Annotated in this window: 46 protein-coding genes (1 of these 46 running past the window's edge); 26 read left to right on the plus strand and 20 right to left on the minus strand. The window is 31.4% G+C overall.

Annotation, left to right across the window (positions count from 1 at the left end; translation table 11 throughout):
* Positions 1-106 precede the first annotated feature (106 nt).
* The 9 genes from ACFWU4_RS09590 to ACFWU4_RS09630 all read right to left on the minus strand — a co-directional run bounded on the left by ACFWU4_RS09590 (position 107) and on the right by ACFWU4_RS09630 (position 9,901).
* A complete protein-coding gene (locus ACFWU4_RS09590; protein WP_411127263.1) occupies positions 107-340 on the minus strand; it encodes a DUF6095 family protein in 234 nt (77 codons plus the stop codon).
* Positions 327-1,139 carry an N-acetylmuramic acid 6-phosphate etherase gene (gene murQ, locus ACFWU4_RS09595; RefSeq protein WP_411127265.1) on the minus strand — a complete coding sequence of 271 codons (813 nt, stop codon included), beginning with the start codon at positions 1,137-1,139 and terminating at the stop codon, positions 327-329. The genes ACFWU4_RS09590 and murQ overlap by 14 nt, the downstream gene beginning before the upstream one ends.
* A 28-nt stretch (positions 1,140-1,167) precedes the next feature.
* On the minus strand, positions 1,168-1,986 hold the full coding sequence (locus tag ACFWU4_RS09600; protein WP_411127266.1) for a DUF4249 family protein: 819 nt from the start codon (positions 1,984-1,986) through the stop codon (positions 1,168-1,170).
* A 3-nt stretch (positions 1,987-1,989) separates the two neighbouring features.
* On the minus strand, positions 1,990-4,365 hold the full coding sequence (locus tag ACFWU4_RS09605) for a TonB-dependent receptor (RefSeq protein WP_411127268.1): 2,376 nt from the start codon (positions 4,363-4,365) through the stop codon (positions 1,990-1,992).
* 62 nt (positions 4,366-4,427) lie between these two features.
* Positions 4,428-6,647, minus strand: a complete 2,220-nt coding sequence (locus tag ACFWU4_RS09610) for an NADP-dependent isocitrate dehydrogenase (protein ID WP_411127270.1) — start codon at positions 6,645-6,647, stop codon at positions 4,428-4,430.
* Between the two features lie 145 nt (positions 6,648-6,792).
* Positions 6,793-7,368: a pentapeptide repeat-containing protein gene (locus ACFWU4_RS09615; RefSeq protein WP_411127272.1), complete on the minus strand. Its 576-nt coding sequence runs from the start codon at positions 7,366-7,368 to the stop codon at positions 6,793-6,795.
* Positions 7,369-8,093: 725 nt separating this feature from the next.
* Entirely contained in the window at positions 8,094-8,444 is a 351-nt protein-coding gene (rplS, locus tag ACFWU4_RS09620; RefSeq protein ID WP_411127274.1) for a 50S ribosomal protein L19, read from the minus strand.
* 134 nt (positions 8,445-8,578) lie between these two features.
* The gene (trmD, locus tag ACFWU4_RS09625; RefSeq protein ID WP_411127276.1) at positions 8,579-9,256 is read right to left on the minus strand and encodes a tRNA (guanosine(37)-N1)-methyltransferase TrmD; all 678 of its coding nucleotides are present in this window, start codon (positions 9,254-9,256) and stop codon (positions 8,579-8,581) included.
* A 69-nt stretch (positions 9,257-9,325) separates the two neighbouring features.
* On the minus strand, positions 9,326-9,901 hold the full coding sequence (locus ACFWU4_RS09630; RefSeq protein WP_411127278.1) for a non-canonical purine NTP diphosphatase: 576 nt from the start codon (positions 9,899-9,901) through the stop codon (positions 9,326-9,328).
* A gap of 63 nt (positions 9,902-9,964) precedes the next feature.
* On the opposite strand from ACFWU4_RS09630, the gene ACFWU4_RS09635 reads away from it, so the two are divergent.
* Positions 9,965-11,452: an ArnT family glycosyltransferase gene (locus ACFWU4_RS09635; RefSeq protein WP_411127280.1), complete on the plus strand. Its 1,488-nt coding sequence runs from the start codon at positions 9,965-9,967 to the stop codon at positions 11,450-11,452.
* Between the two features lie 16 nt (positions 11,453-11,468).
* Positions 11,469-13,271: a glycoside hydrolase family 2 TIM barrel-domain containing protein gene (locus ACFWU4_RS09640; RefSeq protein ID WP_411127282.1), complete on the plus strand. Its 1,803-nt coding sequence runs from the start codon at positions 11,469-11,471 to the stop codon at positions 13,269-13,271.
* Between the two features lie 5 nt (positions 13,272-13,276).
* Here ACFWU4_RS09640 and ACFWU4_RS09645 read toward each other — a convergent pair whose 3' ends face one another.
* Entirely contained in the window at positions 13,277-13,663 is a 387-nt protein-coding gene (locus tag ACFWU4_RS09645) for a thiol-disulfide oxidoreductase DCC family protein (protein WP_411127284.1), read from the minus strand.
* A gap of 153 nt (positions 13,664-13,816) precedes the next feature.
* On the opposite strand from ACFWU4_RS09645, the gene hpf reads away from it, so the two are divergent.
* Positions 13,817-14,116 (plus strand): ribosome hibernation-promoting factor, HPF/YfiA family, encoded by a 300-nt coding sequence (gene hpf, locus ACFWU4_RS09650; RefSeq protein WP_411127286.1) that lies wholly within the window; start codon positions 13,817-13,819, stop codon positions 14,114-14,116.
* Positions 14,117-14,190: 74 nt separating this feature from the next.
* Here the strand turns inward: hpf and rlmH are convergent, their stop codons facing one another.
* The 3 genes from rlmH to ACFWU4_RS09665 all read right to left on the minus strand — a co-directional run bounded on the left by rlmH (position 14,191) and on the right by ACFWU4_RS09665 (position 16,637).
* Positions 14,191-14,667: a 23S rRNA (pseudouridine(1915)-N(3))-methyltransferase RlmH gene (rlmH, locus tag ACFWU4_RS09655; protein ID WP_411127288.1), complete on the minus strand. Its 477-nt coding sequence runs from the start codon at positions 14,665-14,667 to the stop codon at positions 14,191-14,193.
* The gene (locus ACFWU4_RS09660; RefSeq protein WP_411127290.1) at positions 14,654-15,541 is read right to left on the minus strand and encodes a hypothetical protein; all 888 of its coding nucleotides are present in this window, start codon (positions 15,539-15,541) and stop codon (positions 14,654-14,656) included. The genes rlmH and ACFWU4_RS09660 overlap by 14 nt, the downstream gene beginning before the upstream one ends.
* 178 nt (positions 15,542-15,719) lie before the next feature.
* Positions 15,720-16,637: a hypothetical protein gene (locus tag ACFWU4_RS09665; RefSeq protein ID WP_411127292.1), complete on the minus strand. Its 918-nt coding sequence runs from the start codon at positions 16,635-16,637 to the stop codon at positions 15,720-15,722.
* A 69-nt stretch (positions 16,638-16,706) separates the two neighbouring features.
* On the opposite strand from ACFWU4_RS09665, the gene nadC reads away from it, so the two are divergent.
* From nadC to priA, 4 genes are read left to right on the plus strand one after another with little or no spacing between them, the layout of a single operon-like run.
* Positions 16,707-17,564, plus strand: a complete 858-nt coding sequence (gene nadC / locus ACFWU4_RS09670; protein ID WP_411127294.1) for a carboxylating nicotinate-nucleotide diphosphorylase — start codon at positions 16,707-16,709, stop codon at positions 17,562-17,564.
* A gap of 1 nt (position 17,565) precedes the next feature.
* Entirely contained in the window at positions 17,566-18,516 is a 951-nt protein-coding gene (locus tag ACFWU4_RS09675; RefSeq protein ID WP_411127296.1) for a YihY/virulence factor BrkB family protein, read from the plus strand.
* A complete protein-coding gene (locus ACFWU4_RS09680) occupies positions 18,509-18,934 on the plus strand; it encodes a DUF2147 domain-containing protein (RefSeq protein ID WP_411127297.1) in 426 nt (141 codons plus the stop codon). The genes ACFWU4_RS09675 and ACFWU4_RS09680 overlap by 8 nt, the downstream gene beginning before the upstream one ends.
* Entirely contained in the window at positions 18,931-21,384 is a 2,454-nt protein-coding gene (priA, locus tag ACFWU4_RS09685; protein WP_411127299.1) for a primosomal protein N', read from the plus strand. The genes ACFWU4_RS09680 and priA overlap by 4 nt, the downstream gene beginning before the upstream one ends.
* Before the next feature lie 84 nt (positions 21,385-21,468).
* On the opposite strand, the gene ACFWU4_RS09690 is transcribed toward priA, so the two are convergent.
* Complete coding sequence (locus ACFWU4_RS09690) at positions 21,469-22,164, minus strand: LytR/AlgR family response regulator transcription factor (RefSeq protein ID WP_076620930.1); 696 nt, start codon at positions 22,162-22,164, stop codon at positions 21,469-21,471.
* Between the two features lie 248 nt (positions 22,165-22,412).
* Between ACFWU4_RS09690 and rpsF the strand changes: the two genes are divergently transcribed.
* From rpsF to ACFWU4_RS09715, 5 genes are all read left to right on the plus strand, one after another.
* Positions 22,413-22,763 (plus strand): 30S ribosomal protein S6, encoded by a 351-nt coding sequence (rpsF, locus tag ACFWU4_RS09695; protein WP_411127301.1) that lies wholly within the window; start codon positions 22,413-22,415, stop codon positions 22,761-22,763.
* A complete protein-coding gene (rpsR, locus tag ACFWU4_RS09700) occupies positions 22,763-23,062 on the plus strand; it encodes a 30S ribosomal protein S18 (protein ID WP_172837628.1) in 300 nt (99 codons plus the stop codon). Before rpsF ends, rpsR begins: the two co-directional genes overlap by 1 nt.
* Before the next feature lie 12 nt (positions 23,063-23,074).
* On the plus strand, positions 23,075-23,536 hold the full coding sequence (rplI, locus tag ACFWU4_RS09705) for a 50S ribosomal protein L9 (protein ID WP_411127303.1): 462 nt from the start codon (positions 23,075-23,077) through the stop codon (positions 23,534-23,536).
* Positions 23,537-23,601: 65 nt separating this feature from the next.
* A complete protein-coding gene (locus tag ACFWU4_RS09710) occupies positions 23,602-24,471 on the plus strand; it encodes a glycerophosphodiester phosphodiesterase family protein (RefSeq protein WP_411127304.1) in 870 nt (289 codons plus the stop codon).
* A gap of 83 nt (positions 24,472-24,554) precedes the next feature.
* Positions 24,555-25,028 (plus strand): DUF6495 family protein, encoded by a 474-nt coding sequence (locus ACFWU4_RS09715; RefSeq protein WP_411127842.1) that lies wholly within the window; start codon positions 24,555-24,557, stop codon positions 25,026-25,028.
* A gap of 24 nt (positions 25,029-25,052) precedes the next feature.
* On the opposite strand, the gene ACFWU4_RS09720 is transcribed toward ACFWU4_RS09715, so the two are convergent.
* Positions 25,053-26,294, minus strand: coding sequence for an ABC transporter permease (locus tag ACFWU4_RS09720; protein WP_411127306.1), 1,242 nt, complete (start codon positions 26,292-26,294; stop codon positions 25,053-25,055).
* 228 nt (positions 26,295-26,522) lie between these two features.
* On the opposite strand from ACFWU4_RS09720, the gene hisS reads away from it, so the two are divergent.
* Positions 26,523-27,908: a histidine--tRNA ligase gene (gene hisS, locus ACFWU4_RS09725; RefSeq protein ID WP_411127308.1), complete on the plus strand. Its 1,386-nt coding sequence runs from the start codon at positions 26,523-26,525 to the stop codon at positions 27,906-27,908.
* 283 nt (positions 27,909-28,191) lie between these two features.
* Positions 28,192-28,365, plus strand: coding sequence for a hypothetical protein (locus ACFWU4_RS09730; RefSeq protein WP_411127310.1), 174 nt, complete (start codon positions 28,192-28,194; stop codon positions 28,363-28,365).
* Between the two features lie 146 nt (positions 28,366-28,511).
* On the opposite strand, the gene ACFWU4_RS09735 is transcribed toward ACFWU4_RS09730, so the two are convergent.
* The 4 genes from ACFWU4_RS09735 to ACFWU4_RS09750 form a co-directional block, all read right to left on the minus strand.
* A complete protein-coding gene (locus ACFWU4_RS09735; protein ID WP_411127311.1) occupies positions 28,512-34,394 on the minus strand; it encodes a choice-of-anchor D domain-containing protein in 5,883 nt (1,960 codons plus the stop codon).
* A gap of 209 nt (positions 34,395-34,603) precedes the next feature.
* The gene (locus tag ACFWU4_RS09740) at positions 34,604-36,244 is read right to left on the minus strand and encodes a M14 family zinc carboxypeptidase (RefSeq protein WP_411127313.1); all 1,641 of its coding nucleotides are present in this window, start codon (positions 36,242-36,244) and stop codon (positions 34,604-34,606) included.
* Positions 36,245-36,450: 206 nt separating this feature from the next.
* Complete coding sequence (locus ACFWU4_RS09745; protein WP_411127315.1) at positions 36,451-36,852, minus strand: DUF2452 domain-containing protein; 402 nt, start codon at positions 36,850-36,852, stop codon at positions 36,451-36,453.
* A gap of 106 nt (positions 36,853-36,958) precedes the next feature.
* Positions 36,959-40,354 (minus strand): amidohydrolase family protein, encoded by a 3,396-nt coding sequence (locus tag ACFWU4_RS09750; protein ID WP_411127317.1) that lies wholly within the window; start codon positions 40,352-40,354, stop codon positions 36,959-36,961.
* 582 nt (positions 40,355-40,936) lie between these two features.
* Between ACFWU4_RS09750 and ACFWU4_RS09755 the strand changes: the two genes are divergently transcribed.
* Complete coding sequence (locus tag ACFWU4_RS09755; protein ID WP_411127319.1) at positions 40,937-47,014, plus strand: ATP-binding protein; 6,078 nt, start codon at positions 40,937-40,939, stop codon at positions 47,012-47,014.
* Positions 47,015-47,136: 122 nt separating this feature from the next.
* On the opposite strand, the gene ACFWU4_RS09760 is transcribed toward ACFWU4_RS09755, so the two are convergent.
* Positions 47,137-47,829, minus strand: a complete 693-nt coding sequence (locus ACFWU4_RS09760) for a hypothetical protein (protein ID WP_411127321.1) — start codon at positions 47,827-47,829, stop codon at positions 47,137-47,139.
* A gap of 539 nt (positions 47,830-48,368) precedes the next feature.
* Between ACFWU4_RS09760 and ACFWU4_RS09765 the strand changes: the two genes are divergently transcribed.
* The 11 genes from ACFWU4_RS09765 to ACFWU4_RS09815 all read left to right on the plus strand — a co-directional run.
* Positions 48,369-50,009, plus strand: a complete 1,641-nt coding sequence (locus tag ACFWU4_RS09765) for a hypothetical protein (protein WP_411127322.1) — start codon at positions 48,369-48,371, stop codon at positions 50,007-50,009.
* Between the two features lie 3 nt (positions 50,010-50,012).
* Positions 50,013-50,678 (plus strand): response regulator, encoded by a 666-nt coding sequence (locus ACFWU4_RS09770; RefSeq protein WP_411127324.1) that lies wholly within the window; start codon positions 50,013-50,015, stop codon positions 50,676-50,678.
* Between the two features lie 238 nt (positions 50,679-50,916).
* Positions 50,917-51,648: a hypothetical protein gene (locus tag ACFWU4_RS09775; protein ID WP_411127325.1), complete on the plus strand. Its 732-nt coding sequence runs from the start codon at positions 50,917-50,919 to the stop codon at positions 51,646-51,648.
* A gap of 147 nt (positions 51,649-51,795) precedes the next feature.
* Positions 51,796-52,191, plus strand: coding sequence for a hypothetical protein (locus ACFWU4_RS09780; RefSeq protein WP_411127327.1), 396 nt, complete (start codon positions 51,796-51,798; stop codon positions 52,189-52,191).
* A gap of 5 nt (positions 52,192-52,196) precedes the next feature.
* A complete protein-coding gene (locus ACFWU4_RS09785; RefSeq protein WP_411127329.1) occupies positions 52,197-52,643 on the plus strand; it encodes a hypothetical protein in 447 nt (148 codons plus the stop codon).
* A gap of 3 nt (positions 52,644-52,646) precedes the next feature.
* Complete coding sequence (locus ACFWU4_RS09790) at positions 52,647-52,853, plus strand: hypothetical protein (protein WP_411127330.1); 207 nt, start codon at positions 52,647-52,649, stop codon at positions 52,851-52,853.
* Between the two features lie 66 nt (positions 52,854-52,919).
* Positions 52,920-53,426 carry a thermonuclease family protein gene (locus ACFWU4_RS09795; protein ID WP_411127332.1) on the plus strand — a complete coding sequence of 169 codons (507 nt, stop codon included), beginning with the start codon at positions 52,920-52,922 and terminating at the stop codon, positions 53,424-53,426.
* A complete protein-coding gene (locus ACFWU4_RS09800) occupies positions 53,423-53,797 on the plus strand; it encodes a hypothetical protein (protein WP_411127334.1) in 375 nt (124 codons plus the stop codon). Before ACFWU4_RS09795 ends, ACFWU4_RS09800 begins: the two co-directional genes overlap by 4 nt.
* A 107-nt stretch (positions 53,798-53,904) precedes the next feature.
* Positions 53,905-54,453: a hypothetical protein gene (locus ACFWU4_RS09805; protein WP_411127336.1), complete on the plus strand. Its 549-nt coding sequence runs from the start codon at positions 53,905-53,907 to the stop codon at positions 54,451-54,453.
* A gap of 178 nt (positions 54,454-54,631) precedes the next feature.
* Positions 54,632-56,179, plus strand: a complete 1,548-nt coding sequence (locus ACFWU4_RS09810) for a DNA cytosine methyltransferase (protein ID WP_411127338.1) — start codon at positions 54,632-54,634, stop codon at positions 56,177-56,179.
* Positions 56,180-56,189: 10 nt separating this feature from the next.
* Positions 56,190-57,671, plus strand: partial view of an ATP-binding protein gene (locus ACFWU4_RS09815; RefSeq protein WP_411127340.1) — the 5' portion only. 45 nt of this gene lie beyond the right edge of the window; only the first 1,482 of its 1,527 coding nucleotides appear in the window; it begins with the start codon at positions 56,190-56,192; its stop codon lies beyond the right edge, outside the window.

Below are 57,671 nucleotides of genomic sequence, written 5' to 3' on the forward strand. Positions count from 1 at the left end.
ATTAAACTAAAACCCTTACTATTTATTTAGTAAGGGTTTTTTATGTTTTATTATAGAAGTTGAGTAAGTTACTGATATTGTCTCATTAAGTTCAAAATTCAATTTATTATTTTTTAAATATACTATTAACTATAGTGTTAATTCCTATATAAAGGAATATTATAGCGAGTATACAAATAAGTATAGATAATATGAGTAAATAAATATATAGCGGTTTTTCGTTATTATTTAAGGTTAGATGAAGTAATGTAGGGCCTGTAAACATAAATATTAAACATATGCCCATTTGTTTCAACCCTTTTGATAAAATAATTCTGTTAGTTTTATTATTTTCTTCCATTAGAAATTGATTTTCTGACTGATTTATACTTTAGAAGCAACGCGTTCGCTTTGTGATTACTTATGTTAAGTTCAGACATGATCATTTTAACACCTCTTTCAAACAATTTTTGATTGCTTAATTGCATATCTACCATTTTATTTCCTTTAACCTTTCCAAGTTGAATCATTGTAGCGGTTGATATCATGTTTAAAACCAATTTTTGAGCGGTTCCGGCTTTCATTCTAGAACTACCTGTTAAAAATTCAGGTCCAACTATTACTTCAATTGGAAATTGAGCTGTTTGTGATAAAGGACTATTTAGATTGCATGTGATACAACCGGTTATAATATTATTGTCATTACAATGCTTAAGAGTGTTGACAACATATGGAGTTGTGCCAGAAGCTGCTATACCAACTACTATATCTTTATTATCGATATTGTGGGCTTTTAAATCCTCCCAACCTTGTGAAAGTGAATCTTCAGCATTTTCAACTGCTTTTCGAATGGCTTTATCACCACCAGCTATAAGTCCGATTATTAGATCATGAGGGACTCCAAAAGTTGGTGGACACTCTGACGCGTCTAGTATACCTAAACGTCCACTGGTTCCAGCTCCAATATAAAAAAGTCTTCCTCCTTTTTTAAGCTTTTGAGTTATTTTTTCGATTAATAATTCAATTTTTGGTAGTTGCTTTTCAACAGCTATTGGTACTGTTTTATCTTCCTTATTTATATATTTTAAGATTTCACTTATCGTCATCTGTTCAAGATTATGATATAGAGAATCCTCTTCAGTAGTTTTTATAAATGTCATCTTTTAAAATTAAGAAATAAAATAATCATCATTGAATAGTATATATAACTTCATCAACTTCTGATAACCTAAAATAACCAAAAGGGAAATTTTCAGAGTTAGTAATGTTTATACAATTTCCTCTGACCGATGCTGGTTGGGTTTCGAAAGGACCGCCACTATCATCGCTACCTTGTTGAAGTAGTAAAAACATAAACTCATAAAAACGTTCAGAAACACCATAGTTTCTTATTGTTACTTGGTCACCAGGTTCTAAATCTTCTTCTGTGTAAAATCCAAAAATTTGATTTCCATCAGTAAATTCATCTTCATATACTTCTAGTGAGGGTATAACGGGAATGTTACTTATAAATTCAAAAAAATAATAATTTTCAATACCAACAGGATCTGTGTAAAAAGCTTTAAGCTCTATATCATCACCTGTAAAACCGCCATCATTATTTTGTTCAACTAAATCAATAGAAACTACAGATTTTAAAGTTTCTTGTGCAGTATAAGTTTCTCCATTATAGTTAATGGTCAAAATATATGTTTCATCTATGACTGGTATAAAATTATTATTGTTATAAACACCGGTTGAACCTTCTTCAACAAAATTGAAAACAGAATTGTCTGAATTCATAACTTGAACTGTAGCACCATTTGCTGGCGGGACAGATTCATTAAAAAAGGGTGCAGATAATGTTAGTTTTATACTTTGTTCATTACCTATTGTATTTTTCACCCAATTGATTGAGGCATCAATTACAAGTTTAGGCTCTGATTCATTCAATTCTACATCAACTATATCTTCACAACTAAAGGTGAAGAGAGTAAGTAAATAACTGAGTACAATAATTTTTTTCATAGTCTAAAATTTGAAGTTATAAGACACGGAAGGTACGATACCAAAAATTGCCAACCTTACTGCTTGATTTTGACCAGTCATTCTGTTTTCTCTAAAAGTAATGTTGGCAGCATTTCTTCGATTATAAACATTATAGATTCCAAAAACCCATTCACTTTTATAGGCTTTTTCAGTTAATGGTTTTGGCTTGTAATTAACAGCAAGGTCTAAGCGATTATAGGAAGGTAATCGGCTAGAATTTCTTGCTTCAAAACTAGGCACAGTTATCCCATTATATTGATATTGTCCATTTGGAAATGTCGCTGGTTGGCCAGTTTGAAATAAGAAATTTGTACTACAAGACCATTTATTATTAAATTCATAACTACCAGTAATTGATATGTCATGGGTTTTATCGAAAGGTGTAACGTACCATTCACCATTATTAATACCTGTCTCGTTTAATGTTTGGCCTGGCGTTCTTTGTTCAGATCTTGATAATGTATACGCAAGCCATCCTTTTAATTTACCTTCGTTTTTTCTAAATAAAATTTCTAAACCGTAAGCCTTTGCTTCTCCATTTAGAATAACTTGTTCTATTGCATTATTAGCGATAAGATCTGCACCATCTATATAATCTATCCTATTCTGAATTTTTTTATAGAATGTCTCTACTTCTAAGGAAAATAAGTTGTCTTTAAAAGATTTAAAATAACCTAAAGCTAACTGGTCTAGAAGTTGTGGTTTTACGTATTTCCCACTAGGTGTCCATACATCCAATGGGGTTGGTGAACTTGTATTAGATAGAAGATGTAGGTATTGACTCATCCTATTATAACTTGCTTTTATTGATGCGCTACTATTTAATTGATAGGCTAATGCCAACCGTGGTTCTATATTAGCAAAAGATTCTATAACATCATTTCTGTTAAAGTTCACTATACCACTAGGTATTGACTTTTCATAAATTTGTAAGTCTTCATTAAAGACTACAGGCTTATTATTTTCATAAGTATTTAGTTCATCCTGCCCTAAGCGGTGAAAAGTACTTAAGCGTGCACCGTAACTAACGGTAAGTTTATTATTTAATTTATGCTCTGCGTCCACGTATATTGCATTTTCAAAAGCATATTTATCTATAAGTTTAAAAGGGTTTATACCAGAATCTGGAGTAGTAGGGTTAATCTCTCCAGGATTAAATTTGTAGTAAATACTATTTAATCCATATTCTAATTTGAAATTATTACTTAAATAATGTTTAAAATCATATTTTAAATTAAAATTTGTAATACCAGATTCCCAGTCAAATTCAACAAAAGACAACTCTAAATCATAGTCATAATCAGAATATATTAATGAAAGATTTGAAAATATCTTATCTGAAAATAAGTGATTCCAACGAAAATTTAAAACTGTGTTGCCATAAGAATTTTCAAAACTATCAGCGATTTCAAAAACATCTCTACCAAAATAACCGGAAAGAAATATACTATTATTATCATTTAAGCGATAGCTTAATTTCGTATTGAGATCGTAAAAATATGCGACATTATTTAAATCGAATAAGGGAAGGAATAAATGAGCATAACTACTGCGACCACCAAATAGAAAAGAACCTTTATTTTTTTTAATAGGGCCTTCAGCAAGAAGTCTACTTGAAATAAGTCCGATGCCACCATTCATATGAAAACCAGTGCTACTTCCTTCTTTTTGATATATGTCTAAAACAGACGAAACACGCCCTCCGTACTTAGCTGGAATACCACCTTTATACAATTTTATATCCTTTATGGCATCTGGATTAAAAACTGAAAAGAATCCAAATAAGTGAGAAGAATTGAATATTGTAGCTTCATCTAACAATATCAGATTCTGATCGGCAGAACCACCACGTACATTAAACCCTGAGGAACCTTCTCCAGCATTCGTAACACCAGGAAGCAGAGTTATTGATTTGATAATATCAACCTCTCCCAAAACTACAGGCATATTCTTTATCGTTTTTATAGACAAAGCATTAACACTCATCTGAGGTTTTTTAATATTTAATTTTTCAATATCTTCCTTAATAACAACTTCATCTAAACTTTCTACAGATTCAGAAAGTTGAAAGTTTTTAGATAAATCAGATGTTAAGTCTATCGATTCTAGTATTGTGGTGTAACCCAAGTAACTAATCTGAATTTTATAATTACCTTCTGGAAGGGTGATGGAATAGAAACCATATTCATTAGTCATAGTACCAGACTGAATTTCGGGTAATATTATGTTTACACCAATAAGTGTTTCATTACTTTTACTATCCGTTATAGTACCATTTATGGTATACTTTTCTTGACAAAAAATGATTGAAGTCGTACAGCTAAAAATAAAGAAAAGAGCGAATAGTTTCTTTTGCATCAAACAATTTTTTTATAAAAATAAAAAAGCTTCATTTTTAATGAAGCTCTTTTAACTAAAGTTTAATTTAATATTTTATTAAGAGTTTTACTAGGTCGCATAGCATTACTAATTAAAACTTCATTGGGGTAATAATAACCATCTATATCTACAGGCACTCCTTGTATAGAATTTAACTCTTCTAAAATTTTTGACTCATGAGCCTGTAAATCTCTGAAGATATTAGTGAATTCGTGTTTTAAATCCGTATCCTTATTTTGAGTGGCTAATGCTTCTGCCCAATATAAAGCTAGATAAAAATGACTTCCTCTATTATCTAATTCGTTAACCTTTCGAGAAGGGCCTTTTTTGTTTTCTAATAATTTATCAGAGGCGTCATCTAGTGTTTCACCGAGAACTCTTGCTTTTTCATTTTTATTAACTACCGCAAAATGCTCTAGCGATACAGCTAATGCCAAAAACTCACCTAAAGAATCCCAACGTAAATGATTTTCTCCGACAAATTGTTGTACATGTTTGGGAGCTGATCCACCTGCACCAGTCTCAAATAAACCACCGCCATTCATCAGCGGTACAATAGATAACATTTTTGCACTAGTACCAACTTCTAAAATTGGGAATAAATCAGTGAGATAATCTCTAAGTACGTTTCCTGTTACTGAAATAGTGTCCTGTCCATCTTTAATGCGCTCTAATGTAAAATTAGTGGCATCTATTGGTGATAGAACTCTAATATCTAAACCAGACGTGTCATGATTGGGAAGGTATTGATTTACCTTTTTAATTAATTCGGCATCATGTGCCCTTTTTTTGTCTAACCAAAAAACAGCCGGTGTTTGCGAAGCTCTAGCCCTCGTAACTGCCAATTTAATCCAATCTTGTATTGGTGCGTCTTTTACTTGGCACATTCTCCAAATATCTCCTTCTTCAACTTTATGAGTCGTTAGTACAGAACCAGCAGCATCAATTACTTCTACCTTTCCATTGGAAGCTATTTCAAATGTTTTGTCGTGTGAACCGTATTCTTCAGCCTTTTGAGCCATTAAGCCAACATTAGGTACTGTTCCCATTGTTGTAGGGTCAAAAGCTCCATGTTTTTTACAAAATTCTATAGTAGCAATATATACGCCAGCATAACTACTATCTGGTATAACGGCTTTTGTGTCTTGTTGCTTACCATCTGCATTCCACATTTGACCAGATGTTCTAATCATAGCAGGCATGGAAGCATCAATAATTACATCACTTGGTACGTGCAGGTTTGTAATACCTCTATCTGAATTTACCATAGCTAAGTCCGCACCATGCTCTAAAGCAAAGCGAATATCTTCTCTAATTTCATCACGTTTATCATCATTAAGTTCACCTAATTTTTCAAGTAAGTTCCCAAATCCATTATTAACGTCAACACCAATTTTTCTAAATATATCACCATGTTTTTTAAACAAATCTTTAAAGAAAACACGCACAGCATGACCAAAAATAATAGGGTCAGAAACCTTCATCATTGTTGCCTTCATATGTAACGAAAAAAGCACGCTATTGTCTAACGCATCTTCAACTTGCTCTTCTAAAAATGAGATTAAAGCTTTTTTACTCATTACTGTAGCGTCAATAATTTCACCTTGTAATAAGTCTAAACCTTCTTTTAGACTTGTTTTATTACCTTTACCGTCCGTGTGTATAATACTAACAGAAGTTTGTTCTTTTAGTGTAATTGATTTTTCATTATGCGCAAAATCTCCTTTAGACATTGTAGCTACATGTGTTTTAGAATCTGCAGACCAAGCACCCATACTATGTGGATTTTTCTTTGCATAATTCTTAACAGCTTTTGGTGCGCGTCTATCTGAATTTCCTTCTCTTAAAACAGGATTTACTGCACTACCTTTTATTTTATCATAGCGCGATTTAATTTCTTTTTCTTCGTCAGTTATTGCATCTTCAGGGTAGTTTGGTAATTGATAACCTTTAGCTTGTAATTCTTCTATTGCATCAGTTAATTGAGGAATAGAGGCACTAATATTTGGTAATTTTATGATGTTAGCTTCAGGTTGTTTCGCTAATTCTCCTAATTCAGCTAATGCGTCATTAACTTTTTGATCTTCTTTTAAGTAATCTGGAAATACAGCTAAAATTCTAGCTGCTAATGATATATCTTTAGTTTCTATAGCGATGCCAGAAGATTTTGTAAATGCTTTTACAATAGGTAAAAATGAACGTGTTGCTAAAGCTGGTGCTTCATCAGTTTTTGTATAAACAATCTTTGCTGTTTTTGTCATAGGTCGTTAGAATATTTAGTATGATAATTAGCTTAAAATTTAGCTGGGCAAATATACAAAAACGATAACGTTTTCTTAGTATTAGATTAATAGTAAACTACTAAATATTTTACGATATTAATAATATAAATGCTTTATTAAGAAACTATTTATTTATTTTAATCTGAAATGAATCTAGTAGTCCAAAACAGTTGTCTTTTGAAAAGATTGCATTTTTCACTTTATTACGAGAAGGGTTTATTGAAAAATTATACGAAGTAGCGAAATTTGTGTTTTCCAAATTAGAAGAGTCGAATATAGAACCAGTTAAATCACAGTTTGAAAATAAAGAACTTTTTATTGTAGTCTCAGTGAAGTCTATATGATGCATTTTACAATCTAGAAATGTAGTTTTGTTTATTTTCATATTATAAAACGAACTAAGGTTTAAAGTACAATCCTTAAATCTAAATGCGATTAAGAAATCATTACAATTCTGAAATAAAACTCCAACTAATTTACAACGTTCAAAGTTTATATTATTAAATGTAGTATGTGTAACATTAGTATTACTGAGATTACAATTGACAAATGCACATTCTAAAAAAGAAATATTTGATAAGTCTGAATTTTCAAAATTGCAATCAGTAAATGTGCACTCTGTATACTCTCCTTTTTGGAGTACATTTTTGGTATAACTCCGTCGGTAAAATTTTTTGTTATTTATTGAATAAAAATCCATTTAACAAGAATACAAATGTTTCAGATTTAAAATAAGTTTAGGCTTTAGTAATTCTCAATTGTATAAAACAAAAAAAGCCATATCACTCAGAAAAATCTGTGCTGACATGGCTTCTATTTGAAATATTACTAACAATTAACTTATTTAGTTTACACTAAATCAGCTGCATGATTCTCATCAACATCCTTTTCAGTTACTGCATTTATACTTCAATGAAACGTTTCATATCTTTCAAAATGTATTGACCTGATATTACTAAGCTTCATAAGATTTATTTTCCTTGATGTTTTTTCCTTTATCATTCATTTACATGTTTAATACGCTCAAAAACATTGCTCATCCTTTTCGCGTTCACTTTCGTTTGCACTACTTCTTCAAAGCTTTCAATTTAATTTTCTATAGTCTACAAAAGTATACGATATCAATTAAATATCTTGATTATATCACTTAAGCTCATCTACACAAGCGGTTCTATAACCTCAAAAAATAATCTCAATAAATAAAGAACGTTTCTTTATCTGAAATTAACATAAATTTAAAATATATTTTAAAATCAAACTAAGTTTGCTGCTAATTCTTAGATAAATTTAAGATTTAGTTGATAAAAATACAATTTATTAGCATTTTAGATATAAACATCTTATGAACCGTAGTTATTAACAATAGTTAATAAACTAAAAAAGCCTTCATAATTGAAGGCTTTTAAATATAATGTGTAAGTTGAATTATCTTCTAACTTCTTTAATTCTTGCTTTCTTACCAGTAAGACCTCTAAAGTAGAATATTTTAGCTCTACGAACTTTACCACGTTTATTAACTTCAACTTTTTGTAATGCAGGTAAATTAACTGGGAAGATACGCTCTACACCAATTGTTCCAGACATTTTGCGGATAGTGAATGTTTCTGATGTTCCTGTTCCTTTTCGTTGTAATACTACACCTCTAAAAAACTGAGTACGCACTTTTTCACCTTCTCTAATTTCGTAATATACTGTGATTGTATCACCAGCACCAAATTTTGGAAAGTCTTTGCGTGTTACAAATTCGTCTTGTACAAATTTTACTAAAGAATTCATTTTGTTTTATTTATAATGATTATTTCAAACTAACATTCGCGATTCTCGCCAGAGGTTAATCCAAAATTGGGTGCAAATATAGTTAAAAAGTGGAAAGTAAAAAGAAGAAAATAGAAAGATTTTAAGTTTTGTTTTTACTCTTCTAAAAGGTCTGGCCTAAGCTCTTGTGTTCTTTTGTAGGCTTGGTCTTCTCTCCATTTTTCAATTTCGGGAAAATTACCGCTAAATAAGACTTTAGGAACTTTCATTCCTTTATATTCTCTTGGCTTTGTGTAAATAGGTGGCGCAAGAAGATTATCTTGAAATGAATCCGTTAGAGCAGATGTTTCATTACCTAGTACACCAGGTATTAGTCTTATTATAGCATCACACAGAACAGCCGCACCTAATTCGCCTCCAGAAAGCACATAATCTCCTATTGATATTTCCTTTGTAATAAAACGGTCTCTCACACGCTGATCTACACCTTTGTAATGACCACAAAGAATAATTATATTTTCTTTTAAAGAAATTGTATTAGCAATTCCTTGATTTAATCGTTCACCATCTGGAGTCATGTATATAACTTCGTCATAGTCGCGCTCAGTCTTTAGCTTAGAAATACATTTATCTATAGGCTCAATCATCATTACCATACCAGCACCTCCTCCAAATTGTGTATCATCAATAGCTTTATAGCCACCTGTAGCAAATTCTCTTAAATTATGAAAGTGAACTTCAACTAAGCCAGCTTCAATAGCACGCTTTAAAATAGACGCTTCAAACGGACTTTTTAAAAGTTCTGGCAATACTGTGATAATGTCTATACGCATATTCTTCTTAATAGGATTCAAAGATAGGTTTATTCAGTTAATTCTTTATTAAGTGTATACTATAAAAGCTTACTGTCGATTTAAAAATTCTATAAGTTGTCTTACAGCTTTACCGCGATGTCCAATTTTGTTTTTTAAATCTAAATCTATCTCAGCGAATGTGTTTTCAAAATTATCTGGTTTAAAAATGGGATCGTAGCCAAAACCTTTTTCTCCATGTTTTTCTATGGTTATTTCACCTTTGCATATACCAGTAAATGTTTTTAGTTCACCATTAAGATGAAGTGCAATTACAGTTTCAAATTGTGCGGTTCTAGAATCTTTATTTTTTAATTCGGTAAGTAATTTATTCATATTGTCCTCTGCGTTGCGCTGAGGACCTGCATAACGTGCGGAATATACTCCTGGTTCACCATTTAAAGCTTCAACGACCAAGCCAGTATCATCAGCAAAACAATCATATCCATAATTGGTTTTAATATATTCTGCTTTTTGTATGGCATTACCTTTTATTGTTGGTTTTGTTTCAGGGATGTCTTCAATACATAAAATATCAGATAGACTTAAAAGCTTGATATGCTTTGGGACGAGTGCTTGTACTTCTTTAAGTTTATTTTTATTGTTGGTGGCAAAAACAAGTTGCATGAGTTTCAGGTTTTATTCAAATATAAATACATATTCATTAACTTTAACTCAAATTGTTATTCCATGAAAAAGTATTTACCACTAATCCTCATATTGGCTGTAATAAAGTTTAGTGTTCAGTGGATAGGTAATTATAATTATGGATTTCATCGCGACGAGCTATTGCATTTGTCAGTAAGCGAGCACTTAGATTGGGGATTTATGGAATTTCCGCCACTTATTGCTTTTATTGGTAAACTGTCATATATGCTTTTTGATTATAATTTATTGGGTGTTAGACTTTTTCCAACATTGGCAGGAGTGTCTATTTTAATATTGTGTTGCCTAATAACTAAAGAGCTTGGTGGTAAGTTTAGAGCTGTTTTATTATCTGGTGTATGTATATTAGCTTTTATTCCGTTTTATCGAAATCACACATTATTTCAACCTGTAGCATTTGATCAATTATTCTGGACACTTGGGTTCTATTTTTTAGTAAAATTTATTAATTCTAAAAACAAGAAATTTTTAATTCTACTAGGTATTACTCTTGGTCTAGGGTTATTAAATAAGTATACTATTTTAGTCTGGGCTTTTGGCGTTTTTATAGGATTGCTATTTTATGATAAAGCAAAGCTATACAAAGATAAGTGGCTTTATATTTCAGGAATAGTTGCTTTATTAATAGTTACCCCAAATATTATATGGCAGTTTACAAATGATTTCCCCTTAATGAGGCATATGCAAGCCTTAAATGAAAACCAATTAGATGCTATAGATCCTTGGAAATTTATTTTAGATCAGCTTGAACTGCTTTTTACTTTTATAGTATTCCTTCTGGGAATTGTCGGTTTAATTTTTAGCAAAAACCTAAAACATTATAAATTTTTAGGAATTACTTGTATTGTCATTTTTATGACAATGTGGTTAATGAGCGCTAAAACCTATTATGTTTTTGCTTTATATCCTATATTATTTTCTGCAGGTTCTGTTTTTATCGAAAGTTTGTTTAAAAAGCGATTAAATTTAATATATCTAATTGCTGCATTAATAGTATTGCCTATTATTTATTATATACCCGATGCAACACCAGTTTTACCAATAGAAGATTATATCGAATATAAAGGTCTTGAAGAGGTTGAAGGTAGATATGAACTAACAGGAGATTATGCAGATATGTTTGGTTGGGAAGAAAAAGTAAAGTTAGTTGATAGCGTGTATCAATCATTATCTGCAGATGAAAAGAAGAACTGTGTGATCTGGGCTGAAAATTATGGAGAAGCTGGTGCATTAAAAGTTTTGGGTAAAAAATATGGTTTACCTAACCCTATAAGTAGACATGGTAGTTTTTGGATTTGGGGATTTGATAATAAAAATGCTAAAGTCTGGATAAGCTTAGGGAACGAAAAACCATCTGTTGAGCATGTTTTTAAAGATATAGAATTGGTAAAAATGATAACCCATAAATATGCAATAGACGAAGAGCACAATATTCCACTTTACATTTGTAGAAACCCGAAAATAGATATTACAGATTGGTGGAAGGCCTACGAACCTCATATTTTTGATTAGATATAAACTGAATTTTATGAAATTATTTTCGAGTGTATTACTTGTTCTTTTAGTACATAGCCTAATTGCACAAACCACAATTAATAAGACAAAAGACCAATGGCATTTAATGGTCAATGGTGAAAAATTTTATGTAAAAGGTGCAACTTTTGGATATGTGGACGACATAGATAATTACGACACTTATTTTAAAGATCTTAAATTTCTTGGAGTAAATACAATTAGAACTTGGGCTACTGGTGAAAATACAAAACAGCTATTAGACGCAGCAGAAGTTAATGGTATAAAAGTAATGATGGGTATTTGGATGCGACATGGACGTCCAGGTATGGAAGATGACGACAGCTTTAATTACCTAGAGGATAAAGAAGGTATGGAAGCGATGTATATAAATGCAATTGAAAAGGTTAAGTCTTACAAAGATCATCCTGCAGTGCTAACTTGGGGAATAGGCAATGAAGTGTATTTAAATATGGCTACAGATGAAGAGAAAATAGCTTATTCAAAATTATTAGAGCGTATTTGTAGTAAAATAAAATCAATAGACCCAAACCATTTAATAGTTTCTGTAGAGGCCTGGAATTTTGGTTTAGATTGGTGGGAAAAATACGTGCCTTCAATTGATATCTATGGGCTCAATTGTTATGGAGCTGGTGCCAATTACCTTCAAGATGAATTAGATAAACGAGATATTAATAAACCTTATATTATTACAGAATTTGGTGTTACAGGTGAATGGGATATTAAAGATAAAAAAAATGGAATTACAATAGAACCTTCAGACACTGAAAAATATGAAGCAATAACTGGCGGTTATAGAGACTGGATATCTAACAAACCATCTTGCTTAGGGGTCTATATGTTTCATTATAATAGTGGTAATCAATTTATGGCTCCATGGCTATTTACCCACGTTAATAATTCTAAACGGCCGCAGTATTGGGCCATTAGAGAGGCATATACGGATAATAAGCCAACTAATAATATTCCTTATATAAAAGCTTTTCAATTACCCAATGACACTTTTAAAAGCGAAACTTGGATACCTGTAACTTTAGAAGTAGAAGATATAGAAAATGATCAACTAGAGGTTAGTTTTAGTTATAATCAACGCACAGGTAGCAGAAAACGAAGAGATCAAATTAATGCACTTAGTCATAGAGGTAATCTCAAAGACGGTTTTGAGATTAAACTACCACAAGAAGATGGTGCAATAAAGGTCTATGCTAATGTTAATGATAGTTTTAATAATATGGGCATTGCTTCAACCTCAATTTTAGTAGAGGATGAAAAAGCGAGAGCAAAGCAGTTTAAAGTGCCTAAAGTGAGTCTACCTTTTTATGTATATGAGGATAATGAAGAGCCTCCTTATTTTGCATCTGGCTATATGGGTAACTATAAAGATTTAGAAGTAGATGTTAATTATAAAAGAGAAAAACACTCTGGCACATCATCTATTAGGATACATTATAAAGCCATAAGCAGTTGGTATGGAATAGCGTTTGTAGATCCTGCAAATGATTGGGGAGAAATTTTGGGTGGTTACGATATTAGTGGTGCAAAAACATTTAGTTTTTGGGCAAAATCAGATTTTAGTGGTGTCAGTGCTAAAATTGGATTTGGTTTAATAGATAAAGACAAACCATTTCCAGACACTTCAAAAACCTCAATAAATGTAGATTTAACTTCAGAATGGAAAAAGTTCACGATTAAGATTAAGAAATTAGATCTAAGTTGCATCCGATCAGGATTAGTCCTTTTTTCTAACGGTTATGGCTCTTCCCATAAAATTTATATCGATGATGTGGTTTTTGAATAAGTTATCTATTTAAAATCAATAGTACAACTACTAGATTGACCAAACCATTTTAAACGATTTTTTGATGCAGTCTTATAGATAAAATCTCTTAGTAGCCTTGGTATAAAGCCTAATAAAGCTGCGACACGTTGCCATTTAGGTATTTTAGATACAATTTTAAGAAAGCCATCAGAGTGAGTTTTAACCCCTTGTTCGTCGATTAGAATAACCGTATCTAACTGTTCTGTTGGAAAACCATATTTTATTAATAACTCTTGTCCATATTGAGATTGAAAAGCCACAAATTGAAATAAATCTTCAGGAGTAAATTTTAATAACCATCCAACAACTCCATTACATAAATTGCACTCTCCATCAAAGATTATAATATCTTTTTTTACACTGTTATTCATAGTTGATTTTGTTTTCCTATTAATAGACGCAGATGCTTGAGAAAACTTTCATTAATAAAAAAATTAGAAAATTTTTATGATATTCATCTTATAATGTGGGCTCAAAATTTCGTATCTTAGATAGAGAAATTAATAACCAAAAAAGAAACGATTATGACAGTAAATTTTCAGTATGTGAATACAGACGTGAGTGAAACATTATCAGATTTCATTACAGACAAATTAGAAAAATTAACAGAGAAATTTGAATTTTTAATTTCAGCACAAGTCTACATTAAGCACGAAGATAATAACCATGAGGCTGGTAAAATTTGTAGTATAGAATTAAGTTTACCTGGCCCTCGCATTTTTGCAACATCTAATGAGCGCAACTATGAGATGGCGGTAAATGAAACTATAAACGATTTAACTCGTCAACTAAAGAAGCGAAAGGAGATTTATAAAGTATATTAAACAAAAGTTGAATTAAATGAAACAGGCATTAGTAATTTTTATACTAATGCCTATTTTATTTCAATCTTATTAAATTATCGATGATGATAAGGCTCATTTTTTAAAATAGTAAACCCTCTATATAATTGTTCTACAAAGAACAAACGTATCATTTGGTGCGAAAAGGTCATCTTAGATAGGCCTAATTTTCCGTTAGCTCTTTTATATACAGCTTCAGAAAAACCATAAGGGCCTCCAATTACAAATACTATAGTCTTAATGCCAGAATTAAGATGTTTTTGCAAGTAATTTGAGAAAGCTACAGAATCCATTTGTTTTCCGTTCTCATCTAACAAGATGATGACATCAGAATTTTGAGTTTTAGATAAAATTAGCTCACCTTCTTTCTCTTTTTGCTGCGCTTCAGAAAGATGCTTAACTTTTTTTAAATCAGGTATGATGTCAAGCTCAAACCGAATATAATGGCTCAACCGCTTTTTATAATCTTCAATTAAAACTTGAAGATTTTTATTATCTGTTTTGCCTATAGATATTAATTTAATAGTCGGCATAGCTGTAACAATGTGGTATTTCTACTTTTACAGTTATGGTTCTCTGACCAACATGTTGATTTTTATATTGTTGCTGAAAATTATCAAAAAGACTTTCTTTTTTTGCTTCTCTTTGTAAAAATCTATTTGTATAAGCATCTGCAGAATTAATCATTTCAGTTACAAATTTTGGATTCTCTTTTACGGGTTTTGTTTTAAAAGATTTGAAATCCATTATATAATTAGACCAGTCAGAATTTAGCATTTTATCAACTTGAAGCTGATTTAATTGTTTGTAATAGAAATAATCTCCGTTAGTTTTTATTATTATAACACCATAAGATTCGTTCTTAAATAGTTTGTGCTTTAAACTTTCTGTTATTTGATGAGTTTGATAGTTTTTTGAATTGTAATCGTAGTTTATAGCTTCTGAATAAATATGATAAGCTTCAGCATTATTTTTTCTTGCAAATCGTTTACATTTATTTTGTTTTGAGTCATACTTTTTTTTCTGTTTTAAATAATCTGAAATATCAAAACTATTTTCCAATGATAAATTTTTGTCATTAACGCCTTTTAAGGTGTCTTGATAAATGAGAATAATATTCTTTTCAAAATCTACTTGGCTAAGTTGATTTTTAATTGAGTTTTTTATATGTTGAAACTCTTCAGTGTTAAATTGTCCAATTTCATAATTAAGACTTAGACGGTTTAAAATGTTATCATTTTTAATATCAGTTTTTTCTGAATAAACTGATGTCGCTAATTTAATTTTGTATTCTTCCTCATTAATTTCGTTAGAATTTTCGTCTAAATAAATTTCTACTTTATTGTTGTTTTGAGAAAAGGATAATAAACTAAAAATGGTGAATAAAAAGATGGTTATTTTTTTCAAAATCTTGATTATTTTATTTCCTTAAGATACGAAAAAAAATAGAATTTTGAAGGCGTATAATTCTATTTTTAAACTTTTTTTAGCGTATTAATGTTTAATGATTGGTTTGAGAATTGAAAATTAGTTTACACCTATCTTTGCATTTAAGATTTTTATCTGTTTTACGTTGGTAATTACTTTAAAAGTGAGCGTGCCCATAACAATGCGGTATACCTACTGAAATTCTATATTTTTTTGTACCTAATTTAGTTTCGTATTTTGCTTCTCTTTCCATTTCTCGTTTTCTGACCTCAATGCTTTTACGTGCAAATTCTTCACCATATTCTCTGGCACTTTTATACATTTCTGTTAGAAAAACAGGGTCTCTTTTTAAAGGTTTAACTTTAAGGGTATTTAGATCTTTTATGTAATTTGCCCAATCTGAGTTTAACATTTTTTCTACCTGAAGTTGATTTATGTATTTATAGAAAAAATATTGACCGTTTGGTTTTAAAATTACTAAACCATATGATTGTCCCTTGAAAAAAATAGATTTAAGTAGTACTGATATTTTATACTCTTTGTAATTTTTTGACTTAAAATTATAATTTTGCTTAGCGGAAAAAAAATGTAATGGAATGGCGTCGTTTTGTTTAGCAAATTTATTACACTTTTTCTGTTCTTTATCGTACCTTTTTTTTCTTTTTAAATAATTATCTTCAGAAAAACCATCAGAGAAATCTGCATCTACCAAACGTTTTTTGTTATCTTTATTATAACTGCCACCTAGGGTATCTCTGAATACTAGAATTAATGATTTATCAAATTCGCTAATGCCTATTTCTTTTTTTAATAGGTCATGTAATTGTTGAAGTTCTATAGTGTTGAATTGACCAAAATCATAATCCACAATTAGTTTTTTAATAATCATTGAATCCTTATCATAAATCCTTTTGCTATAAATTTTAGTTAAAGATTTTGCAACAAAATCTACTTTGTTTATCTGGTTAAGATCTTCATCAAAATAGAAAGTTGGCTTTGTAACTCCTTCTTGCGCTTCTAAATTTAGAAACAATACGAGTAATGTTAAAGAAATTAGAGCCTTGGTAAACTTCATAAAACTAAATTACAACTATATTTCAAATATCATATTTCAATTCCTATTTTTACATTAAATACGATATACATGATTTCAAAAGAACAATTCAAGATAGAGATAGATGGTATTATAGCTAATGCAATACGCGAAGATGTAGGTGACGGAGATCATAGCTCTTTGGCATGCATACCTGCAGATGCGCAAGGCAAAGCAAAACTTTTAGTTAAGGATGAGGGAATTATCGCTGGTGTTGAATTTGCAAAGCAAGTTTTTGCTTATGTAGACCCAAATATGAAAGTAGAGACCTTAATAGGAGATGGGAGTTCTGTAAAATATGGGGATATTGCTTTTTTTGTAGAAGGAGCTTCACAATCTATTCTTAAAGCCGAGCGTTTGGTTTTAAATGCTATGCAACGTATGAGTGCCATTGCAACTAAAACTAAGAGTTTCGTGGATTTGTTAGAAGGAACAAATACTAAAATTTTAGATACACGTAAAACTACACCAGGAATTAGAGCGCTAGAAAAATGGGCTGTTAAGATTGGTGGTGGTGAAAATCATAGGTTTGCATTGTATGATATGATAATGTTAAAAGACAATCATATTGATTTTGCTGGAGGAGTAGAAAAAGCAATAAGCTTAACAAAACAATATCTAAAAGATACTAACCGAGATTTAAAAATTATTGTTGAAGCACGCAACCTAGAAGAGATTAAAAAGATATTAGATTGTGGAGGAGTCTATCGTATTCTCATAGATAATTTTAATTATGAAGATACTCGCAAGGCAGTAAAATTAATTGGCGATCAGTGTTTAACAGAGTCTTCAGGAGGCATAAATGAAAAAACCTTGCGACATTATGCAGAATGTGGTGTAGACTATATTTCTTCTGGAGCATTAACACATTCAGTATATAATTTAGATTTAAGCCTTAAGGCAGTATAATATGACAAAGCCTATTGAAGAAAAATTAGATAAAATTCCGATTCTTAATTTAGTCGTTCGCTTCTTTAAACAGATTAAACTACCTGGATTTGAAGGCTTATCTATTTATGATTTATTAGAGCTATACATACGAGGTATTGTAAAAGGTGCCTTAACAACCCGAGCAAGTGCGATTGCTTTTAGTTTTTTCACAGCAATTTTCCCTTTCTTATTATTTGTTATTATTTTAATTCCACATATACCAATAGCAGATTTTCAAGAAGAATTCTTGGATTTTTTAAATTCCTTTTTACCGCCTCAAACATCTGGTTTTTTTGAAAAGAATATTTTTGAAAACATTAGCGGAAGAGGTGGAGCAGGTTTGCTTTCATCTGTGTTTTTATTATCCATGTTACTAATGGCAAATGGAGTTAATGCCGTATTTTCTGGTTTTGAAAACTCATTTCACGAGCAATTAACACGAAACGTTTTTAAACAATACTTATATGCTTTGGGAATTGCTTTGATTCTAGCAATACTCGTACTGTTAACAGTTGCGTTTTTTGGTTATTTTCAAATTTATGTTATCGAGCCTTTGTATGAGCGGATTAATCACGAGGCGGTTTCCGACACTAATTCTGGCGTAGGCTGGGTTATTTTTGCCAAATACATGTTTTTTGTACTTATGGTATACTTGGCAACAGCAACACTTTACTATTTTGGTACAAGAGAAGGCAGAAATACAAGATTCTTTTCAGTAGGTGCATTATTAACAACTTTGCTCATCATTTTAACGTCATACCTCTTCGGTATTTATATTAATAACTTTTCTCAGTATAATGAGCTTTATGGTTCTATTGGAGGGCTTTTAATTCTGTTATTGTATTTATGGTTAAACTCTAACATATTACTTTTGGGTTATGAACTTAATGCATCTCTAAGAAGATTGCATAAAATAAATAAGAATGAATAGAATTTTAGTTGTATTATTTGTTTTAGTTGCATTCAATTTTTGCTCGGCTCAAGATATCTTTGGCAAATGGAAAACTATAGATGACGAAACGGGAAAGGAAAAATCTATTGTTGAGATTTATAAGGATGATGGAAAGGTTTATGGTAAAATAGTTGAGCTAATTAATCCGGATAATAAAAGGCCAATTTGCTCTAAATGCCAAGGTGAGAAGAAAGACCAACCTATAATTGGTATGATAATAATAGAGGATTTAGAAAAAGACGGTGACGTTTTTGAAGGCGGCACAATACTTAATCCAAAAAATGGTAAAATCTATAAATGTAGATTAAAGTTAGAGGCAAACAAAAATACCTTACAAGTTAGAGGTTATGTATCATTTTTTTATAAAACACAATACTGGCAACGAGTTATAGAGTGATTTATTTTGTAGATGTCATACTGCCAATTCCCCTTCAAAAAGCCTTCTCTTATCATATTACAGAAGCAGAAGCGCAATTCTTAGAACCAGGAATTCGAGTTGCTGTGCCCTTTGGTAAAAGCAAAATTTACACAGCTTTAGTTTATAAAATTCATAACAATCCACCAACAGCTTATGAAGCTAAAACTATTCATCAGATTTTAGATGAAAAACCTGTGGTGACTGAAGTACAAATGAAACATTGGGAGTGGATTGCTAGTTACTATCTGTGCAGTTTGGGTGAGGTTATGAGAGCTGCTATGCCAAATGCATTTATGTTAGAAAGTGAAACCATCATCTCTAAAAATGAAAAAATAGAAGTCAAGGATTCTGAATTAAAAGATGATGAATTTTTAATCTATGAAGCTTTACATCATCAGTCTTCATTAAAGATAAATGACGTTGTTTCTATTTTAGATAAAAAGCGTGTGTTACCTGTTATAAATGGTTTAGTAGAAAAAGGCGTTTTGTATTTACAAGAAGAGCTTTACGAAAAGTATCAACCTAAATTGGTCCGATATATAAAACTGCACGACAATCATAAGTCTGAAGAAAAACTACATGAATTATTAGAATTATTAAGTAGAGCACCAAAACAGCGAGAAGTTATTTTGGCATTATTTACAATGGAAGCGTCTTCAAAAGAAGCCATAAAAGTTTCAGAATTAGTTAAACGAAGTGGTGCTTCAACAGCTATAATAAAAACCTTAATTGATAAAGCAATTTTAGAGGAATACCATATTAGAACAGATCGTGTTCAATTTGAAGGTGAAGGTGATGCAGATTCAAAAACCTTAAGTGAACCACAAGAATATGCATTTAATGAAATAGAGATTTTTTTTCAATCAAAATCTGTTGCATTGCTTCATGGAGTAACATCTTCTGGTAAAACAGAAATCTATGTCCAGTTAATTAAAAAACAATTAAAGTTAGGTAAACAGATTCTGTACCTCTTACCAGAAATAGCACTAACAACGCAGTTGGTACAAAGATTACAAGATTATTTTGGAGACAAAGTAGCGGTATTTCATAGTAGATATTCAGGAAATGAAAGGGTTGAAGTATGGAATAATATGCTCAACAATTCTAAAAAAGCACAAGTAATTATTGGTGCACGCTCCTCCTTATTATTGCCATTTAAAAATCTAGGATTAATAATTGTAGACGAAGAGCATGAGTCGTCTTACAAACAATTCGATCCAGCGCCACGCTACCATGCCAGAGATGCAGCTATTGTGCTCGCGAATATGCATAAAGCAAAAACACTCTTAGGTTCTGCTACGCCAAGTTTAGAAAGCTATTTTAATGCAAGTCAAGGAAAGTATGGATTAGTAGAATTAAACACGCGTTACAATAATGTATTAATGCCAGACATTGAATTGGTAGATTTAGCAGATAAGTATAAGCGGAAAAGAATGAAAGGTCATTTTTCAGATAGACTTATAGAAGAAATGACAGAAACTTTAGAGCAAGGTTTTCAGATTATATTATTTCAAAATCGAAGAGGATTTTCACCTATTGTAGAATGTACTACTTGTGGTACATCTCCACAATGCCCTAATTGTGATGTAAGTTTAACGTATCATCAGTATAGGGACCAATTACGTTGTCATTATTGTGGTTATAATTCTGCAATGCTAAAAAGTTGTCAAGCCTGCGGAAATTCAACATTAGACACTAAAGGTTTTGGTACGGAGCAAATAGAAGAGGAGGTGAAGACTTTATTTCCAAATCATAAAGTTGCTCGTATGGATTTAGACACAACACGAGGTAAATATGGTTTTGAAAAAATAATAAACAGTTTTGAGCAGCGCGAAGTAGATATTTTAGTGGGCACACAAATGCTAACTAAGGGTTTAGATTTTAGACATGTAAAATTAGTTGGGATTATGAATGCTGATAATTTACTTAATTTCCCAGACTTTAGAGCTCACGAGAGGAGTTATCAATTAATGGCTCAAGTTTCGGGTAGGGCAGGTCGTACAGACATTAGAGGTAAAGTTTTAATACAAACTTATAATCCGCATCACAACATACTACAACAAGTCTCAACTAATGCTTACGCACCTATGTTTGCAGAGCAAATGAATGATCGTTATAATTATAAGTATCCTCCAGTTTTTAGAATAATAAAAATAACATTTAAACATAAAGATTATAACCGCGTTAATCTGGCTGCAGATTGGTACGCAAAATCATTAAAGCAAGTATTTAGGTCCAATGTGTTAGGTCCAGAATTCCCTCCAATATCTCGTATAAGAAACCTGTACAATAAAAATATTTTAATTAAGATACCACAAAATCAGTCTTTAGGTAAAACAAAGGAAGCTATAATTAAAATTAATAATAGTTTTAATGCTGTAAAAGATTTTAGACCAGTTAGAGTTGTACTAAATGTAGACAATTATTAAGACTAAAAAATCCCGTTCTATTAACGGGATTTTTTTATTTCAATGTGCATTGAGATATTCTGCAATAATTATAGGAGTAAAATTCTACATATTATTTAAAGCATCTACCAATTGGGTCTTTTTATTACGACTCAATGGAATCTCATAAGCACCAACTTCAACATTCTTACTGTTAAAGCGGTCAATTTTATCTAAGTTCACAATATAAGATTTGTGAATTCGTAAAAACTTTCCTTCTGGTAGTTCCTTCTCAAAAGCTTTCATAGTAGATAATACTACTAGGCTGTTTTCTTCTGTTACGACTTTTACATAATCGCCAAGAGCTTCGATCCATTTAATATCCTTAATATAAACTTTACGTTTTTTAAGATTACTTTTCACAAAGATATGCTCGCCATCAGTCTCGTTAAAGTCTAATTTTAATTTATGCTGCTCAATAGCTTTTTCTACGGCAGTATTAAAACGTTCTTTTGTGATTGGTTTTTGAAGATAGTCGGTAGCGTCGTAATTAAATGCTTTAAAAGCATATTCGGTTTTACCAGTAACAAAAATAATTTGGGGTTTGTTGTTGAGTACATCTAAAAGTTCAAAACCGTTTAACACCGGCATCTCTATATCTAGGAAGATAAGATCTACTTTATGGGTGTTAAGACCGTTCTTTGTTTCTAAGGCACTGCTGTACTCTGCAATAAGGTTAAGCGAAGAATGATTCTCGATTAACTTTACTATAGAGAGGCGCTGAATCGCAGAATCATCAACAACTACACAGTTTAAAGTCATAACATTAATATTTTATTAGGTTAAGATATCGACAATAGTACAATATTTTCGGTTAAAAAACAAATATTACCGATAAAGTGTGAAATTTAACAAAATCTTCAAGAATTAAATTCACTAAAACTGTGTATTCAAAAACGTTGCCACGATTAAGACATTTTATAAAAAACATTAGCTGAAATAAACTTTGCTAGAAATAGAAATAATCCTTATTTTTGCAGCCGTTTTAACAATAAACAAAATAATTTATTATGAATCATTATGAAACTGTTTTCATCTTAAATCCCGTTTTATCTGACGATCAGATAAAGGAGACAGTTAAGAAATATGAGGATTTCCTCGTTTCTAAAGGAGCTAAGATGATTGCCAAAGAGAATTGGGGCTTGAAAAAGTTGGCTTACCCAATCCAAAACAAGAAAAGTGGTTTTTACCACTTATTTCAGTACACTGTTGCTGGTGAAGCAATAGAACCTTTAGAGGTCGAGTTTAGACGTGATGAGCGTTTTATGCGTTACTTAACTGTAAAATTAGACAAGCATGCAATTGCTTGGGCTGAGAGAAGAAGAGAAAAACTTAAAGTTAAAGCAAAAGCAAAAGCGTAATTATGTCATCAATAGAACAACAAGCAAAAGGAAAAAAGGACGGAGAAATTAGATATCTTACTCCTTTAAATATAGAAACTTCTAAAACTAAGAAGTATTGCCGTTTCAAGAAATCTGGAATCAAGTATGTAGATTATAAAGATGCAGATTGGTTATTAGGTTTTGTTAATGAGCAAGGTAAATTGTTACCAAGACGTTTAACAGGAACTTCTTTAAAGTACCAAAGAAAAGTATCTGTGGCTGTTAAGAGAGCTAGACATTTAGCTTTAATGCCATATGTAGCAGATTTATTAAAATAAAACATCATAACAATGGAACTTATATTAAAACAAGACGTTGAAAATTTAGGATTTAAAGACGATATTGTATCTGTTAAGAGCGGTTATGGTAGAAACTTTTTAATTCCTCAAGGACAAGCTGTAATGGCAACTAGTTCTGCAAAGAAAGTATTAGCTGAAACTTTAAAGCAAAGAAGCTTTAAAGAGAAGTCTATAATTGCAGATGCCGAAAAGACATCTGAAGCTCTAAAAGGATTAGATGTAAAGATTACTGCAAAGGCAGGAACAGGTGCAACAGCTGGTGATAAACTATTTGGCTCTATAACCAATATAGATTTAGCAGAAGCACTTAGAAAAGAAGGTCACGAAGTTGATAAGAAATATATTTCTATCAATGGTGGTAATATTAAGCGTTTAGGTCAGTACGAAGCAGCAATTAGATTGCACAGATCGGTAACTGTAGATTTCACTTTCGAAGTTATAGCTGACGCTTAAAATCTTTTTATAAATAATTTAAAACCGTTTAGTTCTTCTAAGCGGTTTTTTTATTCGGTTGAAATATGAAACGTTTTTATCTATTAATCATAATTTTAGTGCTTTTTGGTTGTAAAGACTCTAAAGTTGAGCAAGAAGAAATTGTATTAACAAAATCCAAGCCTGTTGCGATTTTTAAAGCTTCAAAACAGGACTATCCTAATATTAGTGTACATCGTGGTGGAAAAGGTTTAACGAATTATCCTGAGAATTGTTTAGAAACACTACAATTTATAAATGATAGTATCTCTGCAGTATATGAGATTGATGTGGCTCAAACTAAAGATGGACAATTAATATTAATGCACGATAACTCCATAGAAAGAACAACTAACGGAAGTGGCTCTGTAAAAGATATGACATATAATGAGTTGAAGGTTTATAATCTGGTCGATGATTACGGAAATGAAACTAATTTTAGAATTCCTTTGTTGACCGACGTATTAAATTGGAGCAAAGAGAATAATGTAATTTTAACAGTAGATATTAAACGCAGCGTAAAGCAAGAAGACGTCATAAACGCTATAAAAAAAGCAGATGCTATGGATGTAAGTATTATTATTACTTATAGTGTAGAGCAAGCACAATCAGCTTTTAATCTAGCGCCTGAGTTATTATTGTCGGTTTCTGCTAGAAATCATAATGAATTTGATAGATTATTAGAAACAGATATTCCTGTCGAAAATATGATAGCGTTTACAGGTACACGTTTATCTAATGCCTCTTTATATCAAAGATTACATGAACAAGGTATAGTTTGCATATTAGGTACACTTGGTAACTTAGATAAACAAGCTGCAGCTAGAGGAAACGATATGTATAAGAGATGGTATAACTTTGGTGCTAATATACTAGCTACCGATAGACCGTTTGATGCTTATAAGGCTATTAATTAAATTAATGACTAATGATATCTTGCAACTAGAGCGAGATGAAAAACAGATTCCGCTTTAAGTGCGGAACGCGATTTACAATTCAGATGAAATACGCAAGATTAACAAAAGAGCAGTTTGAAGAATTACACCAAGAGTTTATTAATTTCTTGGCAACCCAATCTATAACTGCTGATGAATGGAAGGAGATTAAAGAAAACAAACCAGAAGCTGCAGAACAAGAGTTAGATGTATTTAGTGATTTGGTTTGGTATGGAGTATTAGATAAAGTAAAATACTTAGAGCATATTTCACCTCAACAAATTCATTTATTTCAATGCAATGAAAATAGTATGAGATTAATTGCTTTAAAAATTGAAAGTGATAGTGTCGATTTTACAACAAAGGAAGGTTTTCAATGGTTACGTGATAACTTATTATCCGACTCACTTGAGTTTTTCAATGCAAAAAAAGAATACTCTAAAGACAAACATTTAGATATTTTTAAAATGATTCAAACAGGAGCAAATATTACTAAAGGAGAACTTTTTGAATATTTTGCAGGTTTAATAAAAGGCTAAGTACATTTCTGTAGATACAGAAATTTACTCATAACGTAAAGATTCGATAGGATCTAAACGAGCTGCTTTTGCAGCAGGATATACTCCAGAAATAACTGCTACAATAAAGGCAATACTCGTTGCCCAAAGCATTGCAACCCATGGAGTAGAAAATTCGAGACCAAAACCTTTGGCAACGCCAAAACCTATTAGTATACCTAAAATAATCCCTAATATACCGCCAAGCTGCCCAATAATTACGGTCTCCATGAAAAATTGAAAAGCTATTGTTTTACGTTTGGCACCTAAGGCTTTTCGTACACCTATTTCCCTTGTTCGTTCGCTTACAGAAACTAACATAATGTTCATTAATGCTATTGTCGATCCAAAAATTGTAATTATACTAATAATCCAAGCTGCAACGTATAAAGCAGCAGTATTTTCTGCGACTCTATTTAATAAGTCGTCGCTTCGTTCTAAACCAAAATCATTAGCTTCAATAGGATTTAAACCTCTTATGTTTCTAAATGTTAGAATTGCATCCTCTTGTGCTCCTTCTAACATATCAGTTTTTTCAACTTTAACACTAAGTGTGTAGTTTATATTAGCATTAGTGAATATAGATCGCGCTTTTTGTATGGGCATTATAACTCTTAAGTCTTGGTTGTTACCAAATGTAGAACCCTTTTCTTTTAAAACACCTATAACTTTAAATTTAGATCCTCTAACACTAATTGTTTTGTCAATAGGATTATCTTCAGGAAATAATGCCTTTTGCAAATCACTACCGATAACACAGACAGCATTACTATTTTCTATATCAAAGAAATTTAAAGCCCTGCCATTTTCTACTTCTAAACCAGAATTGTCTAAAAAATGTTCATTAGAGCCAATTACGGCAACTTCAGGATCTGTTTTTTTATTTTCAAACTTCACTTCTGCAGATGCAGTGCCATAGAAAGAAACCGCCACTTTTGTAAATGGAAAATCATAATTATCTTCAAAATCCTTTACATTTCTGTAATTGATTACAGGATTTATCTTCTGTCTATCTCTGCTACTTTGGCGCTGTGCTCTAAACTCATAACGTTGAAAATTAAAAGTGTTAGATCCCATAGAAGAGAAATTACTAGAAAGTGTGTTCTCTAAAGCTGAAACACCACTAAGAATACCTACCAATGCCATAATACCAATGGCAATAATTAAAACCGTTAAAATTGTACGTAGGAGTTGACTTTTAATAGAGCCAAAAGCAATTTTAAAATTCTCTCTAGCAAGTGAAAACATAGTTTTATATATAGTTAGTTGGGTTGTTATAAAAGTATAAGACTATTAAAACAGTATAAAGTTACTATAAAAACGAAATATCTTACTAAGACCTTTAAAATTTATAATATTTTTGTGACTTAAGTGGTTAAATTCATTTAATCACTTAAGTTACACTTAGCTTGTCGAGGTGTTGTTGAAAGAAAACAAAGTTTCACTAAAATAGATTCCCATTTTAAGGGAAATGTTATGGCACAAAAACCTAGTATACCTAAAGGGACCCGAGATTTTAATGCAGAGGAGGTCGCAAAGCGTTCTTATATCATGGAAACTATTAAGGATCAGTTTCAGGTATTTGGTTTTCAACCCATAGAAACACCTAGTTTTGAAAACTCGGAAACTTTAATGGGGAAGTATGGAGATGAAGGAGATCGGTTAATTTTTAAGATTTTGAATTCTGGTGAATATTTAAAGAAAGTACCAGACCAAGAGTATCAATTAAAATCTGAAGCATCGATAACATCTAGAATTTCGGAAAAAGCCCTACGCTATGACCTTACTGTACCATTCGCACGTTACGTAGTTCAACACCAAAACGAAATAGAATTCCCTTTTAAGCGCTACCAGATACAACCGGTTTGGCGAGCAGACCGTCCACAGAAAGGACGTTTTAGAGAATTTTATCAATGTGATGCAGATGTGGTAGGGTCCAAATCTTTATTTCAAGAAGTCGAGTTTGTACAACTTTATGATGCTGTTTTTTCTACTTTAAAATTAGACGGTGTTACAATTAAAATAAACAACCGTAAAATATTATCTGGTATTGCTGAGGTTATTGGAGCGCAAGATAAATTGATTGATTTTACTGTAGCTTTAGATAAACTAGATAAAATAGGTGAGGAGAAGGTAAAAGATGAAATGCGAGGTAAAGGGATTTCTGAAGACGGGATTTCTAAACTTCAACCTTTATTTACATTAACTGGTGATTTTGGCAGCCAGATAGAAAGTCTAAAATCTATTTTAAGTACTTCTGAAATTGGACTGAAAGGTATTGAAGAGCTTCAGTTTATCAATTCTGCGATATCAAGTTTAGGTTTAAAGACAGCAATGCTTCAATTAGACATTACTTTGGCTAGAGGCTTAAATTATTATACAGGTGCTATCTTTGAAGTTTCTGCTCCAGATGGTGTGAAAATGGGTTCTATAGGTGGAGGAGGTCGCTACGATGATCTTACAAGTATTTTTGGTAAACCAGATACGAGTGGAGTAGGTATTAGTTTTGGTCTAGATCGTATATACTTAGTTTTAGAAGAGTTAAATTTATTTCCTGCTACTATATCAGATTCTACAAAGGTATTATTTATCAATTTTGGTGAGAAAGAAGCGTTGGCCTGTTTAGAAGCAGTAACAAGGTTGAGAGAAGTTGGTGTAAGATCAGAGCTATACCCAGATTCAGCTAAAAACACAAAGCAGATGGGAAAACAAATGAACTATGCCAATCGCCGTAATATTCCTTTCGTGGTTCTTGTTGGCGATGAGGAATTAGCCGCAGACAAGTTTACATTAAAAAATATGACAACGGGAGAACAATATAAACTATCCAAGGCCGATCTTCTTGATACTCTAAAACAATAAATAACTTGTTTATTACTGCTTTGTTTTTAAAGTATGCTTTGGTAAATATTCTTTAAGTGTATCTATTTTTATTGTAAAATTCTGTAAATCCGCCCTTTTAGCTTTTTGTCGTTAAAAAGTAGTGATTTTTAATTTTTTTTGATGATTTTAGGTATCTCAGCTGTATTTTAGGTTCACAATTTCCACTTATCTAATAATCTGTTTGTTCATCTTAAGAATACGAATTAAGGCTCTTAATCTATGTTTCTTTGTTTTGAAGTTAAACCTTTATGCCTTAATCAGAATGAAAAAATTATTAGCCTCAATAATCTTTTTATTATTAGTGACAGCTGTATCATTTGCTCAGACAAAAGATACTTGTAATTCTTCTGTTAAAAATGAAAATATTAAAAAAGAAGTTTCGACGGCTTATACTTTTAGAGCTGAGGCAATAAAATTAAATCGTAAAAAAATTTAGAAATTATAAGTGTTAAGTCTTACAGAAAAAGTTTAAACATTAAAGTGAAAACTAAAAAGATCTGTTAATAAGATCTTTGGACAAATAAAAAAAGTCCTGACAGAATCAGGACTTTTTTGGTTAAGATTTAAGATTTGGGGCAAAATTTATTTTACTAAAACTTTTTTAGTTGATACCGAACCGCTTTCAGTATATAACTTAATTACATAAGTTCCAGTACTTAAATTCTTAACATCATATTCAGAGTAACCGCTCTCTGAAATATTTTCAATAGTATAAACAGATTGACCAAGTATATTAAAAAGCTCAATCGATTTTATGTCTATAAGGTTAGGATTTATTAAAACTATTTTTTCTATATCATTTGAGTATAGGACTTCTAAACTATTTTGAGTTTCATCATTCACGCCAAGTGAGTTAACAATCGAAGTAAATGTAATTTCAAAACGATTTAAATATTCTCCTGCATTTAAGAAAATCTCATAGTCATTAGATCTTAAATTGTGATAAAAGTCTAGCTCTATATCGTGCACAAATATTTCCATATCATTTGGTACATTTTCAAGTTCATCGATTGAAATTTTATTGATACCGTCACGACTTACAATTAATCCAAACGGATATGTTGTTCTATCATTAGCTTCATTATTTGCTTGTATTACAAATTTCTCATCATTAATTGTCCAGAACATATCATCTGTCTGCTCTTCATTTAAGCGTCCATCATAAGCCCAATCTATTCCTGGTGTAGTGTTCTCATCGATAGTTAACAACAATTGTCTGTGTAAGCGTAAATCATTATTAGCATCAAAACCAATTCTAAATTTCATGCGATCATCCGTATTAGTCGTTTGACCGTTGGAAGCATTAGCATTTCTAACAAATACAGAACTAGAACCACCCTCTTTTTGGAAGACTCGTTGATCGTTTTCAAAAGTTACTGTGCCATTACTAGATCCAGTAACAAAGAAACCTTGACTTACAGGAATATATCTTCCTGGTATTTTTGTACCAACTCCAACTTGTGCGACATCAGGGTCTGGAGCTGTAGCTGCTACACCACCAGATAATGTATAAACACCGTAACCTCCTTGATATTCTTGTAAGATATGAGAGCCTCCTCCCCAATGTTCCCAGAAGTATAATGTCCCAGACGTATTAGGATTATCTGCAATAAACTCATCTGCATCTATTGCCGAAGCGTAAGGGTTACCAACTAAATAATCGTTTCCTGCGTTAATATTTAAAGTTATATCTCCGTTATTTGGTTTACCTAAGAACACATAATTTTGTTCACCAGAAAGAGGTGAGGTGCCTGCACCTTTCATTGTAAACCCTTCACCTGCATTAAGGGTTCCTGTGCGTCTTACATGTTGCCATAAAGAATAGTCTCCACTAGTTTGGTTTACATATTTCCATATCCAATAATCTGAAATTGTTATTGGGCTAGAAGCACTACCATCATAACCTGTGTTTGTAAAGTTCACTGGGTTTGTGTCATCTAACATTATGTCTTGTACTGTATAGCGATAATCGTTAGTTGCAACATCTATGTCACCTACTGGTGCTGCCCAATAGTTGTAAGTATAGATGTCTGGTGTTCCTTGTTGATCTTTCTCTAACTCACCACTAACGGCAACTAAAAGGTCACTATTTTCTTCTTGTATTAATTGAGATTCTCCTTCTAAGTCAATCTTTCCAGTTAAACTTAGGTAGTGAGATACAGTTAATCCATTTCCTGTATTAGTATCATTATCACCATTAAGAGTTAATTCGTTAGCATCTACCAAGAGACCTAAAACATTTCTGTTGTCATTGCTAGCAGATGGTAGAGTAGAATTATCCATTGTAATATTATGAGATGTTCTAATGATATTCCAATCTACAGTAACATTTGCATCAACTATTGAAGCTGAACCAGGTATATATTGTTCTGTTCCGTTTGTCCAAGTTGCATTAGTCGTCCAATTTCCGTTTTGATCTGAGACATATGGTAAAGGCGCCGTTTGCCTGTCTACTGTATTTAAATTTTTAATAGCTGCAATATGGTTATTATCCGATTCGTCCTTTACATTAGTATAAGTATATCTATTCATTGGTAAATACATCTCTAATTCGGACCATGGAATAGAACCAACCTCATTTTTAGTTAGATTTTGAGGTATTATTTTCCCTGTTACAGTATTATCGGTAAACTCTTCGATTTCTTGGTTCATTACATAGCGCAATTGTTGAGCTGTAATTGCTGTATTCCAGATACGAACTTCATCTATTGTACCATCAAAATAATTAACAGGACTTCTATGATTAACTGCACCAACTAAGAAGTGTTCGCCAGGTGCACTTGCCGGAGCAGAAGCTGTGTAAGAAGTATCTTCGACACCATCAATATAGAATGTAGCGACTCCGCCAGTATAAATTACTGCTATATGGTGCCATTCATTTTGTGGTATGGCAATAGAAGCATTAAAAGCTCTTGACGTTCCGCCAGCATCTTTCCATACCAGTCTAGGAACGAAACCTTGTAAACGTAAAGAATAACCTACAGTCCATGGACCATCATCTCTTTTACCTAAAATATCTCTATTTGCTGTTTCAGCTCTAACCCATGTTGATATTGTAAATTCACTTCCTATATCTGCAACATCACCTGCATCTAAATAATCTTGTGATCCATCAAAAGTTACAGAACGCTCAAAATATTCTTCTGGTGCATAACCAAAAGTTACAAATTTTGTACCGTCAAAATCATAAGTAGTTTCTAGATTACCAGATCCATCAGGTCTCATTATAGTATAATTTGCAGAGGGGTCAAATAGCTCTGTATCAGATATGAACATGTAGTAATCTCCTGGTGCGACAACGTTGCGTATAGCATCTATAGGAATACTTAATTTTACTGTAGATACATCGGTACCTGTTTCTACAAATTTCCAGATACGAGAAATACGAGTAAATGTTACTTCAGAAGTTAGTACAGGAGCAACTCCCGAACTCATGTTCACTGTTATTGTACTTGGTGGATCTAGTTCTAAGTTCGCTCCATTATTTCCCCATATTAAGAAATCTCTATTTGTAATTGAGGTTGGATTACTATTTTTATTATCACTATTTGTATCATATATATCTGTAAGACCAATAGTAAGCACACCTTCTGTTCTTCCTAAACCATCACTAGCATTGTTAACACTTCTAGATTGTTTTTGATTAAGTTCTGACACGTCATCTCTTCCTATACCGGCAATATCGTAATTATACCCAGAATTGGCTGATTGGTCCCAAATAACGCTACCAGTACTATCTACGTAATCTTGTGAAGTACCATTTATACCAAGTGTAATACCATATTTTATAGCCAAATAGGATTGAATTCTATTTCTGGCTTGTGTTAAATCTCCATCATTATTAGTTGCTGAGTATGTAATTACTTCTGCAATACGACCATCGAAACTTCCATTCCAGTACTGACTTCTTCCTAACCAAAATTTTGTATTATTAATTGATGACCAATCTGGTATATCGTTAGATACATTGCCAATAGTATTGCCATTTAGATACATGTCTACTTCAGGATCAGGTACTGCAGTAGCATTATCTCTAATGTTCATTATATTAATCTGGTTATAATTAAAACTACCAGTAGCGTCGGCCTTTCCGTATCCTGGACCACCAGATGTACCTGAAGTTACACCAATACAATATGTAAAGAATTCGCCAGCTAATCGGTTTGTATAAGCTCCATATCCAAAACCAGTTACATCTTCCGTTTGTATATTAGGAGTACTTGGATCAGAACTGGTAAATGTATCTAAAGGTATCATACCTGTAGTAATTGTCGGATCTGGCATAATAACAACAAACATATCTGTACTATTAAAACCTCCGGTACCTGTTAATTCGTCTCTAGAACCATCACTGATAATATAAGTCAAATCTCTGTTAGCAGAATTATTATCATTTTCAAATTCAATAACTGGATTAAAATTGAAATTTCTTGCCGTATTATTTTGGTAAACAGGTTCTTGACCGCTAACCATTACTTCTGCATTATTACCTTTTCCGTTATCCACCCATTGGCTAACTAAAGATGAATTTGCAGCCTCATTAATTCCGTTAACCATATCTGCTTTTAACCATAAATCTAAATTTGCTGTAACACCACCTGGTGCTTCAGTAGGGGTGCAGTAACTGGTGCCAGTTATCGTAATATCATCTATATAAACATGATCATCGTCTTCAGTAGCATCACAACGTACCCTAAATCTTGATATTGTAGATGCTGGGAACGAATAATCACTACTTTTTAGAGTTACTATTTTACCATAAAAAATGGCAGAGTTAGAGGTTTCAAAATCTGCATTTTTATGAACTACTTGTCCACTTTCAAAAGCTTGAACTGTAGTCCAAGTTGCACCATTATCAGAACTATATTCTATCATAAAGTCTTCAAAACTGTCTTTTGTAGGAGGTGACGTGTAAACAGATTCCATACTATTTGGTGCGAAGAAAAATTTAAAATCTACTTTATCATAACCCGATAAGTTAAATGCAGGAGAATCAAATGATGAAGCAGATCCTGTTGGATCATCATCTCTTATACGCAAACTATAACTACCATTATAAGCCCATGTAGCGTTACTAACTCTAGATGCATCAACACCTCCAGAAGTCCAGCCATCTAAACCACTTTCAAAACCTGCAGTATGCACTACGGTTATACCACATGGTGGTGGTACAAAACCTGTACCTTGTATATTAAAGTTATATGGGTTTTCATTAGAATCATCATTTGCTATTGTTACTGTTGCAGTTCTAAGACCAATAGCACTTGGGTTAAATGTAATTGTAAAATTTGTACTTCCGCTACTTGCTATTGTATTACTTGGAGCTGCTGTTACAGTAAAATCTGCAGCATTTGCACCACCAATAATTGCATAAGGTGATACACCAATTAAGTTAAGCGTATTACCACCACCATTATTTTCAATAACAAAAGTATTTGCCATTGTGCCAGCCGCAATATCTACATTTCCGAAATCAGTACCATCAGCAAGGTCTGGTACAAGGTCACCATCTGCTATAGCGTTAGAGCTTCCAAAAACATCCATTTCTGCAGCCGGATTTATACCTGTTCCTTGTATATTAAAGTTGTATGGATCTTCATCACTATCATTATTAGCAATAGAAATAAAAGCCGTTCTTAATCCATCTGCACTAGGATTAAATGTAATTTGAAATGTTGTAGATCCACTAGCCACTATAGGTGTTGATGGTATACTTGTTAAAGTGAAATCTGCAGCATTGGTACCACCAATCGTTATATAAGGTGCAAGTGAAGTTAAGTTTAAATCTCCTGTACCTTGATTTTGAATTGTGAATGTATGTGCTGATGTGCCAGCAACGGTATTAACATTGCCAAAATCAGTATCATCGGCTGCAGCAGGAGTTGTATCACCATCTACGATGGATATAGCGTTACCTTGAATATTCATTTCTGGAGTTGCTGCACCAGCACTTATATTAAGTGTGTAATCTTCAACCTCACCAAAACTAAAAGAACCGCAAGAAGCTGGGATGGTATTATATGCCATGCTTACACGCATACGTGTGTTTCCTAAAGTAGCTGTGACTGGGATAGTAAAGCTTCCAGAAACGGGAGTTGTTGTCGTTGCAGTTCGCGTATAAACTTGTTCACCAGGATCTGCAAAGTCATCATCCTGATTGTAATCTACCCAGACAGAATACCCTTCTGAGTAAGTAGGACCTACCCAAGTAGGAGTGATTGTTATTGTATATGCTGTTGATCGTGTTACGTTACCAATAATACCTGTATAATTAGAATATCCTGTGCTAGTTATACCAGCTCCAGTAGAATTATCAATTGTAGCTCCTAACTGTACTCTGCCAATATATTCGTCGGCTGTACTGTTACCATTAGAAGCACAATACTGTGCGAAGCTAAAACTTGTGAATAAGAATGCACATACCAAAAGTGCATACCTAGGAAATGGCTGAGTAATATTTTTCATAATGCGGTTAAGTTTAGTTTGGGACTAAAATTATGGCGTAAACTTACAATAAACATCTATAAAATGCAAAAATAATCGACGAAATACACTTATGTGATATAAGTTATTGATAATCAATTAAGTAAAATTAAGTGCTAATGCAGGATTTAGGCTATTTCTTTGTTGTAAGAGAAATTTTTCAGCAAGATTACTTTAATTAACAATTTGTTTTATCGAAAAGTTTGAATATTCATTACCAAATTTAGCCATGCTCTAGAGTTTTTAGCCTCAGATTGGTGGTTCGTCTTTTTAATACCTTCTAAGATATAATTGCTCTTGTAAGTATTAGATGTAATAGAGGATTCTATTGGAGATAAGATTGAGGACATAAAAACATTCTCTAATGTTTTGGTTTCATAGTTTCCTATAATTTCATTAGATAAAATTATAGGACGATAATTAGGAGCTTCGAAAATAAGGTCATATTTACCAGCATATATTGGTCTGTAAAAATCTCCATCAATGTCAGTTATAGTCCAAGATCCATGTGCATCATGTCCAATAACTTTTACTGTAGTTCCTTTTATGGGTAGGCCAGTTTCTGCATCTTTAACGACACCTCTAAATCCATAAGTTCCTTGTTCTAAATAGCTTATAAGTGCTTCTTTGTTGTAATTCCATAAACTGTTAAGCTGATTAGCATATGGCTTTTTTATTTCCGATAATTCTACTGTTAGCTCTTTGCATTGATGGCTATGATTCATATAATCTTGGCGACTACCATAAATGCGGTACCAATCGGCTCCATTAGTGACTCCATTATTTTCGTCGTCCATGTAGCCATTTGGCGCTACTTCCTGTGCGATATCTCTGTACTCTCCAGCGGTTAATTTCCACCAAGAGTCATCAGCATGTCTTTCAAACGTATTATCCCAAGGATAATTTACTAATTCACTTCCACCATGAAAATTTGCAGCGGTTACAAAATGGTGCTTTTCTGCCAATTCCATGAATAATAATGTTTCAGATTGATAATTCTCATTATCTGAATGTGCGCCATTTATATTGTCTGGATAATTTCTATTTAAGTCTATATTATTAAAATTACCACGTCTTGCATTTGCGACAGAGGTGTTATTTCTGCTTAAATGATAAGTTCCGTCAGGATTTGCATTAGGATTAATCCAAATTTCAGAACCATTAATTAGTTTAAAAATTCTTTTATGATCTGGGTGTGATTCGGTTTTATAGGCGGTAATTAAATAGTCTATTAAATTCAGCATCATTGTAAAACCAGCTATTTCATCACCATGCATTGATGAGGTGTAAAGTAATTTTGGCTCAGCTTCATCTATAGAAATATTATCAGAAATTTTTACAAATAGTATTTCTTTATCTCCTTGTTCTGTGGAACCAATACTAAAAAAGTTTACGATGTCTGAATGCTCAGTTTCAAAGTTCTGCATTTGAGACGCATAATCAGAATAAGTCGGATATGCTTTTAGAGGGAAATCTAATGTATATCCTTGTTTTGTATTCTTAGAATATCCACTTATTTTATTGGACATTAATCGTTGATTAATATCATTATCTGCTTTAAAGACTTTATAAGGTATTTTTAGTTCTAGGAATTTTTTGAACTGATTTTCATTTGCCCAGGCTTTAACTTCTTTGGTGCTAACATTAAAATTAATAATAGTCAAATCTTCAGAAAACTCTTTTAATTGTATTTCATTCCCGATTGTAAATGTAAAGGTAACTTCACCTTGAATATTGAGTAGGTTATCAATATCACTGTTAAGTAGTTCTTGTGCATATGCTGATATAAAAAGCATAGTAGATGTAACTACACTTAGTATAATTTTTTTCATCAGATTTGGGGTTAATGAAATTAATTAGAAGGCTAATATATCAATTAATTTGCATTTTAATCTATAAAAAGCATAAAAAACCGATGAAATACATAAAATTATAAGAATTTAGAATAATGAAGTGTTACAAACAATTCAGTTTAGAGCATCATAAACCAAGTTTGTGAACTAAATTCTAAAATTTAAAAAAGTTTAAAAATTGGGTACTATTGCTTGTGCCAAATTCCATCAGCGTCAAGATAGAAACTGCCAATATGATTAAAATTACATTCTTCTGGTGCTATAATAGAAAGGAAAGTAGAGTTATCTTCTCGTAAATACAAATGATAAATATCTCCAACTACAGGCTCAAAACTAAACTTTGCAGCATATACTAGATTATTGTATTCGTATTGCTCTATCATTTTTTCATATTCAGCTTTTAATTCATTGTACTTAGCCTGAACATGTTTATTTACTTTGTTGATATTTCGATTTTTCCAAGCTAAAGAATCTGTAGTTGTAATTACTGGTGCAGAAACGTTAGTAGCGTAAGGCTTAAGATGTGCGTCGTATCTTTCGGTCTCTGTGTTAAAAACAACTTGATCTGGTTTCTTTTCTTTTTTCATCCTGAAATTATATCTAAGCAATAAATACAAAGTTAAGCATAACTTATTGCAAAGAAAAAGCCGTTACTATATTAGTAACAGCTTTAACTTAAGATTAAGATTTATATTAATTTTTTACACCAGGTAATCCTTCTGGCCGTTTTGTTTGCCAATGAAATTTTTCAGCCTTCTTTTTAATAGGTGCTATTTCGTCTAACGTATTAGCGTCGTAAACAATACCATTTTTTATGACATGAGTTAGGGTATTAGTATGTCTTAAATTATCAATTGGATTGTCATTCATTATTAAAATATCAGCGATTTTCCCAACTTCTAAAGTCCCTAAATCTTTATCTAGGCCAAGCGCTTCGCAACCTTTTATTGTCGCCAAACGCAGAGCGTCATAATTGCTCATACCTCCACTTGCAACAGCCCATAATTCCCAATGGAAGCCTAAGCCTTGTAGTTGCCCATGACTACCAATTCCACCAATACCATCTGCTTCTATGAGATCCTTCATAAACTCAGCATGCTTTTTAAAGACATGTTCTTCATCCATAAACCAGCCAGGTCTGCGTCTTGATTTTTGAGCAAGTTCTGCGTATGGTGTAAAGTGTTGCATCTTTTTGTCTGCATATGGGTTTTCTCTAGAGTAGAAGTAATTCTCCGCCCAAGGACCACCATAACTTACTAAAAGTGTTGGAGTAATTGCCATTTTAGATTTCGCAGCAGTTTGTATAACATCATCAAATATTGGGTAAATAGGGAACGAATGTTCGTGGCCAGGATTACCGTCAATCATATTTACCATATTTTGTTTAAAATCTAGACCTCCTTCTGTTGTAGGCATTAGCTTTAATTCTTTAGCAGCCATAATTAACCATTGTCTTTGCTGACGATTACCAACGATATAGCTTTTAATACTTTTAGTATTATAATATTCGCTATACTGTTTTAAAATGTCTTTAGCATGTTCTAAGCTTTGTATATTATAAGCCCAAAAACCAACTCCAGGTCCAGTGCTATAGACTCTTGGTCCATGAATCATACCAGATTCTACCATGTCTGAATATGTTAATACATCTGTAGTCGCAGTCTGAGGGTCTCTGGTGGTAGTGACACCATAAGCTAGGTTAGCCGAGTATATCCAAACCTGATTTTTATGAACTCCCCAATTTGGCCACATATGTGCATGTGTATCTACAAAACCGGGTGTAACAGTTTTTCCTGAAATATCAATTGTTTTTGCATTCGAAGGCACATCAAAACTTCCTGAAGTACCAACTCTTTTAATTCGGTTATTTTCTATAAGAATATCACCGTTTTCTATTATATTTCCCCCCTTCATAGTAATGATTCTACCTCCCTTTAGTAAGGTAATTCCTTTTGGAATTGCACGTTTGTACTTTACCTTTACTTTATATTCATCAGCCTTAAATATTGACTTTACTTTATCTTTATCTTTTTTATCTTCTGTATTGATAGAATCTGTTTTCTTTTCGGAGTTTTTGAGTTCTTTTTCCTTCTTTTTAGCCAATACGAGGCTATCGTTAAATACTTTTCCTTTGATTAGATCATAAGTAAAATGACTTGAACCTAAGGACCAGTGTACTTTTTTACTATCATAAGACCAAGCCGGGAATTCACCACCAATTACTGTTAATTTATTTGCAGGGAATGCCGATTTTTCGGCCTTTGCAAGCGATATTGAAGGGGTTGTACCTATCATAGGAATTAAAACCGAATAGATATCATTATTTATTTTTGCCAAGGCAAGTTTGCCATTTGGTGAAATTTTTATCTCACTAGGTCGAGAAGCTGTATTATTTTCTCTCCAGCCGTCTTCGTGAGTTGGCATAGCCGTCTCATCATGATCCTTACCAAACACATCAGATGAACCATAAGTTTTTATACCAGTTAGCTTTAGATGTTCTTTTTCATCACTTCCGTCCCATCTAATTGATATTAGACCTTTGCCACCGTGATTTAAATAAATTCGGTCATTTACTTTTGTGAAATGAGGTCTTGTTCTGCCTTTGGATTTATCGATGACTGTAATAGAACCACCGTCGGAAGAAATCCATGCAAGTTCTTCATAAACCCTTCCGTTAAATGGATTAATTGCATCATCGTAGGTTTGTGCGGCCCCCTTTATAAAAGTAATACGGTTTCTTTTAAACGACCAAGCTGGATTAGAATATATACCGCGCTCTTTTGTAAGTTTGGTAGGTTTACCTTTTCCGGTAGTATTAACCTTATATAAATGTCCGCCATTAGGTTTCCATGTAGTAAAAACTATTTGTTTTCCATCTGGTGACCAATCTGGCATGGCTTCAGTAAAATTGTGATCTGTAAGTCGTTTTGGAGTTCCATTAGGTAATTCCATAACATATAACCTGTTTAATGCTGTAAAAGCTATATGCTTTCCATCAGGAGATGGTTTAGTGTCTCTGATCTGCGTTACAAATGCTTCAGGCGAATCGTCAATAGGATATTTAAAATTGAGTATTGGCCCTAAATCTAAATCTACATCAACAGAAAAAGGTATCTCAACAGCTTTCTTATCTAAAATGCTAATACTGTATATTTTTCCTCCATAAGAAGTAATTAAGTTCTTACTATCTGGAGTAAATGCCATCGCCGGTAAGACACCAAGTGGAGCGATTGATTCTTGGTCGTCACGTTGCACAGGATAAGCCAACCAACGTTCTTCGCCAGTATTAAGATTACGAAGAACTAAACCTGTATGTTCTTCAAAACGACTACCATAAACCATCCATTTACCATCGTCAGATAGAGTCGGAGTAAAAGCAGATCCGTAACGAGATGTTATCATTTCGGTATCAGCATCCTCACGGTCAAAACTCATAATCTGATACTGTGGTAATTGAGCATTATAATTCCATGCACCTGTTCGACTAGAAAAATAGATATGTTTGCCATCTGCACTAAATGCAGGGTCAATAAATTTTTGCGATTTTTGCTTACTTAATAAATTGGCTCCAGAACCACCATCCTTATGCACTAAAAAGGGTTTTATATTACGTCGGCCACGCGTGCCAATGATATAATCTCCGTCTGGACTCCAATCTGCGGATACATGATATTTATTTTTATCTTTCGTAATTTGTTTCTGTTCTTTTGAAGCTAAATCCATAGTCCAAAGATTGTCAGAACCACTTTTGTCAGAAATAAATAAAATACTCTTTCCGTTGGGACTGTAGCGTGGATGAACATCGTAAGGCATACCTTTTGTAATTCTATTAGCTTTTCCACCAGTGATAGGAATGGTATAAAGGTCACCCATCATATCAAACATAATAGTTTTTCCATCTGGGCTAACATCTACAGAAATCCAAGTTCCTTTATCTGTTGTAAAATTAACTTTTCTGGTTGGTTCTAAAGGGAGTTCTTTCGTCGCCTTTTTTGTAGAATCCTTTGTTTTAGAATTGTTTTGTGATTTTAAAGTAGTAATTGAAAAAATTAGGAGTAGGGCAATGTAAAAGTTTAAGTGCTTTTTCATATGTGATTGATAGAATTAATTAAGTCATTAAAAATAAGGAAATTAATGATTGAAAATTGTTAATTTAAAAAGTTGAAGTAATTAGGTCACAATAATTAGCTTCTAAACAATTATCTCCTTGTAATTTCTTTTGTCATATATAAAAAAAATAGTCTAGTACATATGTACTAGACTATTACTATTGTAGCGAGAACGAGAATTGAACTCGTGACCTCCGGGTTATGAATTTAACCCAAATATTTTTATTTAACTGATAATCAGAATATTAAAAATTACAAAAACTTAAATCGTGTTCCAAATCGTGTTCAGTTTCGTGTTCACTTTTTGTTTGTATTAATAGATTATAAAAATAAGCAATAAAATTTCTTTAAGAGCCTTCATAATTACATTTCGAAGTTGATATTTGCTTTTCACCTAAATAATAAATTCAATATGTTAAAAAAAATTAACTTATAACGAATTTCAAATGTACCTCTCCTTAAAGGTTGAAATTCAGATTATCTCCTGTTGGCTCTTTAAAAATTTATTATCAAATTTTGGTAATAAACTTATCATTTTACATTATCAAAAAAAGTTGATTTTATGCCGGAGCAAAGTCAAAATGACCCATTAAGTAAAAATTTTAAAAATTATTTATCTTCTAATCTTTTTAAGATTAAACCAATTTTATTAGAGCTTCCTAACTATAAGTTCTTTCATACCTCAATGAAAGAAAATGATAAGAGGAATAGTCGTTTTGTTGGAAGAGATGATATTATCAATAAAATTTTAAGTTTTATTCATGAAACTTCTAGTAATACAGGTTCTTATTTAATTACAGGATTTAGAGGTATGGGAAAGACTTCCGTAGTAAATAAAGCATTGGGGACACTGAATTCAAAGCCTAAGAGTCTTCGTTTTGTTCTTCTATGGTTAGCACTGATGCCATTTGTTTTTATGTCTTCAAAAATTGTTAGATTCATTGACAAGATAAAATTTGATACTTCTGGCGATATTATTGTTTTTTTATTACTCTTAGTAATTATATGTATAACTTTTGTTTTATTAGGTAAGGAGAACTTTAGAAGAGATAAAGTTGCTACTAAAGATAAGAAGGAAAGATATTTTCAATTTTTTAAATCAGGAGTTGAATCACTTTTAAACCCAAAATTCAACAAAAGTAAGCTCTTATTTTATTCTAATCTTAGAGATGTATTTATTTATTGTGCTACACTATCTTTTTACACTTGCTGCACCTACATAATGTGGAATGCATTAAATTATCCGGGAAATGAAGTAGGTGGTATTCAAATATCTCATTTATCATTTTGGACAATTACCTTAGGGTTATCATTAACTTATCCTCTTATTGATTTGTATATAGCATTTGTTGAAGTTCAAAAAGATCAAGGATCTGACAGTCCTTTATTAAGAGGTCAAATCTTAGGCGCTATTTCAATTGTGTTTCTTTTTAGCCATGGGCTGTTTATGTTGGCTGTTATATCAAAATGGGACTTATTTGTTAATCCATCTGATAGTGACTTCTTAATTATATTTTGTGGAGTTTTAGTAATTATGGCTTTGATAGTTTGGGCTAAATATCAGATCTTATCTAGAAGAAATAATCGAAATCAAAAGGTATATAGAAGTGTACTCAGTAGAATAACAGGATTCTTTAATTTTCAACATTATATTACAGTTAATGTAAATCTCGGGAAAGATAAACTTACAGAAAAAGATGTTTTAAAATATATAACTAATGAGTTGTATAAAGTTTATTCTGATTGGTTTACAAATTATAAAAATTTAAAACGTTTTTTAAATATTTCGGGACTCTTAACTTTGCTATACTTGGTAGTTACAATCTTTTATATAGGCTTTCTAGGGTCCGAATTCTCTACCTTTAGTAATAAGACGATTAGTACTTCATATTACTTCCCGAGCCAATCTCTACTTGTTTCAAGACAAGGAATTACTGCTTCTGAGGTTGGGCAGTTGTTTTATTTTACTGATCCAGATACAAAAAAAACAAGGCAAGCGACTCTTGATGAGTATGTGTCTAAAATAGATAGCGAGTTAACTGCGTATTATAGGGATATAATTAATAAAAAAAATAAAACGTTAAATAAAAATATCCCTGATTCTACAGTCAACTTTAATATGGATAATATTAAATTATTTAATGAAGCCGTTTATTGGAAAAGTCATGAAGATAAAAACGGAAACCGTTCAATATGGGCTAATGTCCATTATGGAATTATTCAGGTTTGTAATGAATTAGATTACCTGACATTAAAGTTTTGGATAAATCTGAAAAGAGTATTATTTCATGATCATTTCGATAACAATTCAGATATATCTTCAAAACTCGTAAATACAATTTACCCAAGTGTACCTATTTTATTTGTTTATTTTTTTATGATTTTATTTTTAATAAGTTTAAGATTAATACCTAAAAGGTTTATTCTAATTAGTACTCACTTCCATACACTATTACAATTAAAAAATATTAAAAAACAAATTGAAGCATCAATAACTTATGAGGAAAATGCAAATGCGGTTGCAATGCAATCTTCTTTATTTAATTTTAAGAAGAAAACAGATTATTTACCTCTTGAGTCTAAAGATATTACTCAAAAACTTATTCACTTATTAGATGAGGTTGATAAAATATCAGCATTATTTATAAAGGTGAAATTTGTTTTTGTTTTTGATGAGTTAGATAAAATTAATCCACATAATACTGTGGTACTCTCATCAAAAGAAGACGAATTTGAAACTGATCATAATGAGGTTAGATATCAAGCTAGACGGAAAGAGAGAATTGCCCTTATTTTATCTAGTATGAAGCATTTTTTAAATTCATCTAAAGCAAAATTCATATTTATTGCAGGTCGTGAAATGTATGATGCAGCATTAGCGGGTATTTCTGATCGAGAATCAAGTTTAGACAGTATTTTTAGTGATAATAAGATTTATGTTCATAGTTTTTATACGGAAGAAGCTGACGGAAATAAAAGTGATATTACAAGTATTACAGAACAATATTTATGTCAGTTTTTAATACCAGAATCTTTTTTATCAAAAGTAAAAGATAAACCAAGTTTGAACCTTTATAATCAATATTTATCAGCTTATTATACTGAGAAGAATATACCTCAACACGATAAAAAAAGACAAAAAATTATTACCACTTTAAAGGATTTTATTGTGTATTTGAGTTATCGAAGTAACGGAGCTCCCAGAAAACTATCTAATTTAATTGAACAGTATGTGAAACCAGTTTTGTTAGATGATTTGATTGATGATAATAGTGTTATTGTAGGTAGAAATGATAGTAATTTATATCTAAATATAGGTTATTATGACCAATATAAATTTTCATTAATCTCATCAATGACTACACCGATTTTTTTAGGAATTGGTAATTTTCTTCATGAATATAGTGATAAGCTTTTAGTTTCAATTAGTTATATGCTAGATCATCTCTACAAGTTTCATAAATTTGGAATATCCTATAGGAGTTTATCTTTAACTCCCGAAATTATTGACATTAATAAAGAACCACAATTTAGAGAGTTTTTGGATAAATTGGTACAGTCTTTATCTCAAAGTCATTTAAGACCAATAGTAAGTGGCATCTATGACTATAAATTTCACAGTAAAATTTCTTCAGAAATAAAATTTTTATCAAAAATTGATGAATTAGAAGGTGCAGCTTTAAATTTCACTTTGGATGAGTCAATTGAGTTAAAACGTTATTTCAATAAGAGACTAGAACAACTTACTAATAATAAGAATAACAATCATTTGAGTCTAAGTATAAACGATGAACAACACATAAATAATAAAGGCTTATTGCATGTTATGATTGGTGATTTGCATTTTTATGACGAGGAATACCATGAGGCAATTTCTCATTATTTGGAATCAATACAAAATCTTAGACAAATTAGTATAAGAGAAATGAAGCTATACGACTTCATTTTATTTGTAAGAAACAAATTAAAGTTAGGCTTGGCTTATGAAAAGAATAAGATGTATGACAATGCTTTAATGACATATTCTGAGCTAACGGATTTAATACTCAGAAAAAGAAATATGCCAATACGTAAATTTGGTTTAGCTCGTTTTATCGTCACTCCAAGTCAGCTACTTTTAATTTATAAAAGTAAGAGCGGAACCTCATTAGAGAAAATTTCGTCAGCAGAGCGTTTGCATAACCTAAAGGAACATATCGATAAAGTGGCAGAGAGATTTAGTCAAAAGAAGAAAAAATCTAAAGAGCTATGTTTTACAACTTCAAATTTTATGCAAAAAGAGCTTGTTGTGTTAGGAAGATTAAAACCAGAGGTTGTTGCAGAAATTGATGAGGTTGATCATCAAAGGCATTCTGATAAGTGGAAACGTATTTACCCATTATCCGATATGGAAGTCTATTATGGTCTTAACTCTGAGGGTTTAATACAAGATTTAGATTCAATCGATACCAATTATAAGCCGTTAAAGAACTATTTCTTACAGTCAACTCTAGAAAATATGAGATTGCTTTATCAACCACTAATTGCAAAACTTCATATGATTGAAAAATCAGGTTCAGATAAACTAAAGGATATTGATATTACTCGTTCTATTGAAGAGTTTAATTTTATAAAAAGGCCTCTTAAAACTAATGAGAAAAGAGTCGTTGTGTCTGAGTTTTATAATAAAATAGGAGATTTACTATATTTTAAAAATGGCACTTTAAATAAATGTTTGAAAAAACAAATACTTACACATTTAGAGCGTCTTGTTTCTTTTAAAAAAGAGGATAATGTAAAAACGATTGCAAATTTAGAACAATATATTACATCCGAATTAACTACTCTTCTAATCAAAAATAAAAAACCACGGAATAAGAAAATAAAAAAGGTAAGGCAAAGTATCATTTTTAAGTTAAATCAATTAACGCCTTTGAGTGATGAAAATAATGAATTGAAAATAAAAGAATTGGAAACACAAGTTAGATTTGGTTTAAAGCTTTTGAAGAGTTCAAAAAAAGAAGAGTTACAACGTAATCTTAAATGTTTAATAGAAAAGTTAACTCATGATCTTCATGAAATTAATCTTTTGGATAAGGGCGTTAGTCAAAAACAGGTTAAAAGCTTAAAAAATTTACTGTTATCACCAATTGATGCAACTGTATTTTATATTAAATCATTAGCAGTTTTATTAATACCAGCACACGAGGTTTGCGAAAAAGATTTAGAACAATTAAAATCAAATGAAGTTGATTTATTAGCCTATTATTCTGCTTTAGAACTTAATACTCATGATAACTATTATGAGTTCTTTAAAGTATTGGGCGAGAACCTTAAGGGAATAAGAATGAAGCTTGATATAATAACAGAAAAAAATAATTACAGTTTTAAAGAGCGCTATACACAGGAGTATCTTAGTTCTATTGCTAACGGTACTATAGATCTAGCTGAAGCGCTATCTAGCTTTGTAATTGATAGTTATACAAATGAAAATTTACCAAACCAATTTTCTTATATTTTTAAAAATATTGGATTAAAGTTAAAAGACATTTTATGCTTATACTATGAGGCATTTGAGATTTATTACAACATAGGAAGTTACAGGTTAGCTAAATCTCAACTACTCAAAATATTACATATTCTTAGGGAGGCTACAATTAGAGGTAAATGTAAAGACCTTTTAGTTAAGAACTGTAAAATAGTAAAAGATAAAACTATAAAAGACATTTTAGAAGTTGCTATTAAATGTGTTTACGCAACTTATGGACAAAGTCATTTTATTGAAGGTAAAAAGATATCAGAGTTTTTTAATACCCATAATTTCTTAGAATATAACGTTAAATCAAGTTTATCAAAATCTAATGTTACGATTGAAATAAATGAAATTATCCTTTTGTACTGGCGAATAAAATTAAATAAAATAGAAAAAGATAAGGATCATGATATTTTAGAATTTTATCAGATGATAACCAAAAATATTAATAGTCTTTCTTTAATAAGGAGAAAGCATAATAGAATATTAGAGTTAAGATTGAAATTGAAGATTAATAGAATTATGTTTGATCGATATTTTGATAAGCTTAGTGACCATCATATTAAAACAGGTTCAAAAGATTTTGAAGAATATCTTAATTCTGAGTCTCTTACAAAAGATGAGTTTAAAACTTTTTTAATTTTAGATAGTTTAGGCGCCAATACTGAAGTTTTAAAATCACATTATCTTTTTGACATTAATTACGTAACAACAAACCACAATCAATTAGCGAAAGCACATTTATCAATGTCTTATTGGAGTATGCAATTTGATCAATTAAATAAAAAAGGGAGTTATACTAGAACTTTAGAGGATCAAGTTTTGAATACCAAGACATCAATGAATGTTAATGAAGCTTATCACCTTAGTTTAGCTTTAGAATTTAACAAAAAAGTTCAAGACTTTCATTCAAGAGGTGAATCATATAACGTGTTCATTAAGAGTGCTTCTTATTTAGACGACTTTTTTAATGATAATTTAATCCATTTTTCTCTGGCTGTTGAGCGCAATACGATTCATGAAAGAGAGTGTGGTACTGATTTGTTTATTTCGAAAATAGAAGGTGAGATTAATTTATTAAAAGTAGGTAAAGAAAAACCATTTGATTATAATTTCTATTTTAATTAAGTAATAAATTTTAATCAGGACTAGTTTTTATAATAAAAGACATTGAATCAATTTTAAAAATTTAGTCTTTTGGGTACTAATGTCAATTTTTTTAGCATTAAATGAAAAGTGACGCACCTTTTTTACTTTATACAGATATGTGTATTTATCATATATTGAGTTATCTCGTTAAGTGTTTTTCCAGTTTGCGGGTGTAGTCCAAAGGAGGTGAAATATTCTAATTCTTTATTTTTGTTCTTGCCATACCAGATATTAACTGTTCCATTTTCTTTAAAGAAGACGTAATTGCAATCAACTTTCACCTTTTTAAAATCATTGATAAGATCTTCCTTATAAGCTTTAATCTCGTCTAAATTATATTTATTTAGGTCTAGACTTATTTCTACATAATGATCATCATTCCAAATCATCCAACGTTGGCGATTAAAATATTGATAAACAAAGATGCCCACAATAAATAATAATATAAAAATGATTAGTCTTTCTTTACTAAAAAAAGACACTTTTTTATCTAATTGATTTCGTGGTTTTTTATTATTAATAAATTCAGTGTAACTATTATAGTTTAGATACTTGGCTAATCCGTCTACAACTTTTAATTGTTTTATAGATATATCTTCATTGGTTTCATCTAATTCTATAGCTAATCTATGGTAGTCTCTATAACTTCTTCCTCCAAGATTAAAATCTTGTTTCTTATGAATAAATTCTGATAACTCTTCTGATATTTCAGTTTTAGAAGGTGAACTTACACCTTTATTTTCCAAGTTTTCTCTCGCTTTATCAAATGCTTTAATAATCAATGCTTTATGCATACTTCTAATTGTCAGTGCTTTATAATGTTTTTTATTATTGGAAAATTCAAGGAAATTAATTTCCTAAATGTTTCCAACTAAATTCCTATAGTTCATAGTTAGTATTCCTTCATTTGTATTCGAATTGTAAACCACCTTAGGTGTAATAAGGGTTGCAAATACAATTCAATAATTGAGAAACGATTTAAATCTCGAATTCCATTTGGGAAAAGGTGTTTATGATTTAAATCGGTTCACAATACTTCCCAACGAAGATATCGCTCTTCAAACTTAGAATGTGTTGCGCAGCAACCAGCATCTGAAATTTTTCGGACAGCAACACTATTGTTCAATTTTAAAATAATACAAAATGAAGAAATTACCAATTATATTGATTACGGTTTTCCTTAATTTATCGTTTTATTCGTGTAATCCTGAGAGTCTTGCTGACGAGACCGCGCCAGTGGCTTGTTGCGGAGATGATGGTGAATTACCACCGCCACCACCTCCGCCGCATCCAGGAAGTGGGGGTTAATTAAATTAAGTACTATTTTAGAGGAATGAAAAACATAATTATTTCATTCCTCTTTTTTATTGTTTCTTATTCTAGCCATGCAAATTTTGCAAGTGATAGCTTGTCTTATTATGTTAATTTGGTTAATAATCCAAAAACTGCGGATGATTTAGCAAATTCGTATGAGTATATAAGTAATTCGGTTGAAAAAGCATTTAATGTTCAGGATAGTCTTAGAGCAATTTACTGTATATACAATTTATCTAGTATAGATTATAAAGAAGGTTTTTATGCAGCAAGCGAAGAATCTGCAACTCGCGGGTTAAAACTGATTGGCAATAAAGTAAAGGATGATTATTCGAATAAATTAAGAAAGAGTTTTTATAATTTGCTTGGCATGCTTTACCGTAAAAACGGTAGTGAAACACTAGCAGTTGATTTATATAATAATGCATTCAAATACGCTCAGACCAACAAGGATACTATTACTTTATTTAATAATTTATCTAACGTATATAAAGATTTTTCACAATTCTCACGTTCGAAGGAATTCTTAGATAAAGCAATAATTCATTTTAATAAAAACACGGATTCACTGACTAGGGCATTAGTACTAGATAATTTAGGTTTTGTATTATCTAAATTGAATAAAAAAAATGCCTTAGAAAATTTGTTAGAAGCCTTAAAAATTAGAGAAAATTTAGAAGACTACAAGAGTGTTTTCAAAAGCAACTTAAATTTAGCTGAGTATTATAAAGATCATGATGATACTAAGGAGTCTATTAAATATGCGTCTGAGGCGCTCAAAATTGCGACAACAATAAATAGTCTGGCTTATAAAAAAGAGGCTATGGGATTTTTGTTAGAACTAGGAGATTTACAATACGCAAAGTCCTATAAAATGATTGCTGATAGTCTTGAAACATTTAATAAAAGTCAGACCAACAAGCTTGCTTTAATGAAATTTGACTATGTCAATAAAAATAATGAATTGAAAGAGTTAGAGCTTCAATCAGCAAATGATAAGTATAACAAGTTGCTTTTAAAATTAGTAGTAGTAATTCTTATTCTTTTAGCAATTTTTATTTATTTCTTGCAACGATCTAAGCACAAAAAGGATAGATTAAAACAGATTTATGCAACGGAATCCAGAATTTCAAAACATATTCATGACGACGTAGCAAATGACCTTTTTCAAATCATGACTAAGCTCGAAAGAAAAAAACAGATTAGTGAAACCTTAAAAAATGAATTAAACAATCTGTATTATCGAACTAGAGATATTTCAAAAGAACACAGTTTAATTGATACTAAAGATAAGACGTTTGAAGAAAATTTGGGTTCGTTACTAGAAAGCTTTAATTCCGAAAAAACGAATATCATTGTTAAAGGTATAAACACCATAATTTGGAAAGAAATTGACGACCTTAATCGGGTTACCGTATATAAAGTATTGCAAGAATTATTGATAAATATGAAAAAACATAGCGATGCTTCTTTGGTCGTTTTAGCATTTCATCAAAATAAAAAAAATCTGACAGTAACTTATAGTGATAACGGCATTGGTTGTGTTTTAGAAAAGAGTACAGGTCTAATAAATACGGAAAACCGTATTAATTCTATAAATGGAACAATTAGTTTTGATTCTGAACCTAATAAAGGTTTTAAAGCGAAAATAAGTATTTGATTTATGTTTAATAAGGTTTTAATTAATGACGATCATGATGCCATCCTAGGCAATATAGTCGAGATTTTAAAGGAGTTGAAAGTGACTTCGATTGATAAATCTCAATATTGCGATGAAGCGTATCTAAAACTAAAGAAAGCTGCTCTAGATGATGAAATGTACGATCTACTTATAACAGATTTATCTTTTAAAAAAGATCACAGAAATATTAAGCTAGAATCTGGCGAAGACCTTATTGCAAAGATTAGACTTGAATTTCCAGAATTAAAAATCATAGTCTATTCAATGAAAGATCAATTGCAAAAAGTAAGATATCTAATTAATAATTTCAATATACAAGGTTATGTATGTAAAGACCGTAAAGGTTCAATTGAATTAACAGAGGCAATCCGGGTAGTTTCAAAAAACAACAGATACCTCTCTCCGCAGGTAGCAAAAGCCTTAAGTCCGAAGACGCATTTAGAGATTGATGATTTTGACATAAAACTTTTAGAATTACTGTCTCGAGGATTGGCACAAGATGAAATAAGTAATAATTTAAGATCAAATGGTATTTCGCCAAATAGTTTAAGTACCATTGAAAAAAAATTGAATAAACTACGAATTCAATTTAAGGCTAATAACGCTATTCATTTAGTTTCTATATCTAAAGATTTGGGTCTTATTTAATCAATTTCTTAGAGATTACTGAAAACAGTAAGGCAACTAAATTTAAAGTAACTAGTTTTAATTGATTTTTATTTTTGGGGATATCTAGGGGATAGAAACATATAAAAATCTATTTTTCTAAAAAGAGATTATTATAAAAAATAGTCTCTTTTTTTTTGGTTACGGAATGCCGTAAAAGAATACACTATTGTATAATTAAGTTTGAATTCAAATTAGCACTTAACTAAATGTTTTTCAAATGAAAAAAATAATACTCTTACTGTTAACCACTTTAATTCTAGTTCCTTTAAAAGTTAATGCACAAAAAGATGGGGATGTAGCCCTTGGTATAGCAGGTGGTTTATTAGCTATTGGTGCTGGTATTGCCGCTGTAGAACAAATGAAAGAACGAGCCGAGCTAACAGCAACTCAATGGGTATTAACCAACCAACCAGAAATGACTAGTTTCTCACTAAAAACATTAGATTTTGATGGTAAGAAGTTAAAAGACATGTCCTCTGTTTCTGTAATTTCATTTAAAATACAACAATTTGAACCTGGGAATAAACCAGATTTAATTGGAAAGAAGCAAGTATTATTAGGTTTTACTAGTAAAGGATGGATTAATGAATACGGTATCAATTTCGAAAAAGTCACTTGGTATTTAATAGATGATAACGAATGGATGAATATGATGGTGGCTTATGTAAAGGTAGCCTCTGATGAAAAGGATGAGAGTGCACTAAAGAGAACTCTGAGCGAAGGTAAAGTGGTTAACAAGGGTGTAAAGATAAAAAGTAAACTCGTTATACCGTTTTTTAAACTTGAAGGCGATATGTATGTCGTAACGGATTATTCTGATGATATGAAGTTGTTATACAATGAAAAGTCTTTAGGTATCTTTTTAAAAGACTCAAAAGATTTAGTTCAAATGGGAAGGGGAGACCTTATAAAAATTCATGAGTTCTTTTTTGATGAGGATAAGGACTGATATTAAGTATCATGTTAACTTAAGAGGTGAGTGATTTAGCTCACTTTTTTGTTACGGGTTTCCGTAAGAAATGCATAGTAATACAATTTATATTTGATTTTAAACTCTATCGTTAGTTTTTATTTCAATTCAAAATTTGAATATTAAATGTGGTATAAAATTATAGAAGTAACAGAATGGTTCGGAGAAATGGCTGAGCGTTATCGATTAATAAAAGATTTTAATCGAGCTGCCAAATATTCTTTTATCCAAGGTGCTGCACCCGCTTTATTAGAAGTAAAAATAACAAGAGGTGAAAGTACTTATAAACATGCTTTTTCTAAATGGATGGGTGGAGGCTTTAGAATAAAAGCACTCTCTGGTAGACCTCTTGAAAAATCGGAACTTATTGAAATAGGTCGAGTCGTTTTAGACAATGAAGAACTTACTAGAAAATTAATAACACTAGGTTGGGATACATTAGAAGTACATTCAAACAAAGGTTATAATGGTATTAAATGGGCATTAAAAGAACATGCTAAAATAGGTGGATTTTTAAATTAAAATTTATGATTTGCAACTTCATTCAAATTCAAAAGGACAGTATATCTAAGCCTTTAATAGAAAAGATGACTAATGTCTCGACTAATACCGATAGCGCTTTGTCATATTGGTTTTGGATAGGATTACTAGAATTAGTAATAATTACAGTACTTATTTATAAAGTATATCATAAGAACAAAAAATTAGATTTTGCTGATCTAACAGATGATAAATTCAAAGCTGCAAAATCATCTAAAATTGACATGAATAGTTTAATGCAAAGTATAAATGAATCAAAGGACATTTATAAAGAATTAAGCAAACTATGCCATCCAGATCGGTTTATAAATTCCGATAAGCATGATAACGCCTTAGCTATATTCCAAGAAATATCAAATAACAAAAGAAATTATAAAGAGCTTGCTAATTTAAAAGAGAGAGCAATAATTGAATTAGAAATTAAAATCAAATAAGTCATGGAACAAGGAGGTTTTGTTATCGTAGTACTAATTTTAAGAATTGTTGGTGTAATGGTATGTGTAAATAAAGCGAAAGAGCTAAATCGAAGTACAGGTGGATGGGGATTTTTTGGATTTATATCTCCAATAATAGCGATGATATGGATTCACTGTATGAAGCCTATTACTGTATGGGATGAAAATACTGATGTAAATAAAAATTAGAACTTTGTTTTATCACATAAAGATGAATCAGTGTAGTTTTTATCAATACTTTTTTATTATTGTATTATGTATAAGTTTTCACTGATAATCTTTGCTTTTTTTGTTTTGTTATCTATCCACATAGTTATTAGTGTTTCAGAAAAAGAAACTATTAAAGGCAAAGTAACAGCCATTACAGATGGTGACACGTTCAAATTATTAAAAAAAGATTCTACTCTAATCCGAGTGCGGTTGGCAAATATAGATTGTCCAGAGCGGAAACAACCGTTTTCAAAAAAAGCAAAACAATTTACATCTGAGGCTGTTTTCGGTAAAATCATTAGAATTGAAGTCTTGAAAAAAGACCGTTATGGAAGGTTTATTGCCAATGTATTCTACGACGATAATAAAAACCTAAGCAAAGAATTACTAAAAGCAGGTTATGCTTGGCATTTTGTAAAGTACTCTGAGGATAAAACACTTCAGTTGTTAGAGGATAAAGCGAGCCAAGACAAAATTGGTTTGTGGCAAGATCCAAATGCTATTGCACCATGGGAATGGAGAAGTAACAAAAAGAAAAAATCAAAAAATTGAAACAGTTTAGGCTCATATTTTTTATTCTAGCTACAGCTTTTTCTTCCAATGTTATTGCGCAAACCGTTTACACTACTAAAACAGGTGAAAAATACCATAAGAGCAATTGTAGATATCTTAAGTATTCTAAGAAAGGAATTACAATAAAAAAAGCGAAAGCATTAGGTTATTTAGCTTGTAAGGTTTGTAAACCAACGGCTGAGAATATTAAGGGTAACTCGAATACAGATCATAATGCAATAATACCAAAATCTATAAATAAAACATCTCCTAAAAAAACCACAGCAACACAATGCACTGGTAAAACTAAGGTTGGTAAACGTTGTAAGCGCAGAACTAAAAACGCAAATGGTAGATGTTATCAGCATTAATTATTTATTCTTCATTACGGAAAGCCGCAATACATGTTATTGGTAAAATTATAGCTTAGCCAAAATATTCATTTTATTATTTTTTACAACAATTTAAATTTTAAAACATGAAGTCATTTACATTAATGTTGACATTATTAGTATGTGTGTTGACATCTCAATCTCAAGAAGAAAATGAAACCATTAAAACAAAGATGGATGAGTTTTCATCTAAAACGGGTATCATAACAAAGTTCACTAATTATAATTTGGAGGGTATAAAATCGTCATATGGTGTTAAAGTAGAAACTAGAATTAGAAAAGTGAATAGTGGAAGTATAGTGTCCTACTTTTATCAAATAGAAAAACCTGGAAAATATGGTAGTTCTACTGCTTCAATTGAATATGAGGATTTGCTCGAACTTCTCAAGGCATTAGATTCACTTATAGATGAAGAATCTGAAGATATTTTATTAAATCCAGATTATTTGGAGAACAAATTTATTACTGTAGATGGATTTCAACTAGGCTATTATGTTAGTAAAGGTAAGAGTATTTGGTATTTGAAATTAGAACGTATTGGAAGTAATTCGACTCTTTTTGTAAAAGATGCAGCTACAATAAAACTATCCTTTGTAGCTGCAAAGTCAATGATAGAAACTTTAAAAACAAATTAGATTATTTTATTGGTGTTTATGTATTAATTAAAATTAGTTGTAATTCTTTACTAGATTTTTATAACTTAACATAACCTTGTAACAAATAGGTGTTTTTTATCTTTACAAATCTTTAAAACAAAATCATCGATGATCTTTTTTATCGATATTTAAATACGAACTTTTATAATTTCTTTTCATGACAAAAAAAATTCCAATTATAGATTTATTTGCCGGTCCGGGTGGTTTAGGTGAAGGATTTATGTCATTCAAGAATGAGGAGAAGAAGTTTATATTTGATATTAAACTCTCTATCGAAAAGGATATAAATGCTCATAAGACACTTACATTAAGAAGTTTTTATAGACAGTTTGTTAAAAACAACAAACGAGTACCTGAAGACTATTATAATGCTTTAAGAGAGTCTGATTTATCAAAAAGAGAGATTCTTATTGAAGAAATGTTAGACAACCATAATGAGGGAACTATTGCAAGAAAGGAGGCAAAGCTAATTGAATTAGGTTCTAAAAGCTGGCCAGCTAAAACTGTCGATAAAATTATAAAAGATCAATTAGGAGATAAAAAAAACTGGGTTTTGATCGGTGGACCACCATGCCAAGCTTATTCAAATGCAGGGAGATCTAGGGTTGGTGGTATAAGCAAGGAAGATCATAGGGTTTATTTATACGAAGAATATCTCAGAATTATTAAAAAGCACAAACCGGCCGTTTTTGTAATGGAAAACGTAAAAGGACTTTTGTCTGCAAAAGTTGATAATGAAAAAGTGTTTGACTGGATGAAACGAGATTTAAAAGTCGGTAAAAACTATCAAATACATTCTTTGGTTAAACCTATAGAAAAGGATTCAGATTTTTTAATTAAGTCAGAGAAATATGGTGTACCTCAAAAGCGCCATCGTGTTATTCTTTTAGGTATTAGAAAAGATTTTAAGCATAATGATGATTATCTAGAAGAGAAGAAAGAAGTTGCACTCAAGTCTGTAATAAATAATTTGCCAAATGTAAGAAGTGGTTTAAATAGAAGATTTACTGGCTATCATAAAACAGAAGTATATAAAAATGGTAAGCCAAAAAGACTATATACAAATCTTGTAGATTCAAAAGTAGACTGGTTAAAAGAAATGTCTAAAAATATTTCTCAAATAAAAGAATGGGGAGAGTTGGAATTAAATGGTCTTTCTGATGGCCCTAAAGAAATAGAACTGGGTACTGGATCAGAATACATAAAAGCAAGTAATTTAATTTCGAGAAGCCATATTCTAAAAGATTGGTATATAGATAAGAGATTAAAAGGGGTCATTAATCATCAGTCACGCACACATTTGACTCAAGATTTAATGCGTTATTTATTTGCAAGCCTTTATGTTGAAAAGCACAATAGATTTCCACGTTTAATTGATTACGCTGAACACAGTAAAGACTTATTGCCTGATCATGCCAATGTAGCCTCTGGCAAATTTGCAGACCGTTTTAGAGTTCAAATTCCAGACAAACCGGCCACCACAGTAACCAGTCACATATCAAAAGACGGTCATTATTTTATTCATTATGATTCCTTACAATGCCGTTCTCTAACCGTTAGAGAAGCTGCCCGTATCCAAACTTTTCCTGATAATTATCTGTTTAGAGGAAGCAGAACAGCTCAATACCATCAAGTTGGTAATGCAGTGCCACCTTATTTGGCATATCAAATCTCGGAAATTGTTTATGATATTTTAAAATCCTAAAATATACTTTATGAGTCAAGCAAAGAATGAAATAAAAAGTGAAGATGCTTCTCCTAATCCGGAGTATCTTATAAAATCCATTGCAGAACAAGGTTATAGTTTAGAAACTTCTTTGGCTGATTTAATGGATAATTCTATTTCTGCTAAAGCTGATAAAATAGAGGTGCTAATTGATGCAGATTCAGAGCCATTTAAGCTGTTTTTGGCCGATAACGGACAAGGGATGACTGAAGAGGAATTAAGTAAAAATATGCAATTCCCAAGTAATTCCCCTGAAGATTCTAGGTCAAATTCTGACTTAGGGAGATTTGGTTTAGGGATGAAAACAGCATCCTTTTCACAAACAAGAAAATTTACAGTTTTATCAAAAAAGAAAGGTGAGAATAAATATCACGGTAGAACTTGGGATGTTGATTTTTTGAAAGTTAATGGTTGGAAAATAATTATTAATTCAGATGAGGAAGTGGCTAGATTAATGTATCAATATAACCAGTTATCTAAAGAATTTTTAAAAAGATTTGATGATTATGAGCCTAACACTATTGTCATTTGGGAAGGTCTATACAAGTTTGAAAGTTATTTAAAAGAAGGCAATAGGAAAGATGCTTTAAAAAGAGAAATAACTGAGGTAACTTCTGATTATTTAGCATTGGTTTTCCATAGATTTATGGAAAAGGATTCCAATCCATTAAAAATTAGGATTAATAATACAATTGTCAGTCCATTTAACCCTTTTCCAGAGGAAGAAAAAGATTTTAGGCAGATTGAACCCAAACAAAGTTCTTTCAGATCTGATGTTATAAAAATTGAAGGGTTTGTGTTGCCGGCAAGAGCAATATCGGAAAGTAAAAAAGGTCTTACTAAGTGGGCAACGAGGTATCGAGGTTTAATGGATATGGAAGGTCTTTACATTTATAGAGCGAATAGGATTATTTTATTTGGAGGTTGGAATGGAATTGTTAAAAAAGCTCCTAGACTTCAATTAGCAAGATTAAGAGTTGAAGTAGGTAATAGTGTAGATCATTTACTCCATCTAAATGTAGCTAAATCACAGATAGTAGTACCACACGAACTTAGAAATGCTTTTGAAGGTTATATTGGAGAATTAAAAATAGAGGCAGAAAGAGAATATTACAATAGAGGAATTCGGAAATTCTCAGGGACAAAGTCTCAAAATCATATCCAATTATTTGAACGCAGTTATTCAAACAAAGGGTCTATTTTGGAGGTAAATAATAATTTCCCACTGGTAAAAAACCTTCAGGAGTCTCTTAATAAGAAACAAAATTCCCAATTAAATCTCCTCCTAAGAATGATTAACACCAGAGTTAATAGTATTAGACATGTTCATGAAGAAAAAGAATTTACAGGGATTGAGGAAAAAGATGGTGTTGATATTAACGAGTTATTACATACTATTAATGCTCTGTTAGACGCTGAAATCCCATCAAGTCAAATTAAAAAGGATATTATTCCTAATATAGGATTTAGT

Origin of the sequence: Winogradskyella sp. PE311 (genome assembly GCF_046545555.1) — a bacterium.
Lineage (GTDB): Bacteria > Bacteroidota > Bacteroidia > Flavobacteriales > Flavobacteriaceae > Winogradskyella.

What these genes read in the sequence shown, in the direction of transcription:
- ACFWU4_RS09590 (WP_411127263.1), bottom strand. Translation starts at nt 340, where the DNA reads ATGGAAGAAAATAATAAAACTAACAGAATTATTTTATCAAAAGGGTTG.
- murQ (WP_411127265.1), bottom strand. Translation starts at nt 1,139, where the DNA reads ATGACATTTATAAAAACTACTGAAGAGGATTCTCTATATCATAATCTT.
- ACFWU4_RS09600 (WP_411127266.1), bottom strand. Translation starts at nt 1,986, where the DNA reads ATGAAAAAAATTATTGTACTCAGTTATTTACTTACTCTCTTCACCTTT.
- ACFWU4_RS09605 (WP_411127268.1), bottom strand. Translation starts at nt 4,365, where the DNA reads ATGCAAAAGAAACTATTCGCTCTTTTCTTTATTTTTAGCTGTACGACT.
- ACFWU4_RS09610 (WP_411127270.1), bottom strand. Translation starts at nt 6,647, where the DNA reads ATGACAAAAACAGCAAAGATTGTTTATACAAAAACTGATGAAGCACCA.
- ACFWU4_RS09615 (WP_411127272.1), bottom strand. Translation starts at nt 7,368, where the DNA reads ATGGATTTTTATTCAATAAATAACAAAAAATTTTACCGACGGAGTTAT.
- rplS (WP_411127274.1), bottom strand. Translation starts at nt 8,444, where the DNA reads ATGAATTCTTTAGTAAAATTTGTACAAGACGAATTTGTAACACGCAAA.
- trmD (WP_411127276.1), bottom strand. Translation starts at nt 9,256, where the DNA reads ATGCGTATAGACATTATCACAGTATTGCCAGAACTTTTAAAAAGTCCG.
- ACFWU4_RS09630 (WP_411127278.1), bottom strand. Translation starts at nt 9,901, where the DNA reads ATGCAACTTGTTTTTGCCACCAACAATAAAAATAAACTTAAAGAAGTA.
- ACFWU4_RS09635 (WP_411127280.1), top strand. Translation starts at nt 9,965, where the DNA reads ATGAAAAAGTATTTACCACTAATCCTCATATTGGCTGTAATAAAGTTT.
- ACFWU4_RS09640 (WP_411127282.1), top strand. Translation starts at nt 11,469, where the DNA reads ATGAAATTATTTTCGAGTGTATTACTTGTTCTTTTAGTACATAGCCTA.
- ACFWU4_RS09645 (WP_411127284.1), bottom strand. Translation starts at nt 13,663, where the DNA reads ATGAATAACAGTGTAAAAAAAGATATTATAATCTTTGATGGAGAGTGC.
- hpf (WP_411127286.1), top strand. Translation starts at nt 13,817, where the DNA reads ATGACAGTAAATTTTCAGTATGTGAATACAGACGTGAGTGAAACATTA.
- rlmH (WP_411127288.1), bottom strand. Translation starts at nt 14,667, where the DNA reads ATGCCGACTATTAAATTAATATCTATAGGCAAAACAGATAATAAAAAT.
- ACFWU4_RS09665 (WP_411127292.1), bottom strand. Translation starts at nt 16,637, where the DNA reads ATGAAGTTTACCAAGGCTCTAATTTCTTTAACATTACTCGTATTGTTT.
- nadC (WP_411127294.1), top strand. Translation starts at nt 16,707, where the DNA reads ATGATTTCAAAAGAACAATTCAAGATAGAGATAGATGGTATTATAGCT.
- ACFWU4_RS09675 (WP_411127296.1), top strand. Translation starts at nt 17,566, where the DNA reads ATGACAAAGCCTATTGAAGAAAAATTAGATAAAATTCCGATTCTTAAT.
- ACFWU4_RS09680 (WP_411127297.1), top strand. Translation starts at nt 18,509, where the DNA reads ATGAATAGAATTTTAGTTGTATTATTTGTTTTAGTTGCATTCAATTTT.
- ACFWU4_RS09690 (WP_076620930.1), bottom strand. Translation starts at nt 22,164, where the DNA reads ATGACTTTAAACTGTGTAGTTGTTGATGATTCTGCGATTCAGCGCCTC.
- rpsF (WP_411127301.1), top strand. Translation starts at nt 22,413, where the DNA reads ATGAATCATTATGAAACTGTTTTCATCTTAAATCCCGTTTTATCTGAC.
- rplI (WP_411127303.1), top strand. Translation starts at nt 23,075, where the DNA reads ATGGAACTTATATTAAAACAAGACGTTGAAAATTTAGGATTTAAAGAC.
- ACFWU4_RS09710 (WP_411127304.1), top strand. Translation starts at nt 23,602, where the DNA reads ATGAAACGTTTTTATCTATTAATCATAATTTTAGTGCTTTTTGGTTGT.
- ACFWU4_RS09715 (WP_411127842.1), top strand. Translation starts at nt 24,555, where the DNA reads ATGAAATACGCAAGATTAACAAAAGAGCAGTTTGAAGAATTACACCAA.
- ACFWU4_RS09720 (WP_411127306.1), bottom strand. Translation starts at nt 26,294, where the DNA reads ATGTTTTCACTTGCTAGAGAGAATTTTAAAATTGCTTTTGGCTCTATT.
- hisS (WP_411127308.1), top strand. Translation starts at nt 26,523, where the DNA reads ATGGCACAAAAACCTAGTATACCTAAAGGGACCCGAGATTTTAATGCA.
- ACFWU4_RS09730 (WP_411127310.1), top strand. Translation starts at nt 28,192, where the DNA reads ATGAAAAAATTATTAGCCTCAATAATCTTTTTATTATTAGTGACAGCT.
- ACFWU4_RS09735 (WP_411127311.1), bottom strand. Translation starts at nt 34,394, where the DNA reads ATGAAAAATATTACTCAGCCATTTCCTAGGTATGCACTTTTGGTATGT.
- ACFWU4_RS09740 (WP_411127313.1), bottom strand. Translation starts at nt 36,244, where the DNA reads ATGAAAAAAATTATACTAAGTGTAGTTACATCTACTATGCTTTTTATA.
- ACFWU4_RS09745 (WP_411127315.1), bottom strand. Translation starts at nt 36,852, where the DNA reads ATGAAAAAAGAAAAGAAACCAGATCAAGTTGTTTTTAACACAGAGACC.
- ACFWU4_RS09750 (WP_411127317.1), bottom strand. Translation starts at nt 40,354, where the DNA reads ATGAAAAAGCACTTAAACTTTTACATTGCCCTACTCCTAATTTTTTCA.
- ACFWU4_RS09755 (WP_411127319.1), top strand. Translation starts at nt 40,937, where the DNA reads ATGCCGGAGCAAAGTCAAAATGACCCATTAAGTAAAAATTTTAAAAAT.
- ACFWU4_RS09760 (WP_411127321.1), bottom strand. Translation starts at nt 47,829, where the DNA reads ATGCATAAAGCATTGATTATTAAAGCATTTGATAAAGCGAGAGAAAAC.
- ACFWU4_RS09765 (WP_411127322.1), top strand. Translation starts at nt 48,369, where the DNA reads ATGAAAAACATAATTATTTCATTCCTCTTTTTTATTGTTTCTTATTCT.
- ACFWU4_RS09770 (WP_411127324.1), top strand. Translation starts at nt 50,013, where the DNA reads ATGTTTAATAAGGTTTTAATTAATGACGATCATGATGCCATCCTAGGC.
- ACFWU4_RS09775 (WP_411127325.1), top strand. Translation starts at nt 50,917, where the DNA reads ATGAAAAAAATAATACTCTTACTGTTAACCACTTTAATTCTAGTTCCT.
- ACFWU4_RS09780 (WP_411127327.1), top strand. Translation starts at nt 51,796, where the DNA reads ATGTGGTATAAAATTATAGAAGTAACAGAATGGTTCGGAGAAATGGCT.
- ACFWU4_RS09785 (WP_411127329.1), top strand. Translation starts at nt 52,197, where the DNA reads ATGATTTGCAACTTCATTCAAATTCAAAAGGACAGTATATCTAAGCCT.
- ACFWU4_RS09790 (WP_411127330.1), top strand. Translation starts at nt 52,647, where the DNA reads ATGGAACAAGGAGGTTTTGTTATCGTAGTACTAATTTTAAGAATTGTT.
- ACFWU4_RS09795 (WP_411127332.1), top strand. Translation starts at nt 52,920, where the DNA reads ATGTATAAGTTTTCACTGATAATCTTTGCTTTTTTTGTTTTGTTATCT.
- ACFWU4_RS09805 (WP_411127336.1), top strand. Translation starts at nt 53,905, where the DNA reads ATGAAGTCATTTACATTAATGTTGACATTATTAGTATGTGTGTTGACA.
- ACFWU4_RS09810 (WP_411127338.1), top strand. Translation starts at nt 54,632, where the DNA reads ATGACAAAAAAAATTCCAATTATAGATTTATTTGCCGGTCCGGGTGGT.